General features: G+C 75.2%; 55 protein-coding genes (2 of these 55 running past the window's edge). 8 read left to right on the top strand and 47 right to left on the bottom strand.

Annotation, left to right across the window (positions count from 1 at the left end):
- The 4 genes in view from ACI79R_RS15600 to rpe are tightly spaced (at most 2 nt apart) and all read right to left on the bottom strand, a layout consistent with a single transcriptional unit that may run on beyond the window.
- On the bottom strand, positions 1 to 846 hold the 5' portion of the coding sequence (locus tag ACI79R_RS15600) for a bifunctional 3,4-dihydroxy-2-butanone-4-phosphate synthase/GTP cyclohydrolase II (RefSeq protein ID WP_456574557.1). It extends 456 nt beyond the left edge of the window; only the first 846 of its 1,302 coding nucleotides appear in the window; its start codon is at positions 844 to 846; the stop codon falls past the left edge of the window.
- Positions 843 to 1,466, bottom strand: coding sequence for a riboflavin synthase (locus ACI79R_RS15595; protein WP_456574556.1), 624 nt, complete (start codon positions 1,464 to 1,466; stop codon positions 843 to 845). The genes ACI79R_RS15600 and ACI79R_RS15595 overlap by 4 nt, the downstream gene beginning before the upstream one ends.
- 2 nt (positions 1,467 to 1,468) lie before the next feature.
- A complete protein-coding gene (ribD, locus tag ACI79R_RS15590; protein WP_456574555.1) occupies positions 1,469 to 2,530 on the bottom strand; it encodes a bifunctional diaminohydroxyphosphoribosylaminopyrimidine deaminase/5-amino-6-(5-phosphoribosylamino)uracil reductase RibD in 1,062 nt (353 codons plus the stop codon).
- The gene (gene rpe / locus ACI79R_RS15585; protein ID WP_456574554.1) at positions 2,527 to 3,201 is read right to left on the bottom strand and encodes a ribulose-phosphate 3-epimerase; all 675 of its coding nucleotides are present in this window, start codon (positions 3,199 to 3,201) and stop codon (positions 2,527 to 2,529) included. Before rpe ends, ribD begins: the two co-directional genes overlap by 4 nt.
- 97 nt (positions 3,202 to 3,298) lie before the next feature.
- Between rpe and ACI79R_RS15580 the strand changes: the two genes are divergently transcribed.
- Positions 3,299 to 4,768 carry an aldehyde dehydrogenase family protein gene (locus ACI79R_RS15580; RefSeq protein ID WP_456574553.1) on the top strand — a complete coding sequence of 490 codons (1,470 nt, stop codon included), beginning with the start codon at positions 3,299 to 3,301 and terminating at the stop codon, positions 4,766 to 4,768.
- 37 nt (positions 4,769 to 4,805) lie between these two features.
- Entirely contained in the window at positions 4,806 to 5,333 is a 528-nt protein-coding gene (locus ACI79R_RS15575) for a hypothetical protein (protein ID WP_456574552.1), read from the top strand.
- 101 nt (positions 5,334 to 5,434) lie between these two features.
- Here the strand turns inward: ACI79R_RS15575 and ACI79R_RS15570 are convergent, their stop codons facing one another.
- The 18 genes from ACI79R_RS15570 to pyrR form a co-directional block, all read right to left on the bottom strand.
- Entirely contained in the window at positions 5,435 to 6,823 is a 1,389-nt protein-coding gene (locus ACI79R_RS15570; RefSeq protein WP_456574551.1) for an RsmB/NOP family class I SAM-dependent RNA methyltransferase, read from the bottom strand.
- The gene (fmt, locus tag ACI79R_RS15565) at positions 6,820 to 7,797 is read right to left on the bottom strand and encodes a methionyl-tRNA formyltransferase (protein WP_456574550.1); all 978 of its coding nucleotides are present in this window, start codon (positions 7,795 to 7,797) and stop codon (positions 6,820 to 6,822) included. The genes ACI79R_RS15570 and fmt overlap by 4 nt, the downstream gene beginning before the upstream one ends.
- Positions 7,746 to 8,279 carry a peptide deformylase gene (def, locus tag ACI79R_RS15560; protein WP_456574549.1) on the bottom strand — a complete coding sequence of 178 codons (534 nt, stop codon included), beginning with the start codon at positions 8,277 to 8,279 and terminating at the stop codon, positions 7,746 to 7,748. Before def ends, fmt begins: the two co-directional genes overlap by 52 nt.
- 25 nt (positions 8,280 to 8,304) lie before the next feature.
- Positions 8,305 to 8,544 carry a hypothetical protein gene (locus ACI79R_RS15555; RefSeq protein ID WP_456574548.1) on the bottom strand — a complete coding sequence of 80 codons (240 nt, stop codon included), beginning with the start codon at positions 8,542 to 8,544 and terminating at the stop codon, positions 8,305 to 8,307.
- Between the two features lie 102 nt (positions 8,545 to 8,646).
- Positions 8,647 to 10,602, bottom strand: coding sequence for a primosomal protein N' (locus ACI79R_RS15550; RefSeq protein ID WP_456574547.1), 1,956 nt, complete (start codon positions 10,600 to 10,602; stop codon positions 8,647 to 8,649).
- A 52-nt stretch (positions 10,603 to 10,654) separates the two neighbouring features.
- Positions 10,655 to 11,851, bottom strand: a complete 1,197-nt coding sequence (gene metK / locus ACI79R_RS15545) for a methionine adenosyltransferase (protein ID WP_456574546.1) — start codon at positions 11,849 to 11,851, stop codon at positions 10,655 to 10,657.
- 118 nt (positions 11,852 to 11,969) lie between these two features.
- Entirely contained in the window at positions 11,970 to 13,181 is a 1,212-nt protein-coding gene (gene coaBC, locus ACI79R_RS15540; RefSeq protein ID WP_456574545.1) for a bifunctional phosphopantothenoylcysteine decarboxylase/phosphopantothenate--cysteine ligase CoaBC, read from the bottom strand.
- A 151-nt stretch (positions 13,182 to 13,332) separates the two neighbouring features.
- Positions 13,333 to 13,596, bottom strand: a complete 264-nt coding sequence (gene rpoZ / locus ACI79R_RS15535) for a DNA-directed RNA polymerase subunit omega (protein ID WP_012949163.1) — start codon at positions 13,594 to 13,596, stop codon at positions 13,333 to 13,335.
- 99 nt (positions 13,597 to 13,695) lie between these two features.
- Positions 13,696 to 14,274 carry a guanylate kinase gene (gmk, locus tag ACI79R_RS15530; protein WP_456574544.1) on the bottom strand — a complete coding sequence of 193 codons (579 nt, stop codon included), beginning with the start codon at positions 14,272 to 14,274 and terminating at the stop codon, positions 13,696 to 13,698.
- Positions 14,275 to 14,304: 30 nt separating this feature from the next.
- The gene (gene mihF, locus ACI79R_RS15525; protein ID WP_456574543.1) at positions 14,305 to 14,661 is read right to left on the bottom strand and encodes an integration host factor, actinobacterial type; all 357 of its coding nucleotides are present in this window, start codon (positions 14,659 to 14,661) and stop codon (positions 14,305 to 14,307) included.
- Between the two features lie 333 nt (positions 14,662 to 14,994).
- Entirely contained in the window at positions 14,995 to 15,888 is an 894-nt protein-coding gene (pyrF, locus tag ACI79R_RS15520) for an orotidine-5'-phosphate decarboxylase (protein ID WP_456574542.1), read from the bottom strand.
- Positions 15,885 to 16,823 carry a dihydroorotate dehydrogenase gene (locus ACI79R_RS15515; RefSeq protein ID WP_456574541.1) on the bottom strand — a complete coding sequence of 313 codons (939 nt, stop codon included), beginning with the start codon at positions 16,821 to 16,823 and terminating at the stop codon, positions 15,885 to 15,887. Before ACI79R_RS15515 ends, pyrF begins: the two co-directional genes overlap by 4 nt.
- Entirely contained in the window at positions 16,820 to 17,704 is an 885-nt protein-coding gene (locus tag ACI79R_RS15510; protein ID WP_456574540.1) for an iron-sulfur cluster-binding protein, read from the bottom strand. The genes ACI79R_RS15515 and ACI79R_RS15510 overlap by 4 nt, the downstream gene beginning before the upstream one ends.
- Positions 17,701 to 21,009, bottom strand: coding sequence for a carbamoyl-phosphate synthase large subunit (gene carB / locus ACI79R_RS15505; RefSeq protein ID WP_456574539.1), 3,309 nt, complete (start codon positions 21,007 to 21,009; stop codon positions 17,701 to 17,703). Before carB ends, ACI79R_RS15510 begins: the two co-directional genes overlap by 4 nt.
- Before the next feature lie 65 nt (positions 21,010 to 21,074).
- A complete protein-coding gene (gene carA, locus ACI79R_RS15500; protein ID WP_456574538.1) occupies positions 21,075 to 22,238 on the bottom strand; it encodes a glutamine-hydrolyzing carbamoyl-phosphate synthase small subunit in 1,164 nt (387 codons plus the stop codon).
- Positions 22,235 to 23,524 carry a dihydroorotase gene (locus tag ACI79R_RS15495; RefSeq protein ID WP_456574537.1) on the bottom strand — a complete coding sequence of 430 codons (1,290 nt, stop codon included), beginning with the start codon at positions 23,522 to 23,524 and terminating at the stop codon, positions 22,235 to 22,237. The genes carA and ACI79R_RS15495 overlap by 4 nt, the downstream gene beginning before the upstream one ends.
- Positions 23,521 to 24,441 (bottom strand): aspartate carbamoyltransferase catalytic subunit, encoded by a 921-nt coding sequence (locus tag ACI79R_RS15490; RefSeq protein ID WP_456574536.1) that lies wholly within the window; start codon positions 24,439 to 24,441, stop codon positions 23,521 to 23,523. Before ACI79R_RS15490 ends, ACI79R_RS15495 begins: the two co-directional genes overlap by 4 nt.
- Positions 24,438 to 25,043 carry a bifunctional pyr operon transcriptional regulator/uracil phosphoribosyltransferase PyrR gene (pyrR, locus tag ACI79R_RS15485; RefSeq protein ID WP_456574535.1) on the bottom strand — a complete coding sequence of 202 codons (606 nt, stop codon included), beginning with the start codon at positions 25,041 to 25,043 and terminating at the stop codon, positions 24,438 to 24,440. Before pyrR ends, ACI79R_RS15490 begins: the two co-directional genes overlap by 4 nt.
- Before the next feature lie 233 nt (positions 25,044 to 25,276).
- On the opposite strand from pyrR, the gene bldD reads away from it, so the two are divergent.
- Positions 25,277 to 25,822: a transcriptional regulator BldD gene (bldD, locus tag ACI79R_RS15480; RefSeq protein ID WP_456574534.1), complete on the top strand. Its 546-nt coding sequence runs from the start codon at positions 25,277 to 25,279 to the stop codon at positions 25,820 to 25,822.
- A 133-nt stretch (positions 25,823 to 25,955) separates the two neighbouring features.
- Here the strand turns inward: bldD and nusB are convergent, their stop codons facing one another.
- The 15 genes from nusB to ACI79R_RS15405 all read right to left on the bottom strand — a co-directional run bounded on the left by nusB (position 25,956) and on the right by ACI79R_RS15405 (position 40,313).
- Entirely contained in the window at positions 25,956 to 26,363 is a 408-nt protein-coding gene (gene nusB, locus ACI79R_RS15475) for a transcription antitermination factor NusB (protein WP_456574533.1), read from the bottom strand.
- 21 nt (positions 26,364 to 26,384) lie between these two features.
- Positions 26,385 to 26,945 carry an elongation factor P gene (efp, locus tag ACI79R_RS15470; RefSeq protein ID WP_456574532.1) on the bottom strand — a complete coding sequence of 187 codons (561 nt, stop codon included), beginning with the start codon at positions 26,943 to 26,945 and terminating at the stop codon, positions 26,385 to 26,387.
- On the bottom strand, positions 26,946 to 28,046 hold the full coding sequence (locus tag ACI79R_RS15465; RefSeq protein WP_456574531.1) for a M24 family metallopeptidase: 1,101 nt from the start codon (positions 28,044 to 28,046) through the stop codon (positions 26,946 to 26,948). It lies immediately after the preceding gene.
- The gene (gene aroQ, locus ACI79R_RS15460) at positions 28,043 to 28,507 is read right to left on the bottom strand and encodes a type II 3-dehydroquinate dehydratase (RefSeq protein ID WP_456574530.1); all 465 of its coding nucleotides are present in this window, start codon (positions 28,505 to 28,507) and stop codon (positions 28,043 to 28,045) included. Before aroQ ends, ACI79R_RS15465 begins: the two co-directional genes overlap by 4 nt.
- A complete protein-coding gene (aroB, locus tag ACI79R_RS15455; protein ID WP_456574529.1) occupies positions 28,504 to 29,562 on the bottom strand; it encodes a 3-dehydroquinate synthase in 1,059 nt (352 codons plus the stop codon). The genes aroQ and aroB overlap by 4 nt, the downstream gene beginning before the upstream one ends.
- Positions 29,559 to 30,104 (bottom strand): shikimate kinase, encoded by a 546-nt coding sequence (locus ACI79R_RS15450; protein WP_456574528.1) that lies wholly within the window; start codon positions 30,102 to 30,104, stop codon positions 29,559 to 29,561. Before ACI79R_RS15450 ends, aroB begins: the two co-directional genes overlap by 4 nt.
- Entirely contained in the window at positions 30,101 to 31,279 is a 1,179-nt protein-coding gene (gene aroC / locus ACI79R_RS15445; protein ID WP_456574527.1) for a chorismate synthase, read from the bottom strand. The genes ACI79R_RS15450 and aroC overlap by 4 nt, the downstream gene beginning before the upstream one ends.
- Positions 31,280 to 31,325: 46 nt before the next feature.
- Entirely contained in the window at positions 31,326 to 31,940 is a 615-nt protein-coding gene (locus ACI79R_RS15440) for a prepilin peptidase (RefSeq protein ID WP_456574526.1), read from the bottom strand.
- 62 nt (positions 31,941 to 32,002) lie between these two features.
- Positions 32,003 to 32,812: a shikimate dehydrogenase gene (locus ACI79R_RS15435; protein WP_456574525.1), complete on the bottom strand. Its 810-nt coding sequence runs from the start codon at positions 32,810 to 32,812 to the stop codon at positions 32,003 to 32,005.
- A complete protein-coding gene (gene mltG / locus ACI79R_RS15430; RefSeq protein ID WP_456574524.1) occupies positions 32,812 to 34,431 on the bottom strand; it encodes an endolytic transglycosylase MltG in 1,620 nt (539 codons plus the stop codon). The genes ACI79R_RS15435 and mltG overlap by 1 nt, the downstream gene beginning before the upstream one ends.
- 68 nt (positions 34,432 to 34,499) lie before the next feature.
- Positions 34,500 to 35,159, bottom strand: a complete 660-nt coding sequence (gene ruvX / locus ACI79R_RS15425) for a Holliday junction resolvase RuvX (RefSeq protein ID WP_456574523.1) — start codon at positions 35,157 to 35,159, stop codon at positions 34,500 to 34,502.
- Positions 35,160 to 35,164: 5 nt separating this feature from the next.
- A complete protein-coding gene (gene alaS / locus ACI79R_RS15420) occupies positions 35,165 to 37,855 on the bottom strand; it encodes an alanine--tRNA ligase (protein ID WP_456574522.1) in 2,691 nt (896 codons plus the stop codon).
- Between the two features lie 35 nt (positions 37,856 to 37,890).
- Positions 37,891 to 38,178, bottom strand: coding sequence for a hypothetical protein (locus ACI79R_RS15415; RefSeq protein ID WP_456574521.1), 288 nt, complete (start codon positions 38,176 to 38,178; stop codon positions 37,891 to 37,893).
- Positions 38,178 to 38,603, bottom strand: coding sequence for a DUF948 domain-containing protein (locus ACI79R_RS15410; protein WP_456574520.1), 426 nt, complete (start codon positions 38,601 to 38,603; stop codon positions 38,178 to 38,180). The genes ACI79R_RS15415 and ACI79R_RS15410 overlap by 1 nt, the downstream gene beginning before the upstream one ends.
- Before the next feature lie 318 nt (positions 38,604 to 38,921).
- Positions 38,922 to 40,313: a replication-associated recombination protein A gene (locus ACI79R_RS15405; protein ID WP_456574519.1), complete on the bottom strand. Its 1,392-nt coding sequence runs from the start codon at positions 40,311 to 40,313 to the stop codon at positions 38,922 to 38,924.
- Between the two features lie 118 nt (positions 40,314 to 40,431).
- On the opposite strand from ACI79R_RS15405, the gene ACI79R_RS15400 reads away from it, so the two are divergent.
- A complete protein-coding gene (locus ACI79R_RS15400; RefSeq protein WP_456574518.1) occupies positions 40,432 to 41,289 on the top strand; it encodes an aldo/keto reductase in 858 nt (285 codons plus the stop codon).
- 6 nt (positions 41,290 to 41,295) lie between these two features.
- Here ACI79R_RS15400 and ACI79R_RS15395 read toward each other — a convergent pair whose 3' ends face one another.
- Complete coding sequence (locus ACI79R_RS15395) at positions 41,296 to 41,748, bottom strand: Lrp/AsnC family transcriptional regulator (protein ID WP_456574517.1); 453 nt, start codon at positions 41,746 to 41,748, stop codon at positions 41,296 to 41,298.
- A gap of 61 nt (positions 41,749 to 41,809) precedes the next feature.
- Between ACI79R_RS15395 and ACI79R_RS15390 the strand changes: the two genes are divergently transcribed.
- Positions 41,810 to 43,450, top strand: coding sequence for an HAL/PAL/TAL family ammonia-lyase (locus ACI79R_RS15390; RefSeq protein WP_456574516.1), 1,641 nt, complete (start codon positions 41,810 to 41,812; stop codon positions 43,448 to 43,450).
- A 72-nt stretch (positions 43,451 to 43,522) separates the two neighbouring features.
- On the opposite strand, the gene ACI79R_RS15385 is transcribed toward ACI79R_RS15390, so the two are convergent.
- From ACI79R_RS15385 to ACI79R_RS15360, 6 genes are all read right to left on the bottom strand, one after another.
- Positions 43,523 to 44,461 (bottom strand): hypothetical protein, encoded by a 939-nt coding sequence (locus tag ACI79R_RS15385; protein ID WP_456574515.1) that lies wholly within the window; start codon positions 44,459 to 44,461, stop codon positions 43,523 to 43,525.
- A gap of 7 nt (positions 44,462 to 44,468) precedes the next feature.
- A complete protein-coding gene (locus tag ACI79R_RS15380; protein WP_456574514.1) occupies positions 44,469 to 45,560 on the bottom strand; it encodes a pyridoxal-phosphate-dependent aminotransferase family protein in 1,092 nt (363 codons plus the stop codon).
- A gap of 127 nt (positions 45,561 to 45,687) precedes the next feature.
- Positions 45,688 to 47,463, bottom strand: coding sequence for an aspartate--tRNA ligase (aspS, locus tag ACI79R_RS15375; protein WP_456574513.1), 1,776 nt, complete (start codon positions 47,461 to 47,463; stop codon positions 45,688 to 45,690).
- 27 nt (positions 47,464 to 47,490) lie between these two features.
- Entirely contained in the window at positions 47,491 to 48,471 is a 981-nt protein-coding gene (locus ACI79R_RS15370) for an aldo/keto reductase (RefSeq protein WP_456574512.1), read from the bottom strand.
- 5 nt (positions 48,472 to 48,476) lie between these two features.
- Positions 48,477 to 49,739: a histidine--tRNA ligase gene (gene hisS, locus ACI79R_RS15365; protein ID WP_456574511.1), complete on the bottom strand. Its 1,263-nt coding sequence runs from the start codon at positions 49,737 to 49,739 to the stop codon at positions 48,477 to 48,479.
- A gap of 79 nt (positions 49,740 to 49,818) precedes the next feature.
- A complete protein-coding gene (locus ACI79R_RS15360; RefSeq protein WP_456574510.1) occupies positions 49,819 to 50,502 on the bottom strand; it encodes an MBL fold metallo-hydrolase in 684 nt (227 codons plus the stop codon).
- A 171-nt stretch (positions 50,503 to 50,673) separates the two neighbouring features.
- Between ACI79R_RS15360 and ACI79R_RS15355 the strand changes: the two genes are divergently transcribed.
- Genes ACI79R_RS15355 through ACI79R_RS15345 form a run of 3 tightly spaced genes read left to right on the top strand, consistent with a single transcriptional unit; the run spans position 50,674 to position 52,840 of the window.
- Entirely contained in the window at positions 50,674 to 51,513 is an 840-nt protein-coding gene (locus ACI79R_RS15355) for a peptidylprolyl isomerase (protein WP_456574509.1), read from the top strand.
- Complete coding sequence (locus ACI79R_RS15350) at positions 51,510 to 52,280, top strand: peptidylprolyl isomerase (RefSeq protein ID WP_456574508.1); 771 nt, start codon at positions 51,510 to 51,512, stop codon at positions 52,278 to 52,280. The genes ACI79R_RS15355 and ACI79R_RS15350 overlap by 4 nt, the downstream gene beginning before the upstream one ends.
- Positions 52,277 to 52,840: a DUF3105 domain-containing protein gene (locus tag ACI79R_RS15345; RefSeq protein ID WP_456574507.1), complete on the top strand. Its 564-nt coding sequence runs from the start codon at positions 52,277 to 52,279 to the stop codon at positions 52,838 to 52,840. The genes ACI79R_RS15350 and ACI79R_RS15345 overlap by 4 nt, the downstream gene beginning before the upstream one ends.
- Here ACI79R_RS15345 and ACI79R_RS15340 read toward each other — a convergent pair.
- The 3 genes from ACI79R_RS15340 to secF all read right to left on the bottom strand — a co-directional run.
- Positions 52,837 to 55,305 carry a RelA/SpoT family protein gene (locus tag ACI79R_RS15340; RefSeq protein ID WP_456574506.1) on the bottom strand — a complete coding sequence of 823 codons (2,469 nt, stop codon included), beginning with the start codon at positions 55,303 to 55,305 and terminating at the stop codon, positions 52,837 to 52,839. The two genes, ACI79R_RS15345 and ACI79R_RS15340, sit on opposite strands and share 4 nt — an antisense overlap.
- A 118-nt stretch (positions 55,306 to 55,423) precedes the next feature.
- Positions 55,424 to 55,999 carry an adenine phosphoribosyltransferase gene (locus ACI79R_RS15335; RefSeq protein WP_456574505.1) on the bottom strand — a complete coding sequence of 192 codons (576 nt, stop codon included), beginning with the start codon at positions 55,997 to 55,999 and terminating at the stop codon, positions 55,424 to 55,426.
- A protein-coding gene (gene secF, locus ACI79R_RS15330; RefSeq protein ID WP_456574504.1) for a protein translocase subunit SecF crosses the window boundary here: on the bottom strand, positions 55,996 to 56,891 show its 3' portion. 529 nt of this gene lie beyond the right edge of the window; 896 of the gene's 1,425 nt are visible here — the last part of the coding sequence; its start codon lies beyond the right edge, outside the window — the gene reads right to left on this strand; it ends in the stop codon at positions 55,996 to 55,998. Before secF ends, ACI79R_RS15335 begins: the two co-directional genes overlap by 4 nt.

Raw genomic sequence — 56,891 nt, 5'->3', positions numbered from 1 at the left:
CAGCTGCGGGCCGCAGTCGCAGCGCAGCGAGCCGAAGACGTCGCCGGTGAGGCACTCGGAGTGCACGCGCACCAGGACGTCGTCGCCGTCGCCGATGTCGCCGTAGACGAAGGCGACGTGCTCGCGCTCGTCGTAGGAGCTGCGGTAGCCGACGGCGGTGAAGGTGCCCGGGGGCAGCGGCACGGTGGCCTCGGCGACCCGCTCGACGAGCTTGTCGAAGCGCTTGCGGTAGGCGATGAGGTCGGCGATCGACACCATGACCAGGTCGTGGGCGTCGGCGAAGGCGCGCAGCTCGCCGGACCGCGCCATGCCGGTCGGGTCCTCCTCGCTGACCAGCTCGCACAGCGCGCCCGACGGGCGGAGCCCGGCCAGCACCGCGAGGTCGACGGCGGCCTCGGTGTGCCCCGGCCGGCGCAGCACGCCGCCGTCCTTGGCCCGCAGCGGCACGATGTGCCCGGGCCGGGCGAGGTCGGCGGAGCTGGTCTCGGCACCGGCGAGCAGCCGGATCGTGCGGGCGCGGTCGGCGGCGGAGATGCCGGTGGTGATGCCCTCGCGGGCGTCGACGGTGACCGTGTAGGCGGTGCCGCGGCGGTCCTGGTTGACCCGGAACATCGGCGGGAGGTCCAGCCGGTCGGCGTCGTCCTCGGTGAGCGCCACGCAGATGTAGCCCGAGGTGTAGCGGACCATGAACGCCACGAGCTCGGGCGTGGCCAGCTCGGAGGCGAAGATGAGGTCGCCCTCGTTCTCCCGGTCCTCGTCGTCCACGACGACCACCGGCCGGCCGGCCTTGATCGCGGCCACCGCGCTCTCGATGGTGTCCAGGCGGGTGGTGCTGGTGGTGGTCACCGGCGTGCTCCCAACAGTCGTTCCACGTACTTGGCCACCACGTCCACCTCGAGGTTCACCGGGCGGCCGGGGGCGGCGGCGCCGAGCGTGGTCTCGCGCAGGGTGGTGGGGATGAGGCTGACCTCGAACCAGGGCTCCGGGTCGTCGACGGCGCTGACCGCGCTGACGGTCAGCGAGACGCCGTCGACGGCGATGGAGCCCTTCTCGACCAGGTAGGGGGCCAGCGCCGGCGGCAGGCCGATGCGCACGACCTCCCAGTGCTCGCTGGGCGTGCGGGCCACGACGGAGCCGACGCCGTCGACGTGCCCCTGCACCAGGTGACCGCCCAGGCGGGTCTGCGGGGTGACCGCGCGCTCGAGGTTGACCGGGTCGCCCTCGGCCAGCACGCCGAGGCTGCTGCGGCGCAGGGTCTCGGCCATGACGTCGGTGCTCCACACGCCGTCCTCGGCGCCCGGCGGCTGCACGCCGGTCACGGTCAGGCAGACACCGTTGACCGCGATCGAGTCACCGAGCGCCACGCCGTCGAGCACCGTGCGGGCCCGGATCTGCAGGCGCGCGGCGTCCTGCTGCTCCTCGCGCACGAGCAGGGTGCCCATCTCCTCGACGATCCCGGTGAACACCCTCAGCTCCTCCCGACCTGGTCCGACTGTCCCCCAGTGTGCCGGGCGGGCCGCAGCCGGATCTCCACGTCCCCGCCCCGACGGGTGACGTCGAGGACCGAGAGGGACAGCGCCGCGCCGATCGTGGGGATTCCCAGGTCGCCGACCAGGGGGGCGCCGGCGCCCAGCAGCTTGGGCGCCAGGTGCAGCACCACCTCGTCGACGAGGCCGGCGCGCAGGAAGGCCGCGGCCAGCGTCGGTCCGCCCTCGAGCAGTACCCGCCGCACGTCGCGGTCGAACAGCTCGGCCAGCAGCTCGCGGGCGCCGGGGGCGCTGCTCACGAGGGTCGGCGCGGCGCCGTCGCGCACGCGGGCGGTGGCCGGGAGCCGGCCGCGGCGGTCGGCGACCACGCGCAGCGGCTGGCGCGGCGCGTCGGTGCCGTCGGGCAGCCGCACGGTGAGCTGGGGGTCGTCGGCCAGCGCCGTCCCGATGCCGACGAGGACGGCGTCGCAGGTGGCGCGCAGCCGGTGCACCGCGGCCCGGGCGTCGGGACCGGTGATCCAGCGGCTGGTGCCGTCGGCGGCGGCGACCCGGCCGTCGAGGGTGCCGGCGACCTTCCAGACGACCTGGGGGCGGTGCTCGCGGACGCCGGTCAGCCAGGCCCCGAGCGCGCCGTCCTCGGCCTCCTCCTGCTCGACGCCGAGGACGACGTCGACCCCGGCGGCGCGCAGCCGGTCGGCTCCGCCGCCGGCCGGCTGCGTCGGCTCGGGGACGGCGACCACCACGCGGGCCACGCCGGCGGCGAGCAGGGCGTCGGCGCAGGGGCCGGTGCGGCCGGTGTGCGCGCACGGCTCGAGGGTGACCACGGCGGTGCCCCCGCGGGCCCGCTCGCCCGCGGCGGCCAGCGCGGCGACCTCCGCGTGCGGCCCGCCGGGGGGTGCGGTCGCCCCCTCGCCGGCCGGCGTCCCGTCGGCGGCGAGGACGACCGCGCCGACGGCCGGGTTGGGGCTCGTCCGGCCGAGGGCGGACCAGCCGAGCTCGCGGGCCCGGGCCATGGCCGCGCGCTCGGCGGCGGAGACGGTCACCCGGTCAGCGCCGCGGTGGCCTGGGCGCGCAGGCCGGCGATGGCGCGGGCGGGGTCGTCGGCGCCGTAGACGGCCGAGCCCGCGACGAAGACGTCGGCCCCGGCCTCGGCGGCCTGCTCGATGGTGTCGGCGTTGATGCCGCCGTCGACCTCGACCAGCAGCTGGAGGTGGCCGGTGTCGACCAGCTCGCGGGCCCGGCGCACCTTGGGCAGCACCTCGGCCATGAACGCCTGCCCGCCGAAGCCGGGCTCCACGGTCATGACCAGCAGGGTGTCGAAGTCGCGGAGGACCTCGACGTAGTCCTCCAGCGGGGTGCCGGGCTTGATCGCCAGGCCGGCCAGCGCGCCGGCGGCGCGCAGGTCGCGGGCGACGGCGCGGGGGTCGCCGGTGCAGGCCTCGGCGTGCACCGTGACGTTGCGCGCGCCGAGCTCGGCGTAGCCCGGCGCCCAGCGCTCGGGCGCCTCGATCATGAGGTGGCAGTCCAGTGGCACGGGGCTGACCGCCTGGATCGCCTCGACCACCGGCCGGCCCAGGGTCAGGTTGGGCACGAAGTGGGCGTCCATCACGTCGACGTGCAGCCAGTCGGCGTCCGCCACCCGCTGGGTCTCCTCGGCCAGGCGGGCGAAGTCCGCCGACAGCAGGCTCGGGGCGATCATCGGGGTGCGGGACACGTCCGGGGAGTCTAGGCGGGCCGCCGGACCCGCCCCGCCGGTCGTCCCGGAGGGCCGGACGGGTGTCCGTTGCGGGCGACCGGGTAGGGCCCGACCCATGACCTCAACCCCCGCGCGCTACGACGGCCTCGACCGCATGCCCATCGCCGGCACCTGGCGGCCGGGCCGGTCGGAGAAGACGGCCACCGACACCGATCCCTACACCGGCGAGACCCTCACCGAGATCCGGCTGGCGAACGCCGAGGACCTGGACGAGGCGTACGCCACGGCGCGGGAGGCGCAGCGCGAGTGGGCCGCCCGGCTCCCCGGCGAGCGCGCCGAGGTGATGCGGCGGGCGGCGCAGATCATGGCCGACCGCAAGGAGGAGATCGTCGACTGGCACATCCGGGAGAGCGGCGCCGCGGCGCCGGCTGCGGAGTTCGAGTTCGCGATCACCCAGCGGGACTTCCACGAGGCGGCGTCCTATCCGTACCGGGTGGAGGGGCGGATCCTCCCGGCCGACATCGAGGGCAAGGAGAGCCGGGTCTACCGGCGGCCGGTCGGGGTGGTCGCCGTCATCAGCCCGTGGAACGTGCCCATGCACCTGTCCAACCGATCGGTGGCCCCGGCGCTGGCCGTCGGCAACGCCGTCGTCCTCAAGCCGGCCGGCGACACCCCGGTCACCGGCGGGCTGCTGCTGGCCAAGGTCTACGAGGAGGCCGGGCTGCCGCCGGGGCTGCTCAGCGTGGTCATCGGCTCGGGCAGCGAGATCGGCGACGCGATCGTCTCGCACCCGACCCCGCGCGTGGTGTCCTTCACCGGGTCCACGCCGGTGGGCAAGGGCATCGCCGAGAAGGCCGGGCTGAAGAAGCTCTCCCTGGAGCTCGGCGGCAACGGGCCGCTGGTCGTGCTCGACGACGCCGACGTCGGCTACGCCGTCGACGCCGCGGTGTTCGGCAAGTTCTTCCACCAGGGCCAGGTCTGCATGATCACCAACCGGATCGTGGTGGACGCCGCGGTGCACGACGAGTTCGTCGACCGCTACGTCGAGCGGGTGCGCGCCCTGCAGGCCGGCGATCCGCGCGACCCCTCGACGGTCATCGGCCCGATCATCAACGGCACGCAGCTGGAGGGCATCCAGGAGAAGGTCGCCCAGGCCCGGGAGGACGGCGCGCAGCAGCTGCTCGGCGGCGACCCCACCGGCCCGATCGGCTCGGTGCTGCCCGCCCACGTGCTGCTCGGCGACAACGACGTGGCCACCGCCCGGCAGGAGGTGTTCGGCCCGGTGGTGACCATCGTCCGGGCGCGGGACGAGGACGACGCCCTGGCCATCGCCAACGACACCGAGTACGGCCTGTCCAGCGCGGTGTTCACCGAGGACACCGAGCGCGGCGTCCGGTTCGCCCTCCGCGTCGAGGCGGGCATGACCCACGTGAACGACTCGCCGCTCAACGACGAGAACAACACCGCGTTCGGCGGCGAGAAGGAGTCGGGGCTGGGGCGCTTCGGCGGCGACTGGGCGATCGACGAGTTCACCACCGACCACTGGGTGAGCGTGCAGCACACCAAGCGCCGGTTCCCGTTCTGACATCGCAGGTCGGCGCGGCGTTTCCTACCCTCGGAGGATGACCGCGACCGCCGTCCCCGTGGCCGACCGGGCGGCGGTGCAGCGGACGACGGCGCGGCTGCGGCTGGAGCGGGGCACCGGTGCGGCGGTGGGGCTGACCGGCGCCCTGCTCACCGTGCCCGGCGGGTACGCCTGGTTGCGCTGGACGGTCGCGGCCTGCCTGGCGCTGACGGTCGCGGCGACCGCCGTCGCCGTCGGCACGCCGTGGGGCCGGGCGGTGGGGTTGCGCCGGCAGTACGCCCGGCACGCGCTGGTGACGCACACCGACCCGGGTCCGGGCCGGCGGTCCGACGCCGACGCGCTGGCCCGGCAGGAGCGCAACGCCTGGCTGCCCGTCGTGGTCGCCGCCCTGCTGGCGGCCAACCTGACGCGGCTGCTCGGCGACGCGGCGTGGCCGCTGCCCGCGACCGGGGTGACCGGCGTCGTGCTCCTGGGGCTGTGCATCGCCGGCGCCGCCGTCCTCCGGGTCCGGGAGGTCCGCCAGGCCCGCCGGTGGCTGAGCGACCCGCCCGGCGATTGGCGCTGAGCGGGGACCACCTCCTCCCCGGTCGCTCGTGCTCTGCCCACCACCGGGGGCAGAGCACGAGGACGCGGGAGGAGAGGTGTGTCGCGCCTCCCCGGCCGGGGTCAGCGGGTGCGGCGCAGCAGTGCCATGAACATGGCGTCGGTGCCGTGCCGGTGCGGCCACAGCTGGCCGTACCGGCCCCGCTCGACGCCGGGCACCTCGGGGAACAGCGGCGCGACCGGGAGCACCTCGACGTCGTCGCGCGCCGCGGCGGCGTCGGCCACGGCCACGGTCTCGGCGGTGTGCGGCGAGCAGGTCACGTAGGCCACCACTCCTCCGGGCCGCACCGAGGCCAGCGCGCTGTCCAGCAGTTCGCGCTGCAGCTCGGCCAGCGGCGCGACGTCGTCGGCGGTGCGGCGCCAGCGGACCTCCGGCCGGCGGCGCAGCGCGCCCAGCCCGGTGCACGGCGCGTCGAGCAGCACCCGGTCGAACGCCCCGGGCGCCCAGGCCGGGGCGCGGCCGTCGGCCACGAGCACCTCGACGTCGCGCTCGCCGCGCAGCGCGCCGCGGACCAGCTCGGCCCGGTGCTCGGCCCGGTCGGCCGCGGTCAGGTGCACGCCCTCGGGGCGCACCGCGGCCAGCAGGCCGGCCTTGCCGCCGGGGCCGGCGCACATGTCGAGCCAGGCCGCGTCGCCGCCCTCCAGCGGCACCCGCGCCAGCAGCAGCGCGGCCAGCTGGCTGCCCTCGTCCTGCACCGCCGCCGTGCCCTCGCGGACGGCGGACAGCCGGCCGGGGTCGCCGCTGCCGAGCCGGACGGCGTAGGGCGACCAGCGCCCCGGCGTGCCGCCGGACTCCGCGACCAGCTCCTCCCGCGGCAGCCGGCGGGCCACCAGGTGCACCTCCGGCGCCGCGTCGTCGGCCAGCAGCGCGGCCTCGAGCTCGTCGTCGCCGCCGAGCGCGTCGCGCCAGGCCCGCACGATCCAGTCGGGGTGGTCGGTGGCCAGGGCCAGCCGCCGGTCACCCTCGGGGGCGAGGCGGCTCAGCCAGGCGGCCCGGTCGCCGCCACCCGCCACCCGCCGCAGCACCGCGTTGACCAGGCCCGAGGCACCGGTGCCGACGATGGCGCGGGTGAGGTCCACGGTCGTGGCGACCGCGGCGTGCGGCGGCACGCGCAGGTCCAGCAGCTGGTAGGCGCCCAGGCGCAGCAGGTCCAGCACCCGGTGGTCGAGCTCGGCCAGCGGCCGGTCGACCAGCTCGGTGAGGACGGCGTCCAGCGTGCCCTGCGCCCGCAGCGCCCCGTAGGCCAGCTGGGTGGCGAACGCGGCGTCGCGCGGCTCCAGCTGCCGCTCGCGCAGCAGCTGGGGCAGCAGCAGGTTGGCGTAGGCGTCGCGTGCCGAGACGCCGTCCAGGACGTCGTAGGCGGTCAGCCGGGCGCCGTCCAGCTTCGGGCGCGGGCGGCGGCGGGCGCCGCCGGGCGGCCGGCCCCCGGGCCGGCGCGGCGGGCGGGTCACTCCCCCACCCGCTCACCGGGCGCGGGACGCGCGCCACGGGCCCAGTCGGCCGCGGGCAGCATCCGCTTGCCGGCCGGCTGCACCTCGCCGAGCCGGACGGCGCCGCGACCGGTGCCCACCAGCACACCGGTCGGCCCCACCGAGAGCTCACCCGGCGCCAGCGCCAGGGAGGTGGGCAGCGGCTCCACCGGGCCCAGCCGCAGCCGGTCGCCGCGCCACGTCGTCCAGGCGCCGGGCGCCGGCGTCACGCCGCGCACCCGCCGGTCGACGACGTGCGCGGGCAGCGCCCAGTCCACGCGGGCGTCGGCCGGCTCGATCCGCGGGGCCAGGCTGATGCCCTCGGCCGGCTGCGGCTGCGGCACCAGCTCGCCCGACGCGATGCCGTCGAGGGTGGCCAGCAGCAGCCGGGCGCCGGTGACGGCCAGCCGCCCGAGCAGGTCGCCGGCGGTGTCGCGCGGGCCGATCGGCTCGGTCACCGTGCCGAACACCGGGCCGGTGTCCAGCCCTGCCTCCAGGCGGAAGGTCGAGGCGCCGGTGAGGTCGTCGCCGGCCATGATCGCGTGCTGCACCGGTGCCGCGCCGCGCCAGGCGGGCAGCAGCGAGAAGTGCAGGTTGACCCAGCCGTGGCGGGGCAGGTCGAGCGCGGCCTGCGGCACCAGCGCGCCGTAGGCGACCACCGGGGCGCAGTCGACGGCCAGCTCGGCGAGCTGCGCGAGGAACTCCGGCTCGCGCGGCGAGCGCGGCTGCAGCACCGGCACGCCGGCGGCGTCGGCGGTCTCGGCCACCGGCGAGCGGCTTACCTTGCGGCCACGGCCGCTCCGGGCGTCGGGCCGGGTGAGGACGGCGGCCACCTCGTGCCCGGAGCCCAGCAGCAGCTCCAGCGAGGGGACGGCGGGGGCCGGCGTACCGGCGAACAGGAGTCTCAGTGGGGGCTCACCTCGACCCGCGGGAGGTAGGTCCCCATCCCGCTCCACTCGGCCTCGGCGAGCGCGGCCATCGCCGCCGCCCGGGCCTCGGGGTCCAGCCGGTCGACGAACAGGACGCCGTCGAGATGGTCGACCTCGTGCTGCACCGCGCGGGCCAGCAGGTGCGAGCCCTCGACCCGCAGCGGCTCGCCGTGCAGGTCGAACCCGGTGGCCGCCACGTGCAGGTGCCGGCGGCAGTCGAACCGGTAGCCCGGGATGGACAGGCAGCCCTCCGGCGCCTCCTCGGTCTCCTCGCCGACCGGCGCCACCACGGGGTTGACCAGGTGACCGACCTCCCCGTCGACGTGCCAGGTGAAGACCCGCAGCCCGACGCCGAGCTGGGGCGCGGCCAGCCCGGCGCCGCCGGCGGCGTGCATGGTGTCGGTCAGGTCGGCGACCAGCCGGCGCAGCTCGGCGTCGAAGTCGACGACCGGCGCGGCCGGCGTGCGGAGCACGGGGTCGCCGAGCAGCCGGATGGGGGTGACGCTCACCGGTCGATCGTAGGTGGCGGGCGGATCAGCCCCCGGCGAGGACCTCCACCACCTGGGCCGCGCCCTCGGGCTCCCCACCGCTGGGCCCGTCGTCGGAGCCGCAGCGGCTGAGGCCCACGGCGACGGCCGCGATGACGACCACGGCCAGCAGCGCCAGCAGCACGCGGCTCAGGCCGCGCTTCACGCTCGCCGCTCCGGCCGGGTCCGCGCCGCTGTGCTGGGTGTGCGTGGCGGGGTCGTCGGGCTGGGGGTCGGTGGCGTCCACGGGACCTCCTGGGCCGGTCCTCGGGGGACCGGATGGAGCTGTCGGGCCGGGGCTGGGCCGCGGGAGGCCCGTACCCCGGCCTCCGGTCCCGACACACCGCGGTCAGACGAGGTCGAGCGGGTCCAGCTGCACGCGCACGTGGTCGGCGACCTTCTTCGCGCTGCGCACGCCCTGCACCTGCGCGAGCGCGTGCGCCAGCGCCACCCCCTCGGCGCGGGGCACCCGCAGCAGGTAGCGCTCCCGGTCGCCCTCCTGCCCGGGGCGGGGCGGCTCGGGCACCGGGCCGAGCAGCTCGGCGTCGCCGGGCAGCCGCGCCGCGGCGAGGAACTCCCCCACCGCCGCGGGCGGGCCCGAGACCGCGGCCATGCGGGTGGCCGGCGGGAATCCCAGCGCCCGCCGGTCGGCCAGCTCCCGCTCGGCCAGCCAGGCGGGGTCCCAGCGCACCAGTGCCTGGACGACGGGGTGCGCGGCGTCCGCGGTGACCACCACCTGGCCGCCGGCCGAGGCGGGGCGCACGAGGGTGGCGGCGTTGAGCCACCGCCGCAGGGTCTCCTCCCCGGCCCGCAGATCGGGCCGGCCGAGCAGCGCCCAGGAGTCCAGCAGCAGCGCCGCGCCGTAGCCGCCCTCGGCGACCGGCTCGGCGCCCGGGGTGGCCACGACGAGCGCCGGGCCGGCCGGCACCGACGGCAGCACGCCCGAGCCGCGGCCGGAGACGCGCACCGCGGCCCCGGGAAAGGCCCGGCCCAGTTCCTCGGCGGTGCGGCCGGCGCCCACGACGGTGGCCCGCAGCTTCGTGCCGTGGCAGTGCGGGCAGTCGAAGGTCGCGGCCGGCCGGGCGCACCAGCGGCAGGCCGGCACGCGGGAGCCGCCCGGCCCGGGGGTGGCCGAGATGCCCAGCGGGCCGGCGCACACCGCGCACCGCGCCGGCGCCCGGCAGCGGTCGCAGGCCAGCCCGGGGGTGTAGCCGGCGCGGGGCACCTGCACCAGCACCGGTGCGCCGCCGGCCAGCGCCTGCCGGGCGACCCGGTGGGCCAGGCTCGGCAGCCGGGCGGTGCGGGCGGCGGGGTCGCGGGCGAGCTCGGCGTCGGCGCCCAGCGCCTGCACCCGCGGCGCGGCGGCGCGCAGGGTGGCGCGGTCGGCGGCCAGCTCGTGCGCCCAGCCGCTCTCCACGAGCAGCTGGGCTTCCGCGCTGCGGGCGGTGCCGGCGACGACGGCCGCGCACGAGGCGAGGTGCGCCCGGTGCACGAGCACGTCGCGGGCCGAGGCGTAGGGGGCGCGCGGCTCGGCGTGCAGGTCGTCGCCGTCGTCCCAGACGGCGACCACCCCCAGGTCGGCCACCGGCGCGTAGGCCGCGGCCCGGGTGCCGAGCACGACCCGCGCGCTGCCCCGGACGACGTCCAGGAAGCGCCGGTAGCGGGCGTCGGGCGCGGCATCGGCGCGCAGCACCACGAACGAGCCCTTCGGCAGACGTCGCTCGGCGGCGGCGGCCAGCCGGTCGAGGTCGCGCCCGTCGGGGACGACGACGAGCGCGCCGCGGCCGCCCGACAGCGCCGCCTGGCACAGCTCGGCCAGCCGGGCCGGCCAGTCCTCACCGGGCAGCGCGGTCCACACCGCGCGGGCCGCCCGGCCGTCGGCGACCGCGGTGAGCAGCGCGGCACCGGCCGGGTAGCGGGCGAAGCCGGCGGGGTCCGGCGCCGCGGGCGGTGGGGGCGGCTCGGCCGGGGGGCGCTTCTCCGCCGCCGCCCGGCGCGGCGGGATCGCCAGCCGCAGGACGTCGGGCAGCGTGCCGCCCCAGCGGTCGGCCACCGCGCGGGCCAGCGTGGCGACCTCGGGGGTGAGCACCGGCTCGCCGGACACCAGCTTGGCCAGCGGGGCCAGCTTGCCCTGGTGGCTGGTCTCGTCGGCGAGCTCGAGCACGAAGCCGTCGACCAGCTGGCCGGCGAAGCGGACCCGCACCCGGCACCCGGCGCGGATCTCGCCGGCCATGTCGTCGGGGACGGCGTAGTCGAAGGTGCGGTCGAGGTGCGCCAGGGGCACGTCGACGACGACCCGGGCCACCAGAGGGCGGCGGCCCGGGTCGTCGGTCGGTGCGGCGGCGTCGGGCAGGGAGCTAGGCCCCCACGGCCGAGCGCAGGGCGTCGACGCGGTCCAGCCGCTCCCAGGGGAGCTCGACGTCGGTGCGGCCGAAGTGGCCGTAGGCGGCGGTGGGCGCGTAGATCGGCCGCAGCAGGTCCAGGTCGCGGACGATCGCGCCGGGGCGCAGGTCGAACACCGTCCCGATCGCCTTCTCGAGGACGTCGTCGGCCACGGTGCCGGTACCGAAGGTCTCGACGAACAGGCCGACGGGGTGCGCCGCACCGATCGCGTAGGCGACCTGGACCTCGCAGCGGCGGGCCAGCCCCGCGGCGACGACGTTCTTGGCGACCCAGCGCATCGCGTAGGCGCCGGAGCGGTCGACCTTCGACGGGTCCTTGCCGGAGAAGGCACCGCCGCCGTGGCGGGCCATGCCGCCGTAGGTGTCGACGATGATCTTCCGGCCGGTCAGGCCGGCGTCGCCCATGGGGCCGCCGATGACGAACTTGCCGGTCGGGTTGACCAGCAGCCGGTGGCCGGTGGTGGGCAGGCCGAGCGCGGCCAGCTCCGGCTCGACGACGAGCTCCTCGACGTCGGGAGCGAGCAGCTGCTCGATCGAGATGTCTTCGGCGTGCTGCGAGGACACCACGACGGTGTCCACGCCGACCGGCCGGTCGTCCTCGTAGACGACGGTGACCTGGGTCTTGCCGTCGGGGCGCAGGTAGGGCACCGAGCCGTCCTTGCGGACCGCCGACAGCCGGCGCGAGAGCCGGTGGGCCAGCGCGATGGGCAGCGGCATGAGCTCGGGGGTCTCGTCGGTGGCGTACCCGAACATCAGCCCCTGGTCGCCGGCGCCCTGGCGCTCGATCTCGTCGTCGGCGGTGCCGGCGGTGCGGGCCTCGTAGGCGGTGTCGACGCCCTGCGCGATGTCGGGCGACTGCGCGCCGAGGGACACGCTGACGCCGCAGGAGGCGCCGTCGAACCCCTTCCGCGAGGAGTCGTAGCCGATCGCGAGGACCGTCTTGCGGACGATGTCGGCGATGTCGACGTAGCCGGCGGTGGTGACCTCACCGGCGATGTGCACCTGGCCGGTGGTGATGAGGGTCTCGACCGCGACCCGGCTGCGCGGGTCCTGCTCGAGCATGGCGTCCAGGATCGAGTCGCTGATCTGGTCGGCGATCTTGTCCGGGTGGCCCTCGGTCACCGACTCGGACGTGAAGAGACGGCGTGGCACTCGCAAGCTCCCTGGATCGGCGGCGGGACGGGCGGACCACGGTCGGTCGCGCAGCCTGCACCGTACCGGCGCGCGGCGACACGCGGCGCACAGGCGCCGCGCGCGACCGTCCGGGAGCTCAGCCGAGCCGGGCGGCGACGGCGTCCCAGATGCCGGCGGCGACGGCGTCCTTGCTGCCGGCGGGCAGCGCCACCTCCCCGCCGTCGGCGGCCAGCACGGTCGCCGCGTTGTCCGGCCGGCCGAACACCTGACCACCGGAGACGTCGTTGACGACGAGCAGGTCGGCCCCCTTGCGGGCGAGCTTGGCGCGGCCGTGCGTGAGCACGTCGGCGTCGGCGTCGCCGGTCTCGGCGGCGAAGCCGACGACCAGCTGGCCGGGCTGCCGCTTGCCCACCAGCTCGGCGAGCACGTCGGGGTTGCGCACCAGCGCGACGGCGGAGGGCTCGCTGGCGCTGCCCTTCTTGAGCTTGCTGGCGGCCACCGTCCCGGGGCGGAAGTCGGCGACGGCGGCGGTCATGACGACGACGTCGGCCCCTGCGGCCTCGGCGAGCATCGCCTCCCGCAGCTCCTCGGCCGTGCCGACCGGGACCACGGGCACGCCGAAGGGCGCCGGCCGGTCGACGTTGGCGGCCACCAGGACGGCGTCGGCGCCGCGGGCGGCGGCGACGCGGGCCAGCGCCCAGCCCTGCAGCCCCGAGGAGCGGTTGCCGAGGTAGCGGACCGGGTCCAGCGGCTCGCGGGTGCCCCCGGCGCTGATGACGACCCGCCGGCCGGCGAGGTCGCGGGTCAGGGCGGCGGCGCCCCGGTCGAGGACGACGGTCGCGAGGGCGGCGATGTCCGCGGGTTCGGGCAGCCGGCCGGGGCCGGAGTCGGGGCCGGTGAGCCGGCCGACCGCCGGCGGCAGCACGACCGCCCCGCGCCGGCGGAGGGTGGCGACGTTGTCCTGCGTGGCCGGGTGCAGCCACATCTCGGTGTGCATGGCCGGGGCGAACACGACCGGGCAGTGCGCGGTGAGCAGCGTCGCGGTGAGCAGGTCGTCGGCCCGGCCGGCGGCGGCCCGGGCCAGCAGGTCGGCGGTGGCCGGGGCGACGACGACGAGGTCGGCGGTCTGCCCGATCCGGACGTGGGCGACCTCGGGGACGTCGGACCAGACGTCGGTGGTGACCGGATTGCCCGACAGCGCCTCGAAGGTCGCCGCGCCGACGAAGTGCAGCGCGCCCGGGGTGGGCACCACCCGCACGTCGTGGCCGGCCTCGGTGAACGCGCGGAGCAGGAGCGCGGCCTTGTACGCCGCGACGCCGCCACTGACCCCGAGCACGAGCTTGCTCATGCCGACCATCCTCCCGCAGACACGACGACGCCCCCGGCCAGGGCCGGGGGCGTCCTCATCACAACGAGCGTGCCGTGGTGGTCACGCCACCGGAGAAGAACCCCGTCCTCCCCACCCTTCGCGAGCTCAGGGCGGGCTCCGGGACGGGGCCTCAGTTCTCGCCGGCGGTGTGGGTCAGCAGGCCCTCGTTGATCTCGCGCAGCGCGATGGAGAGCGGCTTCTCCTGGGGGGCGGTGTCGACCAGCGGGCCGACGTACTCCAGCAGGCCCTCGGAGAGCTGGCTGTAGTAGGCGTTGATCTGCCGCGCGCGCTTGGCGGCGAAGATCACCAGGCCGTACTTGCTGCTGGTGCGCTCGAGCAGCTCGTCGATCGGCGGGTTGGTGATGCCCTCGGGGGCGGGTGCGACTCCGGACACGGGCGGGCGTGCTCCTCTTTCGATGGCGGGAGTGCGGGCGGTGTCGCGTGGTCACCGGCCTGACACTCGTGGGCGCAGCCGCCCGGGAAACCGGCCGGGCTACGGCGCAGTCAGCAAGCCTACCAACTCGTCGGCGGCCCGGGCCACGTCGTCGTTGACCACGACGACGTCGAACTCCCCCGCGGCGTCCAGCTCGGCCTGCGCGATGGCCAGCCGGCGCTCCTGCACGGCGGGCGGCTCCGAGCCGCGGCCGGCCAGCCGGCTGACCAGCTCGGCCCACGACGGCGGGGCGAGGAAGACCAGCTGCGCGTCGGCGTCGCGGGCGCGCACCTGGCGGGCGCCCTGCAGCTCGATCTCCAGCAGCGCCGGCGCCCCGGTCGCGAGTCGCTCGCGGACCGGGGCCGCCGGCGTGCCGTAGCGGTTGCCCGCGTACTCGGCCCACTCGAGCAGGCCGTCCTCGGCGATCAGCCGGTCGAACTCGGCGTCGCTGACGAAGTGGTAGTGGACCCCGTCGACCTCTCCCGGCCGCGGCCGGCGGGTGGTGGCCGACACCGACAGCCAGACGTCGGGATACCGGCGCCGGACCTCGGCGACGACCGTGCCCTTGCCGACCCCCGAGGGGCCGGAGAGCACGGTCAGCCGTGCCGGAGGGGTGTGCTGATGGGCCTCACTCGCCACTCGTCGTCCTCGTCCGTGGTGCGGGGTGGATCAGGAGGCCGAGTCGGCGGGCACCTGGTCGGCGCTCACCTGCTCCCCTCCGAACTCCGCCTCCAGCGCCTTGCGCTGGTTGGCACCCAGACCGCGGACGCGCCGGGTCGGAGAGATCTCGAGCCGTTCCATGATCTTCGCAGCACGGGCCTTGCCGACTCCGGGCAGGGACTCCAGGACGGCCGAGACGCGCATCTTGCCGATGACCTCGTCGGACTCGCCCTGCTTGAGGACGTCACCCACGGTGGCGCCCTTGCTCTTGAGCCGCTCCCTCAGCTCGGCGCGGGCCTTGCGGGCCGCGGCAGCCTTCTCGAGTGCGGCGGCGCGTTGCTCGGGGGACAGGTCAGGAAGGGGCATGGTGCGACCCAATCGTGTCGTCGCCGGCGACGGAGGGCCCCGGCTGGTGTCGGTGCGTGGTCGTGGATGGCGCTCTCGGAGGAGCCGGACACCAACCTAGTTCCCGGCATATCCGCTGGTCACGCGCCGATCGGACGAAGAATTCAGCCCGACGGTGAGAGGACGTTCACGGTGTGTTCACTGCTTTCGTGACGGTCGGTGATTGACGCAGGTCACACGGCTTACGCGCCGGTTCCGTCTCGCAATTGCCGGGCCGGCGCGACGGGACGTCGACATGTCGACACGCCGCGGCGACACGCCGGGGCAGGGACGAAGTGCCCGCTCAGCGGCTCGTCAGGGGGTGTCGGCCCGGCCCGCGAGCGCGTCGGTCCAGCGGCCGGCGGCCGCGCGCAGGGCAGCCGGCTCCGGACCGGCGGCGAGCACGTCCCGCGACACCGTCGGGACGACGGCGCGACCGGTGCCGAACAGCCGGCGGAGGTCGGCCACCGACCCGCCCTGGGCCCCGAGCCCGGGCGCCAGGACCGGCCCGCCGAGCCCGTCGAGGTCGACGTCGCAGTCACGCAGAGTGGCGCCCACGACGACGCCGAAGGAGCCCGTGACCGGCCCCCAGCGGTCGGCGAGGTCGCGCACCGCGGCGACGTCGGGCAGCGGGTCGCCGACCACCCAGCCGGGGGTGTTCCACCCGCGCACGGTGTCCACGACGACCTGCGCGACCGACCGCTCCCCCACGAGCGCGTGCTGCAGCGTGCCCGCGTCGGGGTTGGAGGTGCGGGCGAGCACGAACAGCCCGCCGCCGTGCTGCCGTGCGGTGTCGACCGCCGGCTGCAGCGATCCCGGCCCGAGGTAGGGGCTGACGGTCATGGCGTCGACGGCCAGCGGGTGGTCCGGGCGCAGGTAGTCGGCGTAGGCGTCCATGGTGGACCCGATGTCACCGCGCTTGGCGTCGAGCAGCACCAGCGCCCCCTGGGCGCGGGCCCGGGCGACGGCGTCCTCGAGCACGGCCAGCCCGCGCGAGCCGTGCCGCTCGTAGAAGGCCAGCTGCGGCTTGAGCAGGGCCACCGTGCCGGCCAGCGCGTCCACGACGGCGTCGGTGAACCGGGCCAGGCCCTCGGGGCCGTCCGGCAGCCCCCAGCGCTCCAGCAGCGGCGCGTGCGGATCGATGCCGACGCACAGCGGCCCGCGGGCGGCGACGGTGGCGGCGAGGCGCTCGCCGAAGGGAGCCGTCATCGGTGCGCGTACCCCACGGCCTCGCGCAGCGAGGCGAACCCGCGGGCGGCCAGCGCGGCGGCGAGCTCCCGGGCGATGCGGGCGGTCGCCGACGGGTCGTTGAAGACCGCCGTCCCGACGCTGACCGCGGAGGCGCCCGCGAGCACGAACTGGAGGGCGTCCAGGCCGGTGCGGATGCCGCCCATGCCGAGGATCGGCACCTCGGGCAGCGCGGCGTGCACCTGCCAGACGCACCGGACGGCGACCGGGCGGACCGCGGGGCCCGACAGGCCGCCGGTCACCCCGCCCAGCACGGGACGCATGGTGTCCGGGTCGATGACCAGCCCGAGCAGGGTGTTGATCATCGACAGGCCGTCGGCGCCGGCGTCGGCGCAGGCGCGGGCCACCGGGACGATGTCGGTGACGTCCGGGCTGAGCTTGGCGTACACCGGCTGCGCCGGATCGGCGGCCTCGCGGACCGCGGCGACGACGTCGCGGGCGGCGTAGGGGTCGCAGGCGAAGACCTCGCCGCGGCTCTCCACGTTCGGGCAGCTGATGTTGACCTCGAGGCCCAGCACGCCGGGGACGCCGCGCAGCCGGCGGGCCAGCTCGGCGAAGTCCTCGACCCGGGTGCCGGCGATCGAGACGAACGCCGGGACGCCGCGCTCGGCCAGCCACGGCAGCTCGTCGGCGAGCAGGCCGTCGATGCCGGGGCCCTGCAGGCCGATGGAGTTGAGCATCCCGCTGGGCGTCTCGGCCATGCGCGGGGTGGGCCGGCCCGAGCGCGGGTGCAGCTGCACCGACTTGGTCACCACCGCGCCGAGGCCGGTGAGGTCGACGAACGGCGCGAGCTCCCGGCCGAACGCCGAGCAGCCCGACGCGGTGAGCACCGGGGAGGCGATCGGGACCGGCCCGAGCGCCGTGGACATGTCCACACCCGTCTGCACGGCGGTCACGGCCGCACCACCCCCATGGACTCGGCGCCGACGACGTCCCAGGGCAGGGTGCCGACGTCGGCGAAGCGCACGCGGTCCCCGCCGAAGACCGGCCCCTCGGTGCACGACCGGGAGAAGCGGGTGCGCCCGTCGGCGCCGACCACCGGCAGCACGCAGGTCATGCAGACCCCGATCCCGCAGGCCATCGACTCCTCGACGGCGACGTAGGAGGGCACGCCGGCCGCGGTGGCCGCGTCGGCGACCGCCCGCAGCATGGCCATCGGGCCGCAGGCGTAGACCACGCCGGCCTCGCCCAGCAGCTCGTCGACGCCGACGGTCACCCGGCCGGGGCGGCCGGCGCTGCCGTCGTCGGTGGTGACGACCAGCGGCTCGGCCAGCGCGCCGAGCTCGTCGACCGAGCACAGCCGGTCGGCCGAGGCAGCTCCGCTGACCGCCATGACGTGCGAGCCGCGCTCGCGCAGCAGCGCGGCCAGGCCGACCAGGGCGGCGGCGCCGTAGCCCCCGCCGACCAGCAGCGCCGGCGTGCCGGGGGCCGGCAGCGGAAAGGGCCGGCCGAGCGGACCGACGACGTCGACGACGTCCCCGGGCTGCCGCCCGGCCAGCCAGGTGGAGCCGGGGCCGTGCGGCGCCACCACCACCCGGACGACGCCGTCGCCGGTGCCGGCGATGGCGATCGAGCGGCGCAGCAGCATCGCCGAGGTCGGCCCGCCGACGGCGAAGGCCACGAACTGCCCGGGCTGCGCCCGCTCGGCGACCGCGGGCGCGGCGAGGGCGAGCTCGGTGTAGGCGTTGACCGGCCGGCGGCCCACCACCTCGGCGAGCACCTGCGCCGGCGGCCGGTCGGCGGCCGGCGCCGGCTCGGTGAGCAGGGGCCGGCTCACGCGCCGGGCCCCCGGCGGGCGCCGGTCAGGGCGGCGTGCAGCTCCTGCAGGCTCCGGACGCCGATGTCCCCGGCGCACAGCGCCTCGATGCCCTGCACCGCCGCCGCCATGCCCTGGACCGTGGTGATGCACGGGATCCCGGCGCTCACCGCGGCCGCGCGGATCTCGTAGCCGTCCAGCCGGGGGCCGCTGTTGCCGGGCGAGCCGAACGGCGTGTTCACGACCATGTCGACGTCGCCGGCCGCGATCGCCTCGACCACGTTGCCCGGGCCCTCGCTGTACTTGCCGACGACCTCGCAGCCGACGCCGTTGCGGCGCAGCACCTGCGCGGTGCCCGCGGTGGCCAGCACCCGGAAGCCGAGGTCGGCCAGCCGCTTGACCGGGAAGACCGCGGAGCGCTTGTCGCGGTTGGCCAGCGAGACGAACACCGTGCCCTCGGTCGGCAGCGAGCCGTAGGCGGCCGCCTGGGACTTCGCGAACGCCGTGCCGAAGCCGGCATCGAGGCCCATGACCTCGCCGGTGGACTTCATCTCCGGCGACAGCACCGTGTCGACGTTCTGCCCCTCGACGGTGCGGAACCGGTTGAAGGGCAGCACCGCCTCCTTGACCGCGATCGGCATGTCCGCGGGCAGGTCCCCGCCGTCGCCGGTCGCGGGCAGCACGCCGGCCGCGCGGAGCTCGGCGATGGACTGGCCCACCGCGATGCGGGCCGCGGCCTTGGCCAGCTGCACGGCGGTGGCCTTGGAGACGAACGGCACCGTGCGGCTGGCCCGGGGGTTGGCCTCGATGACGTAGAGGATGTCGTCCTTGATCGCGTACTGGACGTTCACCAGCCCGCGGACGCCGATCCGCGCGGCGAGCTTCTCGGTCGCGGTCCGGATCTTGGCGATGTCGGCGTCGCCGAGGGTGATCGGCGGCAGGGCGCACGCGGAGTCACCGGAGTGGATGCCGGCCTCCTCGATGTGCTCCATGACGCCCCCGAGGTAGAGCTCGGCGCCGTCGTAGAGGGCGTCGACGTCGATCTCGACGGCGTCCTCCAGGAACCGGTCGACCAGCACCGGGTGCGCCGGGCTCACGTCGGTGGCCTTGGCGATGTAGGCCTCGAGGGTGCTCTCCTCGTACACGATCTCCATCCCGCGCCCGCCGAGCACGTAGGAGGGCCGGACCAGCACCGGGTAGCCGATCTCCGCGGCGATGGCGCGGGCCTCGGCGAACGTGGTCGCCGTGCCGTGCTTGGGCGACAGCAGCCCGGTGTCGGCGAGCACCCGGGAGAAGGCGCCGCGGTGCTCGGCGTCGTCGATGGCCTCCGGCGAGGTGCCGAGCACCGGCACGCCGGCGTCCTTGAGCCGCTGCGCCAGCCCCAGCGGGGTCTGCCCGCCGAGCGTGCAGATGACGCCGGCCACCGGGCCGGCCGCCCGCTCGGCCTCGACGACCTCGAGGACGTCCTCGAAGGTGAGCGGCTCGAAGTACAGCCGGTCGGCGGTGTCGTAGTCGGTGGAGACGGTCTCGGGGTTGCAGTTGACCATCACCGCCTCGTAGCCGGCGTCCTGCAGCGCCATGACCGCGTGCACGCAGGAGTAGTCGAACTCGATGCCCTGGCCGATGCGGTTGGGGCCGGAGCCGAGGATGAGCACCGCCGGCTTCTCCCGCGGCTCGACCTCGGTCTCCTCGTCGTAGGACGAGTAGTGGTAGGGCGTGCGGGCGGCGAACTCCGCGGCGCAGGTGTCGACGGTCTTGAACACCGGCCGGATCCCCAGGCGCCAGCGCAGCGTGCGGACGCCGTCCTCTCCCGCCAGCTCCGGGCGCAGCGCGGCGACCTGCCGGTCGGACAGGCCGTGCCGCTTGGCCCGCCGCAGCAGCTCGGCGGTGACCGCGGGCGCGTCGCGCAGCTCGGCGGCGACCTCCTGCACCAGGGCGATCTGGTCGACGAACCACGGGTCGAACCCGCTGGCCGCGGCGACCTGCTCGACGGTGGCGCCGGCGGCCAGGGCCGCCTCGGCCACGTAGAGCCGGCCGTCGACCGGCGTCCGGAGCACCTCCAGCAGCTCCTCGGCCGACCGGTCGTCCGGCGCGCCGGTCCAGAACCCGGCGACCTTGGTCTCGGTGGAGCGCATGGCCTTGCCCAGCGCCTCGGGGAAGTTGCGGCCCATGGCCATGACCTCGCCGACGCTCTTCATCGTCGTGGTCAGCCGGGGGTCGGCGCCGGGGAACTTCTCGAACGCGAATCGCGGGATCTTCACCACGACGTAGTCCAGCGTCGGCTCGAAGGCCGCGGGGGTGACGCCGGTGATGTCGTTGGTGATCTCGTCGAGGGTGTAGCCGATGGCCAGCTTCGCGGCGATCTTGGCGATCGGGAAGCCGGTGGCCTTCGACGCCAGCGCCGAGGAGCGGGACACCCGCGGGTTCATCTCGATGACGACCAGCCGGCCGTCGGCGGGGTTGACCGCGAACTGGATGTTGCAGCCGCCGGTGTCGACGCCGACCGCCCGCAGCACCGCGATGCCCACGTCGCGCATCCGCTGGTACTCGCGGTCGGTGAGGGTCATCGCCGGGGCGACGGTGACCGAGTCGCCGGTGTGCACGCCCATCGCGTCGATGTTCTCGATCGAGCAGATGACGACCACGTTGTCGCTGCGGTCGCGCATGAGCTCGAGCTCGTACTCCTTCCAGCCCAGCACCGACTCCTCGATGAGGACGGTGTGCACCGGGGAGTCGGCCAGGCCGTGGCCGGCCATGCGCCGCAGCATCGCCTCGTCGGTGGCGAAGCCCGAGCCCAGGCCGCCCATGGTGAACGAGGGCCGGATGACCACGGGGTAGCCCACCTCGGCGGCGGTCTCCAGCGCCTCCTCGACGCTGGCGCACACCCGCGAGCGGGGGGCGTCGGCGCCGATGGACCGCACGATGTCCTTGAACATCTGCCGGTCCTCGCCGCGGTTGATCGCGTCGACGTCGGCTCCGATGAGCCGGACGCCGTACTTCTCGAGGACGCCGTTCTCGTAGAGCCCGATCGCGATGTTCAGCGCGGTCTGCCCGCCGAGGGTGGCCAGCAGCGCGTCGGGCCGCTCCTTGGCGATGACCCGCTCCACGAACTCGGGGGTCAGCGGCTCGACGTAGGTGGCGTCGGCGACCTCGGGGTCGGTCATGATCGTCGCCGGGTTGCTGTTGACCAGGCTGACCCGCAGCCCCTCGGCCTTGAGCACGCGGCAGGCCTGGGTGCCGGAGTAGTCGAACTCCGCGGCCTGGCCGATGAGGATCGGCCCGGAGCCGATCACCATGACGTGCTGGATGTCTGTTCTCTTCGGCACAGGTCAGTCCTCGTCCGTGTCGCGTCGGCCGGTCACGTCGATCGGGTGTCGCGTGACATGTCGCATCAGGCCTTCTCCCCCGTGCTGTGCTCGACGACCGGCGGCGGGGTGACCGCCTCCCCGTCGCCGCGGTTGGCCTCCATCAGGTCGACGAAGCGCTGGAACAGCGGCGCCGCGTCGTGCGGCCCGGCGGCCGACTCGGGATGGAACTGGACGCTGAAGGCCGGCACCTCCAGGCAGCGCAGACCCTCGACGACGTCGTCGTTGAGGCCCACGTGGCTGACCTCCACCTGCCCGTAGGGAGTGTCGGTGGGCCGGTCGAGCGGGGCGTCGACGGCGAAGCCGTGGTTGTGGCTGGTCACCCGGACGGTCCCGCTGACCCGGTCGAGCACCGGCTGGTTCAACCCGCGGTGGCCGAAGCGCAGCTTGTAGGTGCCCAGCCCCAGCGCCCGGCCGAGGATCTGGTTGCCGAAGCAGATGCCGAACAGCGGCCGGCGGGCGTCGAGCACGCCCCGCACCGCGGCGACGGCGTAGTCCGCCGCGGCCGGGTCGCCCGGGCCGTTGGACAGGAAGACGCCGTCGGGCCCGGCGGCCAGCAGCTCCCCGGCGGTCGCCGTGGAGGGCAGCACGTGGGTCTCGACGCCGAGCTCGGCCAGGTGCCGCGGGGTGGCGGTCTTGATGCCCAGGTCGAGGGCGGCGATGGTGTACCGCTTCTCCCCCACCGCGGGCACCACGTAGGCCTCGCCGGTGCTCACCGTCGGGGCGAGGTCGGCGCCGGTCATGCTCTCGGCCGCGCACACCCGCTCGAGCAGCGCGGCGGCGTCGAGCTCGGTGCTGATGCCGGCCCGCATCGCCCCGCGCTCGCGCAGGTGGCGGGTCAGCGCCCGGGTGTCGATGCCGCTGATGCCGACCACGCCCTGCGCGACCAGCTCGTCGTCGAGGGTGCCGGTGGCCCGCCAGTTGGCCGGGCGGCGGGCCGGGTCGCGGACGACGAAGCCGGCCACCCACATGCGGCGGCTCTCGTCGTCCTCCTCGTTGACGCCGGTGTTGCCGATGTGCGGAGCGGTCATCGTGACGATCTGACCGGCGTAGCTGGGATCGGTCAGCGTCTCCTGGTAGCCGGTCATGCCGGTGGCGAACACCGCCTCGCCGACCGTCGTCCCCGTCGCGCCGTAGGCCTCGCCCCGGAACGTCCTGCCGTCCTCGAGCACGAGGATCGCGTCACTCACTTCTGTGCCTTCCCGTCCAGAACGGTCGGAACGCCCCGCAGGAACGTCGCGACCACCCGGCCGGGGAGCTCCCGGCCGGCATAGGGGCTGTTGCGGCTGCGGCTGGCCAGCGCGGCGGGGTCGACGGTCGACCGGCTCGCGGGGTCCAGGAGCAGCAGGTTGGCCGGCTCACCGGCGGCCAGCGGGCGGCCGTGCCTGGCCAGTCGGCCGATGGCCGCCGGGCGGACCGACATGCGGTCGGCGACGCCGGCCCAGTCCAGCAGGCCGGTCTCCACCATCGTGTCGACGACCACGGCCAGCGCCTGCTCCAGCCCGAGCATCCCGGGCCGGGCCTGCGCCCACTCGCACTCCTTGTCCTCCGCGGCGTGCGGGGCGTGGTCGGTGGCGACGGCGTCGATGGTGCCGTCGGCCAGGCCCTGCCGCAGCGCCTGCACGTCGGCGTCCGTGCGCAGCGGCGGGTTGACCTTGAACACCGGGTCGTAGCCCTCGGCGCAGGCGTCGGTGAGCAGCAGGTGGTGCGGGGTGACCTCCGCGGTCACCCGCACCCCGCGCGACTTGGCCCAGCGGATGATCTCCACCGACCCGGCCGTGGACACGTGGCAGACGTGCAGCCGCGCGCCGACGTGCTGGGCCAGCAGCACGTCGCGGGCGATGATCGCCTCCTCCGCCGCGGCCGGCCAGCCGGTCAGGCCGAGGCGGGCCGAGCGGTCGCCCTCGTGCATCTGCGCGCCCTCGGTGAGCCGCGGCTCCTCGGCGTGCTGGGCCACCACGCCGTCGAAGGCCTTCACGTACTCCAGCGCCCGGCGCATGAGCGCGGGATCGGCGACGCAGTGCCCGTCGTCGGAGAACACCCGCACGCGGGCGGCGGAGTCGGCCATGGCGCCGAGCTCGGCCAGCCGCCGGCCGCCGAGGCCGACGGTCACCGCACCGACCGGGACGACGTCGACCAGCCCGGCCTCCTGGCCCAGCCGCCAGACCTGCTCGACGACACCCGCGGTGTCGGCCACCGGGTCGGTGTTGGCCATGGCGTGCACCGCGGTGAACCCGCCGAGCGCGGCGGCGCGGCTGCCGGTCTCGACCGTCTCGGCGTCCTCGCGGCCGGGCTCGCGCAGGTGGGTGTGCAGGTCGACCAGGCCGGGCAGCGCGATCAGGCCGCCGGCGTCGACGACCTCGACGCCGGTCGCCGACAGCCGCTGGCCGACCGCGGCGATCCGGCCGTCCTTGAGCAGCAGGTCGGCGGGGTCGCCACCGAGCGGGCGGGCGCCCTTCACCAGGTACACGGTCATGAGGGGGTGCCTCCGAGCAGCAGGTACAGGACGGCCATCCGCACCGAGACGCCGTTGCCGACCTGCTCGACGATGGTGGAGCGGGCCGAGTCGGCCACCTCCGCGGCGATCTCCATGCCGCGGTTCATGGGGCCGGGGTGCATGACGATCGCGTCGTCGGCGAGCGCGGCCATGCGGCGGGCGTCGAGGCCGTAGCGGCGGCTGTACTCGCGGGCGCTGGGGAAGAACGAGGCGTTCATCCGCTCGGCCTGGACCCGCAGCATCATCACCACGTCGGCCTTGGGCAGCACGGCGTCCAGGTCGTAGCCGACCGTCACCGGCCAGCTGCCGACGCCGACCGGCAGCAGCGTGGGCGGCGCGACGAGCGTGACCTCGGCGCCGAGCGTGGCCAGCAGCCGGACGTTGGAGCGGGCCACCCGGCTGTGCAGCACGTCGCCGACGATGGCCACCCGCACGCCGTCGAGGCGGCCCAGCCGCTGGCGGATCGTGTAGGCGTCGAGCAGCGCCTGGGTGGGGTGCTCGTGGGTGCCGTCGCCGGCGTTGACCACGCTGCCCTGCACCCAGGCCGAGAGCTGGTGGGGAGCGCCGGAGGCCGAGTGCCGGATGACGATGGCGTCGCTGCCCATCGCCTCCAGCGTCAGCGCGGTGTCCTTGAGGCTCTCGCCCTTGGAGACGCTGCTGCCCTTGGCCGAGAAGTTGATGACGTCGGCGCTCAGCCGCTTGGCGGCCAGCTCGAAGGAGATGCGGGTGCGGGTGGAGTCCTCGTAGAAGAGGTTGACCACCGTCCGCCCGCGCAAGGTGGGCAGCTTCTTGACCTCGCGGCCGGCCAGGGCGGACTCGATCTGCGCGGCGGTGTCGAGCACCAGGGTCGCGTCGGCCCGGTCGAGGTCGGCGGCCTCCAGCAGGTGGCGCTTCACCGGGCACCCCGCTCGCTGCCCTCGGTGACCTGCACCTCGTCGACGCCGTCGATCTCGGCCAGCCGCACCTTCACCGACTGGCTGCGCGCGGTCGGCAGGTTCTTGCCCACGTAGTCGGCGCGGATCGGCAGCTCGCGGTGGCCGCGGTCCACGAGGACCGCCAGCTGCACCGCGCGGGGGCGGCCGAGGTCGCGCAGGGCGTCGAGGGCGGCGCGCACCGACCGGCCGGAGAACAGGACGTCGTCGACCAGGACGACCAGCCGGCCGTCGATCCCACCGGCGGGCAGGACGGTGTCCTCCAGCGCGCGGACGCCGCGCAGCCGCAGGTCGTCGCGGTAGAGGGTGATGTCGACGGTGCCGACGTCGACCGCGGTGCCGGCGAAGGCCTCGATGCGGCCGGCCAGCCGGCGGGCCAGCGGGGCGCCGCGGGTGGGGATGCCGGCGAGCACGAGCCCGGCCAGGTGGTCGCCGGCCTTCTCGATCAGCTGGTGGGCCATCCGGTCGACCACGCGGGCGACGTCGGTGGCGGTGAGCACCACACCGGGTGCGGCAGGGTTTCCTGCATCGCGGCTGCCGGGGGCAGCCGGGGACGAGCCGGCCATCAGGCCTCCTTCCCCGCCTCACTGGACGGGTCGTTAAAGGAGTGGGTGGACCGCCGACGACGGTACTGCACGCCCCGGTGTGACCGTCGTCGCGCGTCGCAGCCCCCACCGGACGGCGCCGTCGTCCACGATGTGAGCCCCGCGGAAGGGGCGGTGCCACCGGCCGCCACCAGCCAGTACGCTGCGTGACGAACTACTCCCAGCCCAGACGACGGACAGTGAGCAGGACAGCGATGAGCACCGACTACTCACGGGCCCTCGGTGCCCGGCTCCGCGCCATCCGCAACCAGCAGGGCCTGTCCCTGCAGGGTGTGGAGGACAAGTCGCACGGGCGGTGGAAGGCCGTCGTCGTCGGCTCCTACGAGCGCGGCGACCGTGCGGTCACCGTCCAGCGCCTCTCCGAGCTGGCCGTGTTCTACGGCGTGCCGGTCTCGGAACTGCTGCCCGACCCGCGGCCGAGCTCCGCGGTCACCTCGACCACCAAGATCGTGCTCAACCTGGAGTCGCTGGGCTCGCTGCCCGCCGACGAGGCCGGCCCGCTGGCGCGCTACGCCTCGACGATCCAGGCCCAGCGGCACGACTACAACGGCAAGGTGCTGTCCATCCGCGCCGAGGACCTCAAGAGCCTGGCGATCATCTACGACATGAGCCCCGACGAGCTCACCTCGCGGCTGATCGAGTGGGGCGTCCTCTCCCCCGGCATGGAGGGCATCGCCGGCGGCGGGGACGACGAGGACGAGCTCAACCCGAACTGGGAGCGCCGGCGCAGCCCCCGGTGACGCGAGCACGTACGAGGGGCCCCTGCCGATCCGGCAGGGGCCCCTCGTGCGTCCTGGCGCGGGATGGCCCGATCCGTGCACACGACGGCATCCGGAAGGGTCACCGGCACCGGTAGGTGCACCGATCGTCGGGCTACGTGGTCGGGACCTCGGTCGCCAGGATCGCGCCCAGCACGCCGTTGACGAACGAGGGCGAGTCGTCGGTGGACAGCGCCCGCGCCAGCTGCACGGCCTCGTCGATGACGACCGCGTCGGGGACGTCGTCGGCCCAGAGCAGCTCGAACACCGCCATGCGCAGGATGGCGCGGTCGACGTCGGGCAGCCGCTGCAGGGTCCAGCCGCGGGCGTGGGTGTCGATCAGCGAGTCGATGCGGGCCGAGTGCTCGACCACGCCCTCGACCAGCCGGACGGCGTGCTCCGGCACCGGCGGGGTCTCGTCGGCGATCCGCTCCCGCAGCAGCGGGAGCGGATCGGTGCCCCGGACGTCGGCCTCGTAGAGGACGTCGACGGCGCGCTTGCGTGCCTTGCTGCGCGCAGCCACGTGCTTACCGGCCCGCCGGGCTCAGTTGGCGCGGCCGAGGTACCGGCCGTCGCGGGTGTCGACCTTGAGCTTGTCGCCGGTGTTGACGAACAGCGGCACCTGGATCTGCGCGCCGGTCTCCAGCGTTGCGGGCTTGGTGCCGCCGGTGGAGCGGTCGCCCTGCAGACCCGGGTCGGTGTGCTCGACGACGAGCTCCATGGTCACCGGCAGCTCGACGTACAGCGGCGTCCCGTCGTGGACGGCGACGACGACCTCGGTGTTCTCCAGGAGGTAGTCCGCACCCGAGCCCACGGTCTCGGCCGGCACCGGGATCTGGTCGTAGGTGTCGCCGTCCATGAAGACGAAGTCCGACCCGTCCTTGTACAGGTAGGTCATGTTCCGCTTGTCGACGTTGGCCGTCTCGACCTTGGTGCCGGCGTTGAAGGTCTTGTCGACGACCTTGCCCGAGAGCACGTTCTTCAGCGTCGTCCGGACGAACGCGCCGCCCTTGCCGGGCTTGACGTGCTGGAACTCGGTGACGGCCCAGAGCTGGCCGTCGAGGTTGAGGACCATGCCGTTCTTGAGGTCGTTGGTGGTAGCCATCTAGAGGACCAGCAGTTCCTTGCTCGTGAGGGTCAACAACTCCGGCTCGTCGTCCGTGACGACCAGCGTGTCCTCGATCCGGACACCGCCGTGGCCGGGCAGGTAGACGCCGGGCTCCACGGTGACGGCCATGCCAGCGGCCAGGGTACCCGCGCCCAGCGGGCCGATGCCCGGCGCCTCGTGGATCTCCAGGCCGACGCCGTGGCCGAGGCCGTGGGTGAAGTGCTCCGCGTGCCCGGCCGCGGCGATCACGTCGCGGGCGGCGGCGTCGACGGCGACCACGTCGGTGCCGACGGCCAGCGCCGCCCGCCCGGCCGCCTGCGCGGCGGCGACGAGCTCGTAGACCTCGCGCTGCCAGTCGGCGGCGTGGCCGAGCACCAGGGTGCGGGTCATGTCCGAGTGGTAGCCGTCGACGGTGGCGCCGAAGTCGAGCTTGAGGAAGTCGCCGCCGCGCAGCTCGGTGCCGTCGGGCCGGTGGTGCGGGATGGCGGAGTTCGCGCCCGCCGCCACGATCGTCTCGAACGACGGCGCCTCAGCGCCCAGGGCCAGCATGCGGGCGTCGAGCTCACGGCCGACCTGCAGCTCCGTGCGGCCCGGCCGCAGCGCCCCCTCCGAGGCCAGCTCGGCGAGCGCGGCGTCGGCGATGGCGCAGGCGCGGCGGAGGGCGGCGACCTCGTCGTCGTCCTTGACCGCGCGCAGCGCCTCCACCGCCCGCCGGACCGACGCCAGCTCCGGCACCGTGCCGCCGGCGGCGGCGTCGGTGACCACCCGCTCCAGCGCGGCGAACCCGTCGACGGTGAGGTGGTGGCTCTCGTAGCCGATCCGGCCGGCGCCGCGGCGGACGGCCTGCCGGGCCAGCGCGGCGACGGTGGCGCGGTCGACGAGCACCTCGACGTCGGGCACCTGGACGGCGGCCTGGGTGGTGTAGCGGCCGTCGGTGCCGAACACGTCGGCGCCGCCGGTGCGCAGCAGCAGCGCGCCGTTGGACCCGGTGAAGCCGGTCAGGTAGCGGACGTTGAGCAGGTCGGTGACCAGGACGGCGTCCAGGCCGCGCTCGGCGGCGGTGGCCCGCAGCCGCTCCCGACGCTCGGCGGTCCTCATGCCGTCTCCCGGCCGGCTCCGCGGTCGTCTCCCGCCATCTCCTCCGCCAGCCACCGCAGCGCGAGCTCGTAGCCCCGCACGCCCAGCCCGGCGATCACACCGACCGCGACCCGGGACACGTAGGAGTGGTGCCGGAACTCCTCGCGCTTGTGGATGTTGCTGATGTGCACCTCGACCACCGGCGCGGTCGCCGCGGCCAGCGCGTCGTGCAGCACGACCGAGGTGTGCGACCAGCCGGCGGGGTTGATGACGACCGGGTCGCCGGCGTCCGTGGCGTCGTGGATCCAGCGCAGCAGCTCGCCCTCGTCGTCGGTCTGCCGCACCCGCACCTCGTGCCCGAGCTCCCGGCCGACCGCCTCCAGGCGCTCGACCAGCTGCGCGTACGTGGTGGCTCCGTAGACCTCGGGCTCGCGGGTGCCGAGCCGGCCGAGGTTGGCGCCGTTGAGCACCTGGATCGTCATGCGCGCTCCTCGCTCACCGCGGCCCACGCCGCGTCGAGCCACGCCGGCTCGGGGTCGGTCAGGATGCGGGGGTTGCCGATGCCGTCGAGGACGACGAACCGCAGGGAGGCGCCGCGGGCCTTCTTGTCCACCCGCATGACGCCCTGGATCGTCGCCCAGTCGCCGGCGTAGCGGGTGGGCAGGCCCATCGCGGCGACCAGGTCGCGGTGCCGGTCGACCTCGGCGCGGGTCAGCAGGCCGGCCTGGGCGCCGAGCTCGGCGGCGAACACCAGGCCGACGGCGACCGCCTCGCCGTGCCGCCAGCCGAAGTCCTCCACCCGCTCGATCGCGTGCGCCAGCGTGTGCCCGTAGTTGAGGAACTCCCGGACGCCGGTGTCGCGCAGGTCGGCGCCGACGGCGTCGGCCTTGACCTGCACCGCGCGCTCGATCAGCTCGGCGGTGTCGCGGCGGCCGGTGGGGTCGGCCTCGAGCAGCTCGAGGATGCGGCCGTCGGCGATGAAGCCGCACTTGACGACCTCGGCCAGGCCGGAGCGGAACTCCGCCTCGGGCAGCCCGGCGAGGACGTCGGTGTCGGCGAGCACCCCGGCCGGCGGGTGGAACGCGCCGACGAGGTTCTTGCCGGCGCCGGTGTTGATGCCGGTCTTCCCGCCGACCGCGGCGTCGACCATGCCGAGGAGGCTGGTCGGCAGGTGCACCACGCGGACGCCGCGCACCCAGGTGGCGGCGAGGAAGCCCGCCAGGTCGGTGACCGCGCCGCCGCCGACCCCGACGACGGCGTCGGTGCGGGTCAGGCCCAGCCGGCCGAACGCCTCCCACGCCCCGGCGGCGACCTCGGCGGTCTTGGCCGCCTCGCCGTCGGGCACGACGACGGCCTCGGCCGCGACACCGGCGGTCTGCAGGGTCTCCACGGCGGCGCCGGCCAGGGCGGCCAGCGGCGGGGCGTGCACGACGGCGACCCGGTCGGTGCCCGCGAGCACCAGCGCCAGCTCGGCCTGCGCGCCGGGGCCGATGACGACCTCGTACGGCTTCTCGCCGGGTACCTGCACGCGCCTCACGACGTCTCCCCGGCTCGTGCGGACAGGGCCTCCAGCACCTCGGCCACGACCTCCTCGGGAGTGCGCCCACCGGTGGGCACGGTCAGCGTGGCGACCTCGGCGTAGAACGGCTCCCGCTGCTCGAGCAGGGTGCGCAGCATCGCCCGCGGGTTGAGCCCGAGCACCGGACGGTCCCGGGACAGGCCGACCCGCTTGGCCGCCGAGGGCAGGTCGACCTCGAGCCGGGCCACGGTGCCGCCGGCGCGGCCGTAGCCGACCAGCAGCGCGCGGGTGGCGGCGCTGAGCACCGCGCCGCCGCCGAGGGCGAGGACGCCGTCGTGCTCGGCGACCGCCCGGGCCACCGCCTGCTCCTCCAGGGCGCGGAAGTGCTCCTCCCCCTCGGTCACGAACAGGTCGGCCACCGTGCTGCCGGTGGCGGCCTCGACGTCGGCGTCGGTGTCGCGGAAGCCGACGCCGAGCGCGGCGGCCACCGCGGTGCCCACGGTGGTCTTGCCCGAGGCCGGGGGCCCGACCAGCACCAGCACCGGGCGGGTGCCGGTCACCGGTACGGGAGGGCGTCGAGGTAGCCGCGCACGTTGCGGCGGGTCTCGGTCACCGAGTCGCCGCCGAACTTCTCCAGGACGGCGTCGGCGAGCACCAGCGCCACCATCGCCTCCATCACCACGCTGCCGCGGGGCACGGCGCAGGCGTCGCTGCGCTGGTTGATGGCGACCGCGGCCTCGCCGGTGGCGACGTCGACGGTCTGCAGCGCGCGCGGCACGGTGGAGATCGGCTTCATCGCGGCGCGGACCCGCAGCACCTCGCCGTTGGTCATGCCGCCCTCGATGCCGCCGGCGCGGTCGGTGACGCGGACCAGCCGGCCCTCCTCGGTCACGATCTCGTCGTGGGCCACCGAGCCGCGGCGGCGGGCGGTCTCCAGCCCGTCGCCGACCTCGACGGCCTTGACCGACTGCACGCCCATGAGGGCCGCGGCCAGCCGGGAGTCCAGCCGGCGGTCCCAGTGCACGTGGCTGCCCAGGCCCGGCGGCAGCCCGTGGACGACGACCTCGATGACCCCGCCGAGGGTGTCGCCGTTCTTCCGGGCGTCGTCGACCTCGGCGACCATGGCCTCGCTGGTGGCCGGGTGCGCGCAGCGGACCGGGTCCTCGTCGATGCGGGCGTTGTCGCCCGGCCCGGGCACCACGCCGTCGGGCACGACCACCGGGCCGATGGCGACCACGTGGCTGACCACCTCGACGTCGAGCACCTGGCGCAGGAAGGCCCGGGCGATCGCGCCGAGCGCGACGCGGGCGGCGGTCTCGCGCGCACTGGCCCGCTCCAGCACCGGGCGGGCGTCGTCGAAGCCGTACTTCTGCATGCCGGCGAGGTCGGCGTGGCCGGGACGGGGCCGGGTCAGCGGCGCGTTGCGCGCCTGCCCGGCCAGCACCTCGGGGTCGACCGGGTCGGCGGACATGACCGTCGTCCACTTGGGCCACTCGGTGTTGCCCACCTGGACGGCGATCGGGCCGCCCTGGGTGCGGCCGTGCCGGACGCCGCCGGTGAGGGTGACGACGTCCTGCTCGAAGGACATGCGGGCGCCGCGGCCGTGGCCCAGCCGGCGGCGCGCGAGGTCGAGGTCGAGGTCGGTGGTCTGCACGGCGACGCCGGCCGGCAGGCCCTCGAGGATGGCGGTGAGCTGCTGGCCGTGCGACTCACCGGCGGTCAGCCAGCGCAACATGCCGCGGATTCTGCCAGTTGCGCCGCACCGGGCCGATGACCGGCGGTCACGAGAGGGAGACGGTGCCGGCCAGGGCGAGCGCCAGGACCGCGCCGACCAGCAGCGGCGGCCCGAACGGGACGGCGCTGCGCCACCCCACCCGGCGGCTGACCAGCAGCACGAGCGAGGCGGTCGCGCCGCAGAGCAGGCCGAGGAAGACCCCCGCCAGGAGCACGCCCCAGCCGGCCCAGCCGAGCAGCAGGCCGAGCAGGGCCAGCAGCTTGACGTCGCCGAGGCCGAGCGCGGCAGGCGCGGCGAGCCAGACCAGCCCCGACGCCGCACCGACGACGGCCGCCGCGAGCGCCGCCCGCCCGAACGCCGGCCAGGTGCCGGTGGCCGCCGCGTCCAGGGCGAGGGCCGTCGTGCCGGCGACCGCGGCGGGGAGCGTGACCGCGTCGGGCAGCCGGTGCACCGCGAGGTCGACCGCGGCGAGCACGACCGCCGCCCCGGCGGCCCAGGCCAGTGCCACGGCGGCCGGACGCACGCCGGTGAGCAGCAGCACCCCGGCGACCAGCAGCCCGAAGCCGGCCGTGCTCAGCGCGGTGTGCAGCGGGCCGGGGCGGGCGGCGGCGTCCCGGCGGGCCAGCCGCACCGAGATGCGGGCCAGCCAGGGGCCGACCACGACGGCGGCGACGACGGCGACCGCGGCGGTGCCGACCGGCCCGAGCGTGACGCCGGCCGGGCTCAGTGCGCGCCCCGGACCCGGTCGTCCAGCGCCGCGCGCATCTCCTCGATCGGCGCCGGGTGACCGGTCATCAGCTCCACCTGCGCCGTGGCCTGCCAGAACAGCACCTCGAGGCCGCTGAGCACGGTGCCCCCCGCACCGGTCACCCGGTCGGCCAGCGGCGTCGGCCACGGGGAGTAGAGGACGTCGAGCACGGTCTGCCCGGACGCCCAGCCGAGGTCGAGCACGGCGGACTGGCCGTCGATGGGCACGGTGCTGACCACGACGGGAGCGGTCACCCGCGCGGCGGCCAGGCGGTGCACGTCGGCGGCGACGCCGAGCGCACCGAGCACCCGCAGCACGTCGGCGGCGCGGGCCGGCTCGCGGACGAGGACGTCGACGTGCGAGGCGCCCAGCGAGGCCAGCGCCACCGCGGCGGCCAGCGCGGTGCCCCCGGCGCCCACGATGGCGGCGTCCTCCACCTGCTCGACCCCGGCCAGCTGCAGGGCCATGCCGACGCCGGTGACGTCGGTGTTCTCCGCCCGCCAGCCGCCCTCGGCGGTGCGCAGCAGGGTGTTGGCGGCGCCGAGCAGCCGTGGGAGCGGCTCCACGACGTCGGCGACCTCGACCGCGGCGTGCTTGCACGGCATGGTCACCGAGAAACCGCGCCACTCCTCGCCGAGGCCGGCGAGCAGGACGGGGAGGTCCTCGGCGCCGATGTCGAGGGCGTCGTAGGTCCAGTCGGACAGCCCCAGCGCCGCGTAGGCCGCCCGGTGGAGCAGGGGCGACAGCGAGTGCCCCACCGGCCGGCCGAGGACGGCGGCGCGCATCAGTCCGGGTTCTCCCGCAGCCACTGCTGGAACAGCGCGACGTTGGCCTGGTGCTCCTCGGGGGTCACCGCGAACCGGGTCTCGCCGGTGTCGGGATTGACCACGACGAAGAACAGCCACGCCCCGGGCGTCGGGTTGAGGACGGCGCGCAGCGCGTCCTCCCCCGGGTTGGTGATGGCGCCCGGCGGGAGCCCCGGGTGGTAGTAGGTGTTGTACGGCGAGGGGTTGGCCCGGTCGGCCGCCGTGGTGGTGATGCCGGACTTGCCGTTGGCGTAGTTCACCGTGGTGTCCAGCTGCAGCGGCATCCCCATGGCCAGCCGGTTCTCCAGGACCTGGGCGACCATGCCCATGTCCTCCGGGGAGCTGGCCTCGGCCTGCACGAGGCTGGCCTTCGTCACGACGGTCAGCCGCAGCTCGTCCGGGACGCCCAGCTCGTCGAGCACCTGCTCGCTGCGCACGACCATCTGGCGCAGCATGTCGGTCGGGGTGTCGTCGGGCTCGAAGTCGTAGGTCGCCGGGAACAGGAAGCCCTCGGGCAGGCCGTTGGTGTAGGCCGGCAGGCCGAGCGCGGCGGGGTCCTGGGACGCCGCCACCAGCTCCTCGATCGGCGTCTCGGTGGTCTCGGCCAGCCGCTGGAGCACTGCTGCGACGGTGAAGCCCTCGGGGATGGTGACCCGCACGAACAGCCGGCTGGTCGGGTCGAGCAGCCGGTCCAGCGCCGCCGCGCCGCTCATCTGCTCCCGCATGCCGTAGACGCCGGGCTGGATGCCCATGGCGGCGCTGTTGGCCTCGGCGGCCTCGATGAACGGCGGGGCCGAGGCGATGACGCCGGCCTCGACCAGGGCGTCGGCGATGGCGCGCAGCGACGCGCCGTCCTCGACGCGCACCTCGACGGTGCCGCTGCCCTGGCCGGTGTAGTCCTCGGCCTCGGGGTTGACGAGGTCCAGCAGCGCGGAGCCGCCGAAGAAGATGCCGGCGACCAGGCCGGCGAGCACGAGCAGGGACAGCACCACGGCGAGCGGACGACGCCGGCGCCGGCGCGGCGCGGGGTGGTCGTGCTCGTCGTCGTGGAGGTCGTCGTGCAGGTCGTGGGAGTCGTCGTGCGCGCGGGCGGCCCGGCGGCGGGCGCGGCGGCCGCGCGGGGAGTCGTCGTCGACGCCGATGACCTCGAGGCCGCCGGTCTGGTCGTCGTCGTGGAGGTCGTGCGCGTGCGCGTCGTGGTCGTGGTGCTCGGCGTCGGCCGGCGGTACCGGGACGTCGACGGCCGGCTGGGCCACGGTGGCGGCGTCGGCGGGGTCGGCGTCGGTGTCGCCCCGGCGCGACAGCCGCGACCAGGCACCGGCCGGGCGCGGCGGCAGCGGCGCACCGGCGTCCGGTCCCCCGGCCGGGCCGCCGCCGCGTGCGGCGGGCGGGAGCGGGCCGGTGGCGCCGTCGTCCGGGGGGCCGGCGTGCCGGGCGTACTCGGCGACGGGGTAGTGCGGGGCCGAGGCGCGGTCGATGACCGTCGCCCGGCGGCGCGCCGGGGCCGGGGGGCCACCGGCAGGGCCGCCGAAGGCGGGCGCGGCGGCCGGCGGGATCAGGGGCAGGCGCGGGCGCGGCGCCTGCGGCAGCGAGCTCACCCAGCTGCCGGCCGGCGGCGCGGCAGGCCGGGAGTGCCGACCCCGCCCGGGCGGCGGGGTCGGACCGTTCACGAGCGCCCCCGCTGGGCGTCGAGATAGGCCTGGAGGATGACCACGGCAGCGGCCTGGTCGATCACGGGCCGCTGCTGGCGGCTGTCGAGCCCGCTCGCCCGGAGGGAGTTGGCTGCAGTCACGGTGGAGAGCCTTTCGTCGACGAGGTGCACGGGCACGGCGCCGATGCGCCCACGCAGCTCCCGAGAGTAGGCACGCGCTTCCCGGGCGGAGGCGCCCGACGCACCCGACAGGTGCCGCGGCTCCCCCACGATCACCTCTGTCACCTCGTGTTCCACGACGAGGGCGGCGATGCGGTCCAGATCGCTGCCGTCGCGGGTCCGCTGGACGGTCTCCAGCGGGCTGGCGAGCGTGCCCGTCGGGTCCGACAGCGCCAGGCCGACGCGGACCGTGCCGACGTCGACGCCCAGCCGCCGGCCCTGGGTGGGCTTGCGCGGCGGGATCGGCAGCCCGCCGGGCAGCCCCCGGGACAGGTCGATCTCGCTGGTCTCGTTGCGCACCGGCGGAAAGCCGGCCCGCAGGTCGATCTCCGTCGTGGCGTGCGTCGGCGGCTGCGGCGGCGGGGTCTGCCGGGGCCGCGCCGGCGGCACCGCCGGGCGTCCCTGCACCTTCCGCTCACCCACCGGACCGGTCTCGTCGGGCCGCTGCTCGGGCATCTGCGTCACCTCCGTGCGGCGGTCGAGACCGCCTGCTCGCCGGCCGCCAGGGCCGCGGGGATGCCGCCCGGGTCGGTTCCACCACCCTGGGCGACGTCTGCCTTGCCGCCCCCTCGGCCACCCACCGGCGCCGCGGCCGCGCGCAGCACGTCGTTGGCCGACAGGCCTCGCTGCTGCGCGGCGGGGTTGAGGGCCGCGACGAGTGCCACCTTGCCCCCCGACTCCGACGCGAGCAAGACCACCCCCGGGCGCTCGCCCAGCCGGCCGCGCACGTCGAGGGCGAGGGTGCGCAGGTCGCCCCCGGACAGCCCGGCCGGCGAGCCGGTGACCAGGGCGACGCCGTCGAGGTCGCGGGCGCCGGCGGCCAGCTGCCCGGCAGCGGCCAGCGTCTGCTGCGCGCGCAGCTCCGCGAGCTCCCGGTCGGCGTCGCGCAGCCGGGCCAGCATGCCGCTCACCCGGTCGAGCAGGCCGTCCTGCGGGGTCTTGAGCAGCTCGCCGAGCTGGCGCACCAGGTCGCGCTCGCGGGCCAGGTAGCGGAAGCCCTCGAGGCCGACCGCGGCCTCCACCCGGCGCGAACCGGAGCCCACCGACGACTCGCCGGTGAGCGCCAGCGTGCCGATCTGGGCGCTGCCCTGCACGTGGGTGCCACCGCAGAGCTCGCGGGACCACGGGCCGCCGATCTCGACGACGCGCACCTGCTCGCCGTAGGTCTCGCCGAACAGCGCCAGCGCGCCGAGGGCCTGGGCCTCGGGCAGCGTCATGTACGAGGCGGTGACCCGGTGGTCGGCGCGGACCGCGGCGTTGGCGACGTCCTCGATGTCGGTGCGCTGCTGGGTGCTGAGCGCGCCCTGCCAGGCGAAGTCCAGGCGCAGGTAGCCCGGCCGGTTGTAGGAGCCGGACTGCAGCGCCTGCGGGCCGAGCACCTGGCGCAGCGCCGCGTGCACCACGTGGGTGCCCGAGTGCGCCTGGCACGCCGACAGCCGCCACTCGCGGTCGACCTCGGCGGTCAGCTCCGCACCCTCGCGCAGCTCGCCCTCCAGCACCCGCACCTGGTGCACGACCAGGCCCTTGACCGGGCGCTGGACGTCGAGCACCTCCGCGCGGCCGCCGTCCCAGGTGAGCAGGCCGGCGTCGGCCACCTGCCCGCCCGACTCGGCGTAGAACGGCGTCCGGTCCAGCACGACGCGGGTGACCTCGCCCGGCCCGGCCGGGGCGGCCGGGCCGGCGTCGTCGCCGGCGAGCTCGGCGACCAGGCCGAGCACGCGCGAGTCGGTGCGCAGGGTGTCGTAGGCCTGCCAGTCGGTGGGGCCGTGGTCGGCCAGCAGCCGCCGGTAGGCCAGGACGTCGACCGACCCCGTGCGCTTGGCGCGGGCGTCGGCGCGGGCCCGGTCGCGCTGCTGCTGCATGAGCGCGCGGAAGCCCGCCTCGTCGACCGTGACGCCCTGCTCGGCGGCCATCTCCAGCGTCACGTCGATGGGGAAGCCGTAGGTGTCGTGCAGCGAGAACGCCTGCTCGCCGGAGAGCGCAGGCGTGCCCGCCTTCTTGGCCTGGGCCACGGCGGTGTCGAACAGCGCCGTGCCGGAGGTGAGGGTGCGCCGGAACGCCTCCTCCTCGGCGTAGGCGACGCCGGAGATGCGGGCGAAGTCGGTCGCCAGCTCCGGGTAGCTGGCGCTCATCGCGTCGCGGGAGACCGGCAGCAGCTCGGGGAGGGTGGCCTCGTCGACGCCGAGCAGCTTCATCGAGCGGACGGCGCGGCGCAGCAGCCGGCGCAGGATGTAGCCGCGGCCCTCGTTGCCCGGGGTGACGCCGTCGCCGATGAGCATCAGGCCGCTGCGCACGTGGTCGGCGACCACGCGCAGCCGCACGTCGTCGTCGGGCTTCTGCCCGTAGGTGACCCCGGCGAGCTCGGCGGCCCGGTGCAGCACCGGGGCGACCTCGTCGATCTCGTACATGTTGTCGACGCCCTGCAGCAGGTAGGCCACCCGCTCCAGGCCCATGCCGGTGTCGATGTTCTTCTTGGGCAGCTCGCCGACGATCCGGAAGTCCTCCTTGCTCCGGACGTCGGTGAGCTCGTACTGCATGAAGACGAGGTTCCAGATCTCCAGGAACCGGTCGCCGGCGGTGTCGACCAGCGGGCCGCCGTCGGGGCCGTACTCCGGCCCCCGGTCGACGTAGATCTCCGAGCACGGGCCGCCGGGGCCCTCGGCCCCGGTGTGCCAGTAGTTGTCCTTCTTGCCCAGCCGCTGGATGCGCTCCTTGGGCAGCCCGGCGATCCGGTGCCAGGCGTCGGCGGCCTCGTCGTCGTCCAGGTAGACGGTCACCCAGATGCGCTCGGGGTCGAAGCCCAGCCCGCCGTCCTCGACCCGGCCGGTGACCAGGTCCCAGGCGTGCTGGATCGCTCCCTCCTTGAAGTAGTCACCGAAGGAGAAGTTGCCGTTCATCTGGAAGAACGTGCCGTGCCGGGTGGTCTTGCCCACCTCCTCGATGTCGAGGGTGCGGACGCACTTCTGCACGCTGGTCGCGCGCGGGAAGGGCGCGGGCTCGCGACCGGTCAGGTACGGGATGAACGGGACCATGCCGGCCACCGTGAACAGCAGCGAGGGGTCCGGGGAGACCAGCGAGGCGCTGGGGACGACGGTGTGGCCGCGGGAGGCGAAGTGCTCGAGGAAGCGGCGGCGGATCTCGGCGGTCTGCATGTCCTACTCGGTTGTCCGGTGGTGCGGGGAGGGAGTCAGCGGTCGGCCGCGTGCGCGCCGCGCCGACCGGGCAGCTCCACCTGGTCGCGCTCCGGGAGCGGCGCGTCCAGCCCGGTGCCGGCGCGCAGCTCGGCCTCGCGGGCGGCGGCCGCCGCGCGCACGTCGGCACCGAAGTCGCCGATCGCGTCGGCGAGGTCGCGCAGGCCGTCGACCAGGGAGGCCGCGATGCCCTGCGGGGTCAGCTTCTCCGCGGCCCGGGAGAGCTTGCGGACGACGAGCGCGCCGATGGTGATGCCCATGGCCAGCCAGAACAGCCGGCGCATCAGGCGGCCCGCCGGGCGGCGCGGCGCTCGCGGCGCGCGGCCTTGTCACGGGCGGCGGCCTCGGCGATCGCCTGGCCCTCGCGCTTCTTGCGGGCGGCGCTGCGCACGCCGTAGCTGAACGCGGCCACCTTGATCAGCGGGCTGCCGATGGTGGCGGCCACGACGCTGGTCAGCGCGGCGACGTTGCTCGACACGTTGGCGGCGTTCCCGGTGATGTCGTCGACCCGCTCGAGATTGCTGTTGACGTGGGCGACCGTGGTCGACGCCTGGCTCAGGATCGGTGCGCTCTGCTCCCGGGCCTGGCGGATGGTCAGCGTCGCCTCGTCGAGGGTGCGCCCCAGCTTGAGCAGCGGGATGGCGAGCAGCACCACGAGCAGCACCAGCGCCAGCGCTGCGATGAGTCCGGCCCACTCTCCTGCGGACACGCGGGATCTCCTGTTCCTCGGTGGTCGCCCCCGACGGCGGCGCCCGGCGTGGTCACAGTAGTCGGGGGGCCGCCCGGCCGTCCGCCGCGTGCCGACCTCTGGGGACGGTGGGGCTGGTGGTCAGCGCGACCGGGACGGTCGCCTGACGATGACCGCGGTCAGGCTCCGCGCCCCGGTCCGCTCCTCGCTCGTTCCTCGCTGCGATGCTCCCGGAGCTGTCGCCTGACGATGACCCTGGTCAGACTCCGCGCCCCGGTCCGCTCCTCGCTCGTTCCTCGCTGCGATGCTCCCGGAGCTGTCGCCTGACGATGACCCCGGTCAGGCTCCGCGCCCCGGTCCGCTCCTCGCTCGTTCCTCGCTGCGATGCTCCCGGAGCTGTCGCCTGACGATCGCGCGCAGCTTGGCCAGCCGCGCCCCGATCGGGCCCTCCGCCCCGCGCGCCGTCGGCCGGTAGTAGTCCTTGCCGACGAGCGCGTCCGGCGGGTACTGCTGCGGCACGACGCCGTCGGGATGGGCGTGCGGGTAGACGTAGGTCTGGGCGTGGCCCAGCTTCTTGGCCCCGGCGTAGTGCCCGTCGCGCAGGCCGGGCGGCACCGGACCGGCCAGCCCGGCGCGGACGTCGGCCACCGACTCCCCCATCGCCACGGTGATCGCGTTCGACTTCGGCGCGGTGGCCAGGTGCACCACCGCCTGGGCCAGCGGGAAGTGCCCCTCGGGCATGCCGATGAAGGCGACCGCCTCGGCCGCGGCGACCGCGGTCAGGAGCGCCGTGGGGTCGGCCATGCCGATGTCCTCGCTGGCGGAGATGACCAGCCGGCGGGCGATGAAGCGGGGATCCTCCCCCGCCTCGACCATGCGGGCCAGGTAGTGCAGCGCGGCGTCGACGTCGCTGCCGCGGATGCTCTTGATCAGCGCGCTGGCGACGTCGTAGTGCTGGTCGCCCTGCCGGTCGTAGCGCACCGCGGCCTGCGCGACCGCCGTCTCCAGGGTCGCCAGGTCGATCTCGGTGGTGCCGGCGGCCAGCGCCGCCCCGGCCCCGGACTCCAGCGCGGTCAGCGCCTTGCGCCCGTCGCCGCCGGCGATGCGGACCAGGTGCTCCTCGGCGTCGGCGCTCAGCGTCACCGCGCCACCGAGGCCGCGCTCGCTGGTCAGGGCACGCCGCAGCAGGGAGCGGACGTCGTCGTCGGCCAGCGGCTGCAGCGCCAGCACCAGGCTGCGTGAGAGCAGCGGGCTGACCACGGAGAAGAAGGGGTTCTCGGTGGTCGCGGCGATGAGGCTGACGATGCGGTCCTCGACCGCCGACAGCAGCGAGTCCTGCTGGGTCTTGGAGAAGCGGTGCACCTCGTCGATGAACAGCACGGTGCGCCGGCCGGCGAAGGTGAGCTCGCGCTTGGCCGCGGTGATGACCGCCCGGACCTCCTTGACCCCGGAGTCGAGGGCCGAGAGCTGGACGAACTGCCGCTTGGTGGCCAGGGAGATGACGTGCGCCAGCGTGGTCTTGCCGGTGCCGGGCGGGCCGTAGAGCACCAGCGACATCGGCTCGTCGGACTCCACCAGCCGGCGCAGCGGTGCGCGGTCGCCGAGCAGGTGCCGCTGGCCCACGACCTCGTCCAGCGAGCGCGGGCGCATGCGGACGGCCAGCGGCGCGCCGGGGTCGACCGCGGCCTCGGCGCCGTCGGCCGGGCCGGGGTCGTCGAACAGCGAGCTCACGGCGTCCCCGGTTCGCTCCCGCGGAGCGCTCGGCTCCTCGGTCGCCGGCGCTCCCTGCGATGCTCACGCCCCTGTCCACTCACGGGTACCGACGCTACCCGCGGGGCACGACACCTCTGTGCAGACCAGACGCATCGGAGACACGACCGTCAGCGCCATCGGCCTGGGCGCCATGCCGCTGTCCACCAAGACCGACCGGCCCTCCCCCGAGGCGGCCGAGGCGGTGGTGCACGCCGCGCTGGACGCCGGGGTCACGCTGATCGACACCGCCGACGCCTACGCCGCCGACGAGTCCGAGTTCGGGCACAACGAGACCCTCGTCGCACGGGCGCTGGCCTCCTACGGGGGCGACACCTCGGGGGTCCTCGTGGCCACCAAGGGCGGCCACACCCGCCGCGGCAGCGACTGGGAGCTCGACGGCTCCCCCGCCTACCTGCGGCGGGCCGCCGAGGCCTCGCTGCGGCGGCTCGGCGGCGACGCCATCGGCCTCTACCAGTTCCACCGGCCCGACCCGGCCACGCCGTGGGAGGAGTCGATGGGTGCGCTGCGGGCGCTCGCCGACGACGGCCTGGTGCGCATGGTCGGCATCTCCAACGCCGACATCGCGCAGATCGACGTCGCCCGCTCGATCGTCGGGCCGGCGCTGGTCAGCGTGCAGAACCAGTTCTCGCCCGGCTGGCGGTTCTCCGCCGACGAGGTGGACCACTGCGCCGCCCACGGGCTGGCCTTCCTCCCCTGGAGCCCGTTCGGCGGGGTGTCGGCGGCCGGCTCGCTGGACGCGACCGCGCCTGCGTTCGCCGAGGTCGCCGCCGAGCTCGGCGTGTCGGTGTACCGGGTGACGCTGGCCTGGCACCTGGCCCGCGCCGACGTCGTCGTCCCCATCCCGGGGGCCTCCCGGCCGGAGTCGATCCGCGACTCCGCCGCCGCGGCCGACCTGCAGCTGACCGCGGAGCAACTGGCCCGGCTGGACGCCTGAGCGCGGTCAGGAGGGCCGGTCGACCAGGGTCGAGAGGACGATGAGCGTGCGCGTCCGGGCGATGGTCGGCGCCCGGCGCAGCCGCTCGACGACCTGCTCGAGGTGGGCGATGCCCCGGACCCGCACCCGCACCACGGCGTCCGGCTCGCCGGAGACGGTGAACGCCGACACGACCTCGTCGATCGCCAGCACGGCCCCCCGGACGTCGGTGGGTGCCGTGCGGTCGGTGCAGTAAATCTCCACCAGGGCCTCGAGGTCCTCGCTCATCCGGCGGGGGTCGACCCGGGCCGCGTAGCCGGTGATGACGCCGGCCGCCTCCAGCCGGTCCACCCGCCGCTTGACCGCACTGGCCGACAGGCCCGCCTCGCGCCCGATGTCGGCGAAGCTGCGCCGCGCGTCCGCCCGCAGCGACGCAACGATCGTGCGGTCGATCTCGTCGAGGGGATGCATGCGTTGCATCGCGCGACGGTTGCATGCCCGCAGCGTTGTGTCACCGGCCGACCGCGCGCACCGTTCCCCCATGACCGCCACCGTCACCGCCGTTCCCCCCGTCGCCACGGGCACCGAGCTGGTGCTGGACGGGGCCTCGCTCACCGTCGCCGACGCGCTCGACGTCGCCCGCCGCGCCCGCACCGTGCGCCTGGCACCCGCGGCGCGGACCGCCGTGGCCGCGGCGCGCGAGCTCAAGCAGCGCCTCATCGCCGAGGAGACGCCCATCTACGGCGTCACCACGGGGTTCGGCGACTCCGCCCACCGCCAGATCGCGCCCGGGAAGGCCGCGGCGCTGCAGCAGAACATGCTGCGCTTCCTGGGCTGCGGCACCGGTCCGGTCGCGCCGCCCGAGGTCACCCGCGTGACGATGCTGCTCCGCGCCAACTGCCTGGCCAAGGGCAACTCCGGGGTGCGCCCCGAGCTGGTCGACCGGCTGCTGACCCTGCTCGCCGAGGACGTCCTGCCGCTCATCCCCGAGCGCGGCTCGTGCGGGGCGAGCGGGGACCTCGTCCCCCTGTCCTACGTCGGCCGGACCCTGGTCGGGGAGACCGACGTCCTGCACCGGGGCCGGGTGCGCCCGGCCGCCGAGGTGCTGCCCGACCTGGGCCTCGAGCCGCTGGTGCTGGAGGCCAAGGAGGGCCTGGCCCTCACCAACGGCACCTCCTTCATGAGCGCCTTCGCCTGCCTCGCGGTCGGCGCGGCCACCGAACTGGCCGCGGTGTGCGACCTGCTGACCGCCATGGCGTCGGAGGCCCTGCTCGGCAACCGCGGCCACTTCACCGAGTTCCTCTTCGCGCGGGCCAAGCCGCACGGCGGCATGGTCACCAGCGCGGCGAACGTCCGGACGATCCTCGCCGGCTCCCACCTGGCGCTCGACAGCGAGGAGCTGTTCGCCGGGGGCATGGGGTCCCACACCTTCCTCGAGCTGGACCGGCAGGTCCAGGACAAGTACTCGATCCGCTGCGCCCCACACGTGACCGGCGTGCTCCGCGACGTGCTCACCTGGGTCGGCGAGTGGGTGGCCACCGAGATCAACTCCTCCGACGACAACCCCCTGTTCGACGTCGGAGGCGGCCGGGTGCAGAGCGGAGGCAACTTCTACGGCGGGCACATGGGGCAGGCGATGGACTCGCTGAAGGTCGCCGTCGCCAACGTCTGCGACCTGCTCGACCGCCAGCTCGAGCTGCTCGTCGACGAGAAGTTCAACGCCGGGCTCACCCCCAACCTGGTGCCCCGCTGGACCGCCGACGACGAGCAGGCCGGCCTGCACCACGGCTTCAAGGGCATGCAGCTGTGCTCGTCGGCCATGACCGCCGAGGCGCTGAAGCTGTCCTCCCCCGCGACGGTGCACTCGCGGTCCACCGAGTGCCACAACCAGGACAAGGTCTCGATGGGCACGATCGCCGCCCGGGACGCCCGGACGATCGTCGAGCTGGCCCAGGACGTCGCCGCCGTCCACCTGATCGCCGTCTGCCAGGCCCTGGAACTGCGCGGGCTGGACCGGGCCAGCGAGGTCAGCCGGGAGGCCGTCCGGCTGGTCCGGGAGCGGATCGCCTTCCTCGACCGGGACCGGTGCATGGACGCCGACGTCGCCGCGGCCGCCGAGCTCATCCGCTCCGGCGCTCTGTCCGCGCTGGTCATCGGCGCACAGACCTCGACCTCCACCTGAGGGTGAGGGCGGGCGGGCGTGCAGCCGCTGCAGACGCCGGGCGGCTCCGCTGGGGTCGGCCTCAGCCGCCGCTCACGGCGGAGGGGCGGCCGCCGGTTCCTCCGCCCGGTTCGCGCGCACGGACCCGAGGACCACTGCCACCAGCAGCGCGACCACCACCGCCACCACCCAGGGCAGGAGGTCGCGGTTGGCCGGCGAGTACGCCAGACCGAAGACCTGGGCGGCCCCGGCGAGGGAGTCCAGCAGGCTGTTCGGCAGCCCGGCCCCCGAGCGGAGCAGGGGCTGGAGGTAGCCGATCGCGGTCAGCAGCGGCCCCACCGACCACGCCAGCAGCACCAGCAGCGGCCACCACGCCAGCCGGGACAGCGGCCGCGCCCCCGCCAGCAGCAGCGACACCGCCAGGACGGCCGCGCCCAGCCAGCGCGTCAGGAGGTCGATCCAGGTGGTCGCGCCGACGCCCGCGGCGTAGCCGGCCCCGAGGAACAGCGACCACGTCCAGCCGGGCAGGACGGCGCTGAGCACGGCCAGCGCCGGCGCGGCACCGGCCGGGCCGGCCGCCGACACCGCGCCCAGCCCCCACCCGGTGAGCGCCAGCAGCACGGTGCCGACGGCCAGGCCGCTCACCACCCGGCCGTCGGAGTCGAAGCCACCGGCCCCGTCGAGCGCCGTCACCGACTGCACGACGGTGACCAGCACCGCGAGCCCCACGCCGCCCCCGGTGGCCAGGACGGCCAGACCCCGGCGTCCCGGCTCGGCCATCAGGCACAGCAGCCCGGCGACCAGGCCACCGAGGAGCGCACCGATCACCAGCTGCGTCAGCGACGCCGTCCGCAGGGGCAGGGCCGCCCAGGTCCCCCCGGCGGTGCCGGCCAGCCCGGCGACCAGCCACGGCAGGAAGCCGACGGCCCACCAGGCCAGCGCGGCCAGCGGCAGCAGCAGCCACGCCGGCAGCCCGCGGGCACCGGCCGCCGAGGGGGCAGGGGCCGGGGGCGCGAGCGGGGCGAAGGTCACGGCGGCGTCAGCGTCCCAGCACCTGGCGCAGCGCGGCGAGCACCAGGGCGACGGTGTCCGGCCGCGCGTTGTGGCCCATGAGGCCGATCCGCCAGACGGTCGCGGCGTAGGCGCCGACCCCGCCGCCGATCTCGAGGTCGTAGCGCTCCAGGAGCTCCTTGCGCACCGCCGCGGAGTCCACGCCGTCGGGCACCGTCACCGTCGTCAGCTCGGGCAGCCGGTGCCCCTCGGCGGCGAACAGCTCGAGCCCCAGCTCCTGGAGGCCCTCCTGCAGCAGCCGGCCGGCCTCGGCGTGCCGGGCGTGGACGGCGTCCAGGCCCTCGTCGAGCACCCGGCCGAGCGCGGCGTTCAGCGCCACGACCATCCCGGTGGGTGCCGTGTGGTGGTAGGTGCGGCCACCGGAGCCGGCCGCCTCGCCGGCGTAGCCGCCGAGCATCCCGAGGTCGAGGTACCAGCTCTGCGGCTTCTCGATCCGCCGTGCCCACGCCCGGTCGTTGATCGTGAACGGCGCGAGCCCCGGGGCCATGCCCAGGCACTTCTGCGAGCCGGAGTAGGCGAGGTCGACGCCCCACTCGTCCAGCTGCACCGGGATGCCGCCCAGCGAGGTGACGCAGTCGGCCAGCAGCAGGGCCTCGCCCTTGCCCTCGGCCAGCGGCGCGAGGTCGGAGCGCACCCCGGTCGAGGTCTCGGCGTGCACCGCGGCGATCAGCTTCGGGGACGGGTGGGCGGCCAGCACGCGCTCGGCGTCGACCGGCCGGCCCCACTCGTGCTCGACCCGCACCACCTCGGCGCCGCAGCGCGCGGCGACGTCGGCCATGCGCTCGCCGAACAGGCCGTTGACCGCGACGACGGCGACGTCACCCGGGCCGACGGTGTTGACGAACGCCGCCTCCATGCCCGCCGACCCGGTGGCCGACAGGGGCAGCGTGCGCCGGTTCGCCGTCCCGAACAGCTGCCGCAGCCGCTCGGAGGTCTGGTCGAGGACGTCGAGGAAGACCGGGTCGAGGTGGCCCAGCAGCGGCTCCCCGAGGGCGACGGTCGCCTCCGGGTAGGGGTTGGAGGGGCCGGGTCCGAGCAGGGTGCGAGCGCGCAGCGGCATGCTGGGCAACCTACCCACCGCGCCCGGAGACGCCGCTCACCACCGCGTTGCGGGCGTTCCTCGTGCACTGCGGGCGCTGCAGCGCCGGCAATCCACGAGGAACCCCGGCGATGTCCCTCGGGCAGGCCTACTTCGTGGGGTCGCTCGGCCCCGGGGAACCCGGCTCACCGGGCAGCGCCGGCTCCTCCGGCGTCGCGTCGATCCCGGCCTCCTTGCGCTGCGCCTCGGAGATCGGCGTCGGCGCCCCGGTCAGCGGGTCGAACCCGGCACCGGTCTTCGGGAACGCGATGACCTCGCGGATCGAGTCCACGCCCGACAGCAGCGCGGTGAGCCGGTCCCAGCCCAGCGCGGCACCCGCGTGCGGCGGCGGGCCGTAGGCGAACGCCTCGAGGAAGAAGCCGAACCGCTCGCGGGCCTCCTCGCGGGACATGCCGAGGGTCTCGAACACCCGCTCCTGCAGGCCGGCGTCGTGGATGCGCACCGAGCCGCTCATGACCTCGTTGCCGTTGATCACCATGTCGTATGCGTCGGACAGCGCCGCGCCCTTGTCCTCGGCGAACCGCTCCCGCCACTCGGGCGTGGGCGAGGTGAACGGGTGGTGCATGAAGGTCCAGTCGCCGTCCTCGGTCTCCTCGAACATCGGGAAGTCGACGACGAACAGGAACGACCAGGTGCCGGGCTCGATGAGCTCCAGCCGCCGGGCGATCTCGTTGCGGGCGGCGCCGAGCAGCTCCTGCGACGTCCGGCGGGCACCGGCGGCGAAGAACACGCAGTCCCCCGGCTCGGCGCCCACGGCCTCGACCAGGCCGGCGCGCTCGGTCTCGGAGATGTTCTTGGCCACCGGCCCGCCGAGCGTGCCGTCCTCGGCGATCGTCACGTAGGCCAGGCCGCGGGAGCCGCGCGAGCGGGCCCAGTCCTGCCAGGCGTCGAACGCCCGCCGCGGCTGCGAGCCACCGCCGGGCATGACCACGGCACCGACGTAGGGCGCCTGGAACACCCGGAACGGCGTCTCGGCGAAGAACGACGTCAGCTCGGTCAGCTCGATGCCGAACCGCAGGTCGGGCTTGTCCGAGCCGAAGCGGTCCATCGCCTCGCGGTAGGTCATCCGCGGGATCTCCGGCACCTCGTAGGAGGCCAGCTCGCGCCACAGCGCGCGGACGACGTCCTCGGCGATGGCCAGCACGTCGTCCCGCTCGACGAAGCTCATCTCGAAGTCCAGCTGGGTGAACTCCGGCTGCCGGTCGGCGCGGAAGTCCTCGTCCCGGAAGCAGCGGGCGATCTGGTAGTAGCGCTCCAGGCCGCCGATCATCAGCAGCTGCTTGAACAGCTGCGGCGACTGCGGGAGCGCGTACCACTTGCCCGGCTGCAGCCGCACGGGGACGACGAAGTCCCGCGCGCCCTCGGGCGTCGAGCGGGTGAGCGTCGGCGTCTCCACCTCGGTGAACCCGTGCCCGGCCATGACGCCGCGGGCGATCCGGTTGATCTCGCTGCGCAGCCGCATGATCTGCGCCGGGCCCTGCCGGCGCAGGTCGAGGTACCGGAACCGGTAGCGGACGTCGTCGCTGGCGGCCGAGTCGGTCTCCACCGGGAAGGGCAGCGGCGCGGCGGCCGAGAGCACGGTCAGCTCGCCGGCCACGACCTCGATGTCGCCGGTGGGCAGCTCGGGGTTCTCGTTGCCCTCGGGACGGCGGCGCACCTCGCCGGTGACCAGCACGCAGAACTCGTTGCGGAGGGCGTGCGCCTCCTCCTCGCGGACGACGACCTGCACGTAGCCCGAGGCGTCGCGCAGGTCGACGAAGACCACGCCGCCGTGGTCGCGGCGGCGGGCGACCCAGCCGGCGAGGGTGACCTGCGAGCCGGCGTCGGTGCCGCGCAGGGTGCCGGCGTCATGGGTGCGGAGCACGGGGGATCTCTCTCTCGGTGGGGTGGGCTACCAGCGGTCGTGCACGTGCGCGCGGATGCGCTCGTCGTAGAGCCGCTCGAGGTCGGCCAGCTGGCTGTCGGTGAGTGGCGGCAGGTCGGCCGCGGCGACGTTGCCGCGCACCTGCTCGACGGTGCGCGCGCCGGGGATGACGGTGGTGACGCCGGGCTGGTCGATGACCCAGCGCAGCGCGAAGGCCGCCGTCGGGGCGTCGCCGGCGATCGCGGCGACCTCGCGGGCGGCGGCGACGCCGACCTCGAACGGCACGCCGGCGAAGGTCTCGCCGACGTCGAAGGCCTCGCCGTTGCGGTTGAAGTTCCGGTGGTCGTCGGCGGGGAACGTCGTCGACTCGTCGTACTTGCCGGTGAGCAGCCCGCTGGCCAGCGGCACGCGGGCGAGGATGCCGACGCCGGCGCGGGCGGCCGCGGGCAGCAGCTCCTCCAGCGGCTTGCGCCGGAAGATGTTCAGGATGACCTGGATGGTGGCCACGCCCGGGTGCTGCAGGGCGGTGAGGCCCTCGGCGACGGTCTCCACGGACACGCCGTAGGCGGCGATCGAGCCGTCGGCGACGAAGCCGTCGAGCGTGTCGTAGACCCGCTGGTCGGAGTAGACCGCGGTCGGCGGGCAGTGCAGCTGCACCAGGTCGAGGGTCTCCACGCCGAGGTTGCGCCGGCTCCGGTCGACCCAGGCGCGCAGGTTCTCCGGCGTGTACTGGGCGGCCTCGAACGGATCGGCCCGGCGGCCGGCCTTGGTGGCCACGAACGGCCGGTCCGCCCGGGGGGCCAGCGCCTTGCGGATCCGCTCCTCCGAGCGGCCGTCGCCGTAGACGTCGGCGGTGTCGAGCAGGGTCACGCCCGCGTCGAGCGCGGCGTCGAGGACGTCGGCGGCGGTGTCGTCGTCGACGTCCCCCCAGTCGCCGCCGAGCTGCCAGGTGCCCAGGCCGATGACGCTGACGTCGGCCCCCGTCCGGCCCAGGGGCCGCTGTTCCATCGCAGTCACCGCTCCACCGTCGCACGCAGCCGGTCGAACAGCTCCCCGACCGGCACCGCCGTCTGCTCCCCGCTGCGCAGGTCGCGCAGCTGCCCGACGCCGTCGGCCAGGTCGCGCTCGCCGATGACCACCGCGTGGCTGGCGCCGGACCGGTCGGCGGCCTTCATGGCGCCCTTGAGCCCGCGGTCGCCGTAGACGGTGTCGGCGGCGATGCCGGCCGCCCGCAGCTGCCCGACCAGCCGGACGGCGATCCGCTTGGCCTCGGCCCCCAGCGGGACGACGAAGGCCTGCACCCCGGCGCTCGTGCCGATGTCGAGGCCCTCGGCCTGCACGGCCAGCAGCGTGCGGTCCACGCCGACGGCGTAGCCGATGCCCGAGACGTCCGGCCCGCCCAGCGCCGCCGACAGCCCGTCGTAGCGGCCGCCGCCGCCGATGGCCGACTGCGCGCCGAGGCCGGAGTGGACGAACTCGAACGTCGTCTTCGTGTAGTAGTCCAGCCCGCGGACCAGCCGCGGTGCCTCGGTCCAGGTGACCCCGAGGTCGGACAGGTGTTGGCGGACGGCGTCGTAGTGCGCCTTCGTCGAGTCCGAGAGGTGGTCGACCATCAGCGGCGCGTCGTCGAGCTGCGCCTGCACCTCGGGCCGCTTGTCGTCGAGCACCCGCAGCGGGTTGATCGCCGCCCGGCGCCGCGTCTCCTCGTCGAGGTCGAGCTTGTCCAGGTAGGCGACGAGCAGCTCGCGGTACTGCGGCCGGCAGGTGGCGTCGCCGAGCGAGGTGAGCAGCAGCTCGAAGTCGGTCAGGCCGAGGTCGCGGAAGCCCTGCACGCCCAGGGCGACGACCTCGGCGTCCAGCGCAGGGTCGTCGAGGCCGAGGGCCTCCATGTCGACCTGGGTGAAGTGCCGGTAGCGGCCGGCCTGGGGCCGCTCGTAGCGGAAGCACGAGCCGACGGTCCACAGCTTCACCGGCAGCGCGCCGGTGTGCAGGCGGTGCTCGATGAACGCGCGCATGAGTCCGGCGGTGAGCTCGGGGCGCAGGGTGAGCGAGCGGCCGCCGCGGTCCTCGAAGGTGTACATCTCCTTCGTCACCACGTCGGTGGACTCCCCCACCCCGCGGGAGAAGACGGCGGTGTCCTCGAACACCGGCGTCTCGACGTAGCCGTAGCCGGCCCGCCGCAGCGGCGCGGTCAGCGCGTCGCGGACGGCCAGGAAGCGCGCCGACTCCGGCGGCAGGGTGTCGAAGGTGCCCTTGGGGGCGGTCAGCCCACTCACAGCGTCCCCCGTTCGACTCCGGACTCGATCCGCTCCCCGGTCGCTGGCGCTCCCTGCGATGCTCCCTCGCCCGTCGTCCTCACAGCCCCCGCCCCTTCGGTGCGCTCGCGGCCTCGGCCAGGTACGGGTTGGTCGCCCGCTCCCGCCCGATCGTGGTGGCCGGGCCGTGGCCGGGCAGCACCACCGTCTCGTCGTCCATCGGGAGGACGACGTCGCGCAGCGAGGTCAGCATCGACGCCCACGACCCGCCCGGCAGGTCCACCCGGCCGACCGACCCGGCGAACAGCACGTCGCCGGCGAGCAGGCCCGGGGCCTCGCCCAGGTCGAGGGAGAACATGACCGAGCCCTCGGTGTGCCCGGGCGCGTGCCGCACGGTCAGTTCGACGCCGGCCAGTGACAGCACCGCGCCGTCGTCCAGCCGCCGGACCTCGGTCGGGTCGGGCATGCGCACGCCGCTGACCAGCGGGGCCAGCGCCGGCCCGTGCCAGCGGGCCGGGTCCTCGACCATGCCGAGGTCGGCCGGGTGCAGGTAGGCGGGGATGTCGTAGCCCTCGCAGACGGGCACCACGGAGAAGGTGTGGTCGAGGTGGCCGTGGGTCAGCACCACCGCGACGGGCTTGAGCCCGTCGTCGGCGAGCATCCGGGCCAGCGGTTCGACCGCGTCCATGCCGGGGTCGACGACGACGCACTCCTGCCCCGGTCCGGGGGCCACCGCGTAGCAGTTGGTGCCGAAGGCACCGGCCGGGAACGAGCGGATGAGCACCCGTGCAGGTTACGCGCGGGTGATCACGCCGCTCCGGGCCCCGACGGATGACCGGGGACTGCCAGCCTCGCCACCTAGACTCGCCCACCGACACGCGCGTGGACCGCCCCGTCGACCGGGGCCGGTGTCCCGTGCCGCCCGCAGCCACGTACGTCCGAGGAGTCCGACCCCGTGCCGACCAACAAGCAGCGCCGGCAGGCCGCCCAGCGGCACCTGCAGCGTCAACTCGAGCGCCGCGCCGAGCTTTCCCGCAAGCGGCGGCGCAACCTGCTCGTCGTCGTCACGGTGGCCGCGGTGGTGCTCGTCGCCGGCGCGGTGTGGCTGCTCACCGGCGTCGGCGGCGACGAGGACACCTCGACCGCATCCGACCCGACCGGCACCAGCAGCGCCCCCGCGGCCGAGGGCCCGCAGCAGCCGACCGTCAATCCCGACGGCACCGTGGCGTGCGACTACGCCCCCGACGGCTCGGGCGTCGACGTCGGCCTCCCCCCGACGCCCGAGGCGACTCCCGCGCAGGGCACCTCGACGCTGCTCATGAGCACCACCCAGGGCGACCTGACCCTCACGCTGGACCGCGCGAAGGCGCCGTGCGCGGCGGCGAGCATGGCCTACCTGGCCTCGGTGCAGTTCTTCGACGGCAGCCCCTGCCACCGCGAGGTCAACCAGCCGACCTTCGGCGTGCTGCAGTGCGGTGACCCGACCGGCACCGGCACCGGCGGCCCCGGGTACCGGTTCTACGAGGAGATCCCCGAGGGCACCACGTACCCGGCGGGCACCATTGCGATGGCCAACAGCGGCGCCCCCGGCTCGACCGGCAGCCAGTTCTTCCTCTGCTTCGTCGACACCGAGCTGCCGCCGTCCTACACGCCGGTGGGCACCGTCGACGCCGCCGGTCTGCAGGTGCTGCAGACCATCGCGGCGGCCGGCAACGACGGCTCCTTCGAGCCGAGCCCGGGCGGCGGCGCGCCGAACCTGCCGGTCACCATCAACTCGATGACGGTCGTCGGATGACCCGGCTGCGGGCCGCCGCGCTCGCCGGCCTGGCCGTCCTCGGCCTCGCCGCCTGCAGCGAGTCGGTGACGGGGCAGGCCTCCCCCGCCTCGACCGGCGCATCGACCTCGACCTCGGCGTCGGCCTCGGCCTCAGACAGCCCGGCCACGCCGTCGGAGGGCGCCGGCGAGGGGAGCGGCTCCAGCGAGGGGACCACGACCTGCGAGTGGCTGCCCTCCCGCAGCCCGAACGCGATCGACGTCGGCACCCCGCCGGAGGAGGTGCCGGCCACCGGCACCACCGAGCTGGTCATGACCCTCGGGCAGGGCGAGCTGCAGGTGACGCTGGACCAGGAGGGCGCCCCCTGCGCGTCGGCCAGCATGGTGCACCTGGCCGAGGAGGGCTTCTTCGACGGCAGCCCCTGCCACCGCGAGGTCAACCAGCCGACCTTCGGCGTCCTGCAGTGCGGCGACCCGACCGGCACCGGCAGCGGCGGCCCGTCCTACCGGTTCGCCGAGGAGGTCAGCTCCTCGACGACCTACCCGGCCGGCACGGTGGCGATGGCCAACAGCGGCAGCCCGGCCTCGACCGGCAGCCAGTTCTTCATCTGCTTCGTCGACACCGAGCTGCCGCCGGCCTACACGGCGGTGGGCACGGTCGACGCCGCCGGGCTGGCGGTGCTCGAGCAGATCGCGGCGGCCGGCAACGACGGCTCCTTCGAGCCCAGCCCCGGCGGCGGGGCCCCGAACGTGCCGGTGACCATCCTCTCGGCGACGGTGACCGGGTGAGGCGGCCGCTCCTCCTCGCCGCTGCCGCGCTCCCGCTGCTCGTCGGCTGCACCGCCACCGTCGACGGCACGGCCACCGCGGCGGTGGAGCCGGTCACCCTGGCCGGCACCGAGGTCGCCGACTACGCCGCCGGCCAGCAGCACGTGCGGACGACGGTCGACTACGCCGAGAGCCCGCCGGTGGGCGGCCCGCACGCACCGAGCTGGGCCGACTGCACCGGCAGCGTCTACGACGAGCCGATCGCCGACGAGTACGCCGTCCACTCCCTGGAGCACGGCGCGGTCTGGATCACCTACGACCCCGACCTCGCCTCGGCCGACGACGTCGCGGCGCTGGAGGCTCTCACCGAGGGCGGCACGTACCGGATGCTCTCGCCCTATCCGGGGCTGGGCACGCGGGTGTCGCTGCAGGCCTGGAACCACGCCCTGCCGCTGGACGACGTCGCCGACCCGCGGCTCGAGCAGTTCCTCGAGCTGCTCACGGTCAACCCCGACACCACCCCGGAGGTCGGCGCGACCTGCGAGAACCCGGGTTTCCTGAGCGACCCGGTCACGCCCTAGGCGGTCACGCGCTCCACGTCGAAGACCCCGTCGACGTTGCGCACCGTCTGCAGCACCGCACCCAGGTGCGCGGGGTCGGCCAGCTCGAAGGTGAACCGGCTGATCGCCACCCGGTCGCGGCTGGTCTGCACCGACGCGGACAGGATGTTGACCCGCTCGTCGGCCAGCGCCTTGGTGACGTCGGACAGCAGCCGGTGCCGGTCCAGCGCCTCGACCTGGATGGAGACGAGGAACATCGACCCGGGCTGGCTGGCCCACTCGACCTCGACCAGCCGCTCGGGCTTGCGCTCGAGGTCCTCGGCGTTGGTGCAGTCGCGGCGGTGCACGCTGACCCCGCCGCCGCGGGTGACGAAGCCGAGGATGGCGTCGCCGGGCACCGGGGTGCAGCACTTGGCGAGCTTGGCCCACACGTCGCTCATCCCGTGCACGACGACACCGGGGTCGCCGCTGGCCGAGCGACGCTGCACCGGGCGGCGGGTCGGGATGGCGGTCTCGGCGATGTCCTCGACCGCGCCCTCGGTGCCGCCCAGCGCGGCCATCAGCTTCTCGACCACCGAGGCGGCCGAGATCTGGCTCTCCCCCACCGCCGCGTAGAGGGCGGTGACGTCGGCGTAGCGGAGGTCCTTGGCGAGGGTGGACAGCGCCTCCCCGCCCAGCAGGCGCTGCAGCGGCAGGCCCGCCTTGCGCATGGCGCGGGTCAGGGCCTCCTTGCCGGCCTCGACGGCGTCCTCGCGGCGTTCCTTGGTGAACCACTGCCGGATCTTGGTGCGCGCCCGCGACGAGCCGACGAAGGACAGCCAGTCCTGCGAGGGGCCGGCCGTGGCCGAGCGCGAGGTGAAGATCTCGACGACGTCGCCGTTGGACAGCTTGCTGTCGAGGGAGACCAGCGCGCCGTTCACCCGGGCGCCGATGCAGCGGTGCCCGACCTCGGTGTGCACCGCGTAGGCGAAGTCGACCGGGGTGGAGTCGCCGGGCAGGCTGACCACGTCGCCCTTGGGCGTGAAGACGAAGACCTCCTGGGGACCGAGGTCGTAGCGCAGCGTCTCCAGGAACTCGCCGGGCTCCTGCGCCTCGCGCTGCCAGTCCAGCAGCTGGCGCAGCCACAGCATGTCGTCGGGCGACCCGACCTTGCTGCTGGCCGCGAAGTCCCGCCCGCCCGCGGCCTTGGCCTTCTCCTTGTACTTCCAGTGCGCCGCGATGCCGTACTCGGCGGTGCGGTGCATGTCGTGGGTGCGGATCTGCAGCTCGACCGGCTTGCCCTGCGGGCCGATCACCGTCGTGTGCAGCGACTGGTACATGTTGAACTTCGGCATCGCCACGAAGTCCTTGAAGCGCCCGGGGACCGGCTGCCAGTGGGCGTGCATGATGCCCAGCGCCGCGTAGCAGTCGCGTACCGAGTCGACCAGGATCCGGATGCCGACGAGGTCCCAGATGTCGGTGAAGTCCCGGCCGCGGACGATCATCTTCTGGTAGATCGAGTAGTAGTGCTTGGGCCGGCCGGTGACGACCGCCTCGATCTTCGCGGCCTTGAGCTGGTCGGTCACCGCGGAGGTGACCTCGGCCAGGTAGGTGTCGCGCGACGGCGCGCGCTCGGCCACCAGCCGGACGATCTCGTCGTAGCGCTTGGGGTACAGCGTGGCGAACGCGAGGTCCTCGAGTTCCCACTTGATGGTGTTCATGCCCAGCCGGTGGGCCAGCGGCGCGAGGATCTCCAGCGTCTCGCGGGCCTTCTTCTCCTGCTTCTCCGGCGGGAGGAACCGCAGGGTGCGCATGTTGTGCAGCCGGTCGGCGAGCTTGATGACCAGCACCCGCGGGTCGCGGGACATCGCGACGATCATCTTGCGGATCGTCTCGGCCTGGGCGGCGTCCCCGAGCTTGACCTTGTCGATCTTGGTGACGCCGTCGACGAGGTGGGCGACCTCCGGCCCGAAGTCGCCGGCGATGGTCTCCAGGGTGACGCCGGTGTCCTCCACCGTGTCGTGCAGCAGCGCGGCCACCAGCGTGGTGGTGTCCATCCCGAGGCCGGCGAGGATCGTGGCCACGGCCAGCGGATGGGTGATGTAGGGGTCGCCGCTCTTGCGCTTCTGCGCCGCGTGCGCCGCCTCGGCGACGTCGTAGGCGCGCTGCAGGACGGCGAGGTCGGCCTTGGGATGGCTCTGCCGGTGCAGCGCCGCCAGCGGCTCCAGCACCGGACGCACGACGCCGCTGCGCTGGCCGGCGACGATCCGGCGGGCCAGCCGGTCGCGGACCCGGCGCCGCGGCGGCTCGTTCTCGGCCGGCGGCTCGGAGCCGACGTCGTCGGGACGGCGGACCGCGGGGCGGCTGGGCAGCGGAGCCCGGTCGGGCAGCGGAGCCGGCGGTGTCGACCCAGCGGCGGGCAGCGCGGCCGGTTCGGCGCCGGCGGGGAGGGCGGGCGCCCCGGCGCGCGCGGCAGCCAGTTCGGTGCCGGCGGCGTCGGAGGCCATGGGGAACTCCCGCGGGTTCGAGGAGGAGGACCCTCCCCATCCTAGCCGGGCAGGGTCGTCCCGAGTCGCGCCAGGGAGGTGGTCCCCCTCGCAGGTGGCGGCCCGGGGGCGCGGTGGTTCAGGTGGTCCAGAGGGCGTGCACGGTGTGCGGGGCGATCCGCTGCCGGCCGCCGAGGTCGGCCAGCTCGATGACCACCGACACCGCGGTGACCACCCCGCCGACGCCCTCGACGAGCGCGACGGCCGCCTCCAGCGTGCCGCCCGTGGCGAGCACGTCGTCGACCAGCAGCACGCGCTGCCCGGGCCGGAGCGAGTCGGTGTGCAGCTCGAGGGTCGCCGTCCCGTACTCCAGCGCGTAGTGGGCCGAGACCGTCTCGCGCGGCAGCTTCCCGGCCTTGCGCACCGGCACGACCCCGACACCGGCGTCGAGGGCGACCGCGGCGGCGAGCAGGAAGCCGCGGGCCTCGACGCCGACCACCACGTCGAAGCCCGGGTCCCCCGTCCCACCGCCGGCCAGGGCGGCCGCCCGCGGGTCGACCAGGGCCGGCGTGGCCAGGCCGTCGACGACCCGGCGGAAGGCCGGGCCGTCGGCGAACACCGGGGTGAGGTCGCGGAAGACGACCCCCGGCTCCGGGAAGTCCGGGATGTCGACGGCGAGGCCGGCGATCAGCTCGTCCAGGGGCTGATCGCTCACCGGCGCTTCTTCCCGCTCCCGCGGCGGGTCGGGGCACCCGGCCGCTGCGGGCGGGCCCCCGGGCGCGGGGTCGTGGTGCCCCCGCGGACGGGCGCAGCGGCCTCGTCCCGGCGCACCGAGGACGGCGACTCGACGACGACGTCGGCGACGACCGGGCCGAGGTCCTCCTCGCGCTCGGCGACCGCGACCGCCGTCGTCCGACGGGTGGAGCCCGACGCGCGCCGGGCGCTGGCGACCGGCGCGCGGCCGGGGCCGGTGCCGGGCACCGCCGCGCCCTGGCGGGCGGCGGCGGACCGGCGGGCCATGACCCGCTTGCGCAGCGCGACCTGCTCGGGCTCGCGCTCCTTGAGGTCGGCGACGATCGGGGTGGCCAGGAAGATCGACGAGTAGGTGCCGGCGGCGAGGCCGACGAAGAGCACCAGCGCGAGGTCCTTGAGCGTGCCGACCCCGAGCAGCCCGGCGCCGACGAACAGCAGGCCGGCCACCGGCAGCAGGGCGATCACCGAGGTGTTGATCGACCGCATGAGGGTCTGGTTGACCGCGAGGTTGGCCGCCTCACCCCACGTCATGCGCGCGCCCTGCGACAGGTCCCGGGTGTTCTCGTCGACCTTGTCGAAGACGACGACGGTGTCGTAGAGCGAGAAGCCCAGGATGGTGAGGAAGCCGATGACCGTCGACGGCGTGACCTCGAAGCCGATCAGCGAGTAGACGCCGGCGGTCACCACGATGTCGTGCGCGAGCGCGGCCATGGCCCCGATCGCCATCTTCGGCTGGAAGCGGACGGCGAGGAAGAGCACGACCGCGACCAGGAAGACGACCAGCGCGATCAGCGCCTGCTGGGTGATGTCCGCGCCCCACTCGGCGCTCACCGACTCGGGGCTGACCTGCGAGG

The sequence above is a fragment of the Blastococcus sp. SYSU D00820 genome, assembly GCF_054050695.1.
The sequence above is the reverse complement of the archived record's forward strand: the minus strand, read 5'-3'. Positions and strand labels throughout refer to the sequence as shown.

Bases quoted from the DNA above. Each gene is read 5' to 3' on its own strand.
- ACI79R_RS15580 (WP_456574553.1), top strand. From the start codon at position 3,299: ATGACCTCAACCCCCGCGCGCTACGACGGCCTCGACCGCATGCCCATC.
- ACI79R_RS15575 (WP_456574552.1), top strand. From the start codon at position 4,806: ATGACCGCGACCGCCGTCCCCGTGGCCGACCGGGCGGCGGTGCAGCGG.
- coaBC (WP_456574545.1), bottom strand. From the start codon at position 13,181: ATGAGCAAGCTCGTGCTCGGGGTCAGTGGCGGCGTCGCGGCGTACAAG.
- mihF (WP_456574543.1), bottom strand. From the start codon at position 14,661: ATGCCCCTTCCTGACCTGTCCCCCGAGCAACGCGCCGCCGCACTCGAG.
- pyrF (WP_456574542.1), bottom strand. From the start codon at position 15,888: ATGACGGCTCCCTTCGGCGAGCGCCTCGCCGCCACCGTCGCCGCCCGC.
- ACI79R_RS15495 (WP_456574537.1), bottom strand. From the start codon at position 23,524: ATGACCGTGTACCTGGTGAAGGGCGCCCGCCCGCTCGGTGGCGACCCC.
- pyrR (WP_456574535.1), bottom strand. From the start codon at position 25,043: ATGGCCGGCTCGTCCCCGGCTGCCCCCGGCAGCCGCGATGCAGGAAAC.
- bldD (WP_456574534.1), top strand. From the start codon at position 25,277: ATGAGCACCGACTACTCACGGGCCCTCGGTGCCCGGCTCCGCGCCATC.
- efp (WP_456574532.1), bottom strand. From the start codon at position 26,945: ATGGCTACCACCAACGACCTCAAGAACGGCATGGTCCTCAACCTCGAC.
- ACI79R_RS15465 (WP_456574531.1), bottom strand. From the start codon at position 28,046: ATGAGGACCGCCGAGCGTCGGGAGCGGCTGCGGGCCACCGCCGCCGAG.
- aroQ (WP_456574530.1), bottom strand. From the start codon at position 28,507: ATGACGATCCAGGTGCTCAACGGCGCCAACCTCGGCCGGCTCGGCACC.
- aroC (WP_456574527.1), bottom strand. From the start codon at position 31,279: ATGTTGCGCTGGCTGACCGCCGGTGAGTCGCACGGCCAGCAGCTCACC.
- ACI79R_RS15435 (WP_456574525.1), bottom strand. From the start codon at position 32,812: ATGCGCGCCGCCGTCCTCGGCCGGCCGGTGGGGCACTCGCTGTCGCCC.
- ruvX (WP_456574523.1), bottom strand. From the start codon at position 35,159: ATGCCCGAGCAGCGGCCCGACGAGACCGGTCCGGTGGGTGAGCGGAAG.
- alaS (WP_456574522.1), bottom strand. From the start codon at position 37,855: ATGCAGACCGCCGAGATCCGCCGCCGCTTCCTCGAGCACTTCGCCTCC.
- ACI79R_RS15415 (WP_456574521.1), bottom strand. From the start codon at position 38,178: ATGCGCCGGCTGTTCTGGCTGGCCATGGGCATCACCATCGGCGCGCTC.
- ACI79R_RS15395 (WP_456574517.1), bottom strand. From the start codon at position 41,748: ATGCAACGCATGCATCCCCTCGACGAGATCGACCGCACGATCGTTGCG.
- ACI79R_RS15390 (WP_456574516.1), top strand. From the start codon at position 41,810: ATGACCGCCACCGTCACCGCCGTTCCCCCCGTCGCCACGGGCACCGAG.
- ACI79R_RS15380 (WP_456574514.1), bottom strand. From the start codon at position 45,560: ATGCCGCTGCGCGCTCGCACCCTGCTCGGACCCGGCCCCTCCAACCCC.
- ACI79R_RS15370 (WP_456574512.1), bottom strand. From the start codon at position 48,471: ATGGAACAGCGGCCCCTGGGCCGGACGGGGGCCGACGTCAGCGTCATC.
- ACI79R_RS15350 (WP_456574508.1), top strand. From the start codon at position 51,510: ATGACCCGGCTGCGGGCCGCCGCGCTCGCCGGCCTGGCCGTCCTCGGC.
- ACI79R_RS15340 (WP_456574506.1), bottom strand. From the start codon at position 55,305: ATGGCCTCCGACGCCGCCGGCACCGAACTGGCTGCCGCGCGCGCCGGG.